At 32.3% G+C, this 40,917-nt stretch carries 36 protein-coding genes and 1 riboswitch; of the genes, 18 read left to right on the forward strand and 18 right to left on the reverse strand.

What is annotated here, in order from left to right:
• The first annotated feature begins 21 nt into the window (after positions 1–21).
• The 5 genes from U9R83_RS26995 (at position 22) to U9R83_RS27015 (ending at position 3,172) form a co-directional block, all read left to right on the forward strand.
• Positions 22–594: a TetR/AcrR family transcriptional regulator gene (locus U9R83_RS26995; RefSeq protein WP_209369611.1), complete on the forward strand. Its 573-nt coding sequence runs from the start codon at positions 22–24 to the stop codon at positions 592–594.
• A gap of 14 nt (positions 595–608) precedes the next feature.
• The gene (locus tag U9R83_RS27000; protein ID WP_098525941.1) at positions 609–950 is read left to right on the forward strand and encodes a DMT family transporter; all 342 of its coding nucleotides are present in this window, start codon (positions 609–611) and stop codon (positions 948–950) included.
• Complete coding sequence (locus U9R83_RS27005; protein WP_209369610.1) at positions 950–1,264, forward strand: DMT family transporter; 315 nt, start codon at positions 950–952, stop codon at positions 1,262–1,264. Before U9R83_RS27000 ends, U9R83_RS27005 begins: the two co-directional genes overlap by 1 nt.
• Before the next feature lie 17 nt (positions 1,265–1,281).
• The gene (speE, locus tag U9R83_RS27010) at positions 1,282–2,118 is read left to right on the forward strand and encodes a polyamine aminopropyltransferase (RefSeq protein WP_209369609.1); all 837 of its coding nucleotides are present in this window, start codon (positions 1,282–1,284) and stop codon (positions 2,116–2,118) included.
• Between the two features lie 319 nt (positions 2,119–2,437).
• Complete coding sequence (locus tag U9R83_RS27015) at positions 2,438–3,172, forward strand: carotenoid biosynthesis protein (RefSeq protein ID WP_209369608.1); 735 nt, start codon at positions 2,438–2,440, stop codon at positions 3,170–3,172.
• A 374-nt stretch (positions 3,173–3,546) separates the two neighbouring features.
• Here U9R83_RS27015 and U9R83_RS27020 read toward each other — a convergent pair whose 3' ends face one another.
• On the reverse strand, positions 3,547–5,274 hold the full coding sequence (locus U9R83_RS27020) for a sigma 54-interacting transcriptional regulator (RefSeq protein WP_328575535.1): 1,728 nt from the start codon (positions 5,272–5,274) through the stop codon (positions 3,547–3,549).
• Between the two features lie 537 nt (positions 5,275–5,811).
• Here U9R83_RS27020 and U9R83_RS27025 point away from each other — a divergent pair.
• The 3 genes from U9R83_RS27025 to U9R83_RS27035 all read left to right on the forward strand — a co-directional run bounded on the left by U9R83_RS27025 (position 5,812) and on the right by U9R83_RS27035 (position 10,430).
• Positions 5,812–7,182: an amidase gene (locus U9R83_RS27025; protein WP_226701698.1), complete on the forward strand. Its 1,371-nt coding sequence runs from the start codon at positions 5,812–5,814 to the stop codon at positions 7,180–7,182.
• Between the two features lie 66 nt (positions 7,183–7,248).
• The gene (gene aspA / locus U9R83_RS27030) at positions 7,249–8,694 is read left to right on the forward strand and encodes an aspartate ammonia-lyase (protein WP_328575536.1); all 1,446 of its coding nucleotides are present in this window, start codon (positions 7,249–7,251) and stop codon (positions 8,692–8,694) included.
• Positions 8,695–8,801: 107 nt separating this feature from the next.
• The gene (locus U9R83_RS27035) at positions 8,802–10,430 is read left to right on the forward strand and encodes an APC family permease (RefSeq protein ID WP_328575537.1); all 1,629 of its coding nucleotides are present in this window, start codon (positions 8,802–8,804) and stop codon (positions 10,428–10,430) included.
• A 242-nt stretch (positions 10,431–10,672) separates the two neighbouring features.
• Here the strand turns inward: U9R83_RS27035 and U9R83_RS27040 are convergent, their stop codons facing one another.
• Together U9R83_RS27040 and U9R83_RS27045 are read right to left on the reverse strand one after the other, a co-directional pair.
• Positions 10,673–11,083 (reverse strand): hypothetical protein, encoded by a 411-nt coding sequence (locus U9R83_RS27040; protein WP_328575538.1) that lies wholly within the window; start codon positions 11,081–11,083, stop codon positions 10,673–10,675.
• A 133-nt stretch (positions 11,084–11,216) separates the two neighbouring features.
• Complete coding sequence (locus U9R83_RS27045; RefSeq protein ID WP_328575539.1) at positions 11,217–11,738, reverse strand: GrpB family protein; 522 nt, start codon at positions 11,736–11,738, stop codon at positions 11,217–11,219.
• 291 nt (positions 11,739–12,029) lie between these two features.
• Between U9R83_RS27045 and U9R83_RS27050 the strand changes: the two genes are divergently transcribed.
• Entirely contained in the window at positions 12,030–12,440 is a 411-nt protein-coding gene (locus U9R83_RS27050) for a thiol-disulfide oxidoreductase DCC family protein (RefSeq protein ID WP_328575564.1), read from the forward strand.
• A complete protein-coding gene (locus tag U9R83_RS27055) occupies positions 12,433–12,921 on the forward strand; it encodes a hypothetical protein (protein WP_328575540.1) in 489 nt (162 codons plus the stop codon). Before U9R83_RS27050 ends, U9R83_RS27055 begins: the two co-directional genes overlap by 8 nt.
• Before the next feature lie 852 nt (positions 12,922–13,773).
• Here U9R83_RS27055 and U9R83_RS27060 read toward each other — a convergent pair.
• Entirely contained in the window at positions 13,774–14,085 is a 312-nt protein-coding gene (locus tag U9R83_RS27060) for a hypothetical protein (RefSeq protein WP_328575541.1), read from the reverse strand.
• Between the two features lie 327 nt (positions 14,086–14,412).
• Here U9R83_RS27060 and U9R83_RS27065 point away from each other — a divergent pair, with 327 nt between their 5' ends.
• Together U9R83_RS27065 and U9R83_RS27070 are read left to right on the forward strand one after the other, a co-directional pair.
• A complete protein-coding gene (locus tag U9R83_RS27065; RefSeq protein WP_048018776.1) occupies positions 14,413–15,483 on the forward strand; it encodes a YsnF/AvaK domain-containing protein in 1,071 nt (356 codons plus the stop codon).
• 358 nt (positions 15,484–15,841) lie between these two features.
• Entirely contained in the window at positions 15,842–16,012 is a 171-nt protein-coding gene (locus U9R83_RS27070) for a hypothetical protein (RefSeq protein ID WP_196299114.1), read from the forward strand.
• A 661-nt stretch (positions 16,013–16,673) separates the two neighbouring features.
• Here the strand turns inward: U9R83_RS27070 and U9R83_RS27075 are convergent.
• From U9R83_RS27075 to U9R83_RS27090, 4 genes are all read right to left on the reverse strand, one after another.
• Positions 16,674–16,865, reverse strand: a complete 192-nt coding sequence (locus U9R83_RS27075; protein WP_328575542.1) for a hypothetical protein — start codon at positions 16,863–16,865, stop codon at positions 16,674–16,676.
• A gap of 159 nt (positions 16,866–17,024) precedes the next feature.
• Positions 17,025–17,165, reverse strand: a complete 141-nt coding sequence (locus U9R83_RS27080) for a hypothetical protein (protein ID WP_328575543.1) — start codon at positions 17,163–17,165, stop codon at positions 17,025–17,027.
• Positions 17,166–17,530: 365 nt separating this feature from the next.
• Positions 17,531–20,506: a hypothetical protein gene (locus tag U9R83_RS27085; RefSeq protein ID WP_328575544.1), complete on the reverse strand. Its 2,976-nt coding sequence runs from the start codon at positions 20,504–20,506 to the stop codon at positions 17,531–17,533.
• Positions 20,499–21,560 (reverse strand): SIR2 family protein, encoded by a 1,062-nt coding sequence (locus U9R83_RS27090; protein WP_328575545.1) that lies wholly within the window; start codon positions 21,558–21,560, stop codon positions 20,499–20,501. Before U9R83_RS27090 ends, U9R83_RS27085 begins: the two co-directional genes overlap by 8 nt.
• A gap of 842 nt (positions 21,561–22,402) precedes the next feature.
• Between U9R83_RS27090 and U9R83_RS27095 the strand changes: the two genes are divergently transcribed.
• Entirely contained in the window at positions 22,403–23,737 is a 1,335-nt protein-coding gene (locus tag U9R83_RS27095; RefSeq protein ID WP_328575546.1) for an AAA family ATPase, read from the forward strand.
• A gap of 3 nt (positions 23,738–23,740) precedes the next feature.
• Positions 23,741–24,778: an HNH endonuclease gene (locus tag U9R83_RS27100; RefSeq protein ID WP_328575547.1), complete on the forward strand. Its 1,038-nt coding sequence runs from the start codon at positions 23,741–23,743 to the stop codon at positions 24,776–24,778.
• 411 nt (positions 24,779–25,189) lie between these two features.
• Here U9R83_RS27100 and U9R83_RS27105 read toward each other — a convergent pair whose 3' ends face one another.
• Positions 25,190–26,338 carry a tyrosine-type recombinase/integrase gene (locus U9R83_RS27105; protein ID WP_328575548.1) on the reverse strand — a complete coding sequence of 383 codons (1,149 nt, stop codon included), beginning with the start codon at positions 26,336–26,338 and terminating at the stop codon, positions 25,190–25,192.
• 479 nt (positions 26,339–26,817) lie between these two features.
• On the opposite strand from U9R83_RS27105, the gene U9R83_RS27110 reads away from it, so the two are divergent.
• A complete protein-coding gene (locus U9R83_RS27110) occupies positions 26,818–27,789 on the forward strand; it encodes a helix-turn-helix domain-containing protein (protein ID WP_328575549.1) in 972 nt (323 codons plus the stop codon).
• A 110-nt stretch (positions 27,790–27,899) separates the two neighbouring features.
• Here U9R83_RS27110 and U9R83_RS27115 read toward each other — a convergent pair whose 3' ends face one another.
• On the reverse strand, positions 27,900–28,655 hold the full coding sequence (locus U9R83_RS27115; protein ID WP_328575550.1) for an ETX/MTX2 family pore-forming toxin: 756 nt from the start codon (positions 28,653–28,655) through the stop codon (positions 27,900–27,902).
• A gap of 743 nt (positions 28,656–29,398) precedes the next feature.
• Here U9R83_RS27115 and tuf point away from each other — a divergent pair.
• Both tuf and sinI read left to right on the forward strand, forming a co-directional pair.
• Positions 29,399–30,616 carry an elongation factor Tu gene (tuf, locus tag U9R83_RS27120; RefSeq protein ID WP_328575551.1) on the forward strand — a complete coding sequence of 406 codons (1,218 nt, stop codon included), beginning with the start codon at positions 29,399–29,401 and terminating at the stop codon, positions 30,614–30,616.
• An 805-nt stretch (positions 30,617–31,421) separates the two neighbouring features.
• Positions 31,422–31,506: riboswitch (cyclic di-GMP riboswitch) on the forward strand.
• A 19-nt stretch (positions 31,507–31,525) separates the two neighbouring features.
• A complete protein-coding gene (gene sinI / locus U9R83_RS27125) occupies positions 31,526–31,657 on the forward strand; it encodes a DNA-binding anti-repressor SinI (RefSeq protein WP_328575552.1) in 132 nt (43 codons plus the stop codon).
• A 16-nt stretch (positions 31,658–31,673) separates the two neighbouring features.
• On the opposite strand, the gene U9R83_RS27130 is transcribed toward sinI, so the two are convergent.
• Positions 31,674–31,826, reverse strand: coding sequence for an anti-repressor SinI family protein (locus tag U9R83_RS27130; protein WP_323874054.1), 153 nt, complete (start codon positions 31,824–31,826; stop codon positions 31,674–31,676).
• Positions 31,827–32,077: 251 nt separating this feature from the next.
• On the opposite strand from U9R83_RS27130, the gene U9R83_RS27135 reads away from it, so the two are divergent.
• Complete coding sequence (locus tag U9R83_RS27135; RefSeq protein WP_328575553.1) at positions 32,078–32,788, forward strand: AbrB/MazE/SpoVT family DNA-binding domain-containing protein; 711 nt, start codon at positions 32,078–32,080, stop codon at positions 32,786–32,788.
• 491 nt (positions 32,789–33,279) lie between these two features.
• Here U9R83_RS27135 and U9R83_RS27140 read toward each other — a convergent pair whose 3' ends face one another.
• The 7 genes from U9R83_RS27140 to U9R83_RS27170 all read right to left on the reverse strand — a co-directional run.
• Positions 33,280–34,122 carry a MurR/RpiR family transcriptional regulator gene (locus tag U9R83_RS27140; RefSeq protein ID WP_323874056.1) on the reverse strand — a complete coding sequence of 281 codons (843 nt, stop codon included), beginning with the start codon at positions 34,120–34,122 and terminating at the stop codon, positions 33,280–33,282.
• A gap of 164 nt (positions 34,123–34,286) precedes the next feature.
• On the reverse strand, positions 34,287–34,982 hold the full coding sequence (locus U9R83_RS27145; protein WP_328575554.1) for an N-acetylmannosamine-6-phosphate 2-epimerase: 696 nt from the start codon (positions 34,980–34,982) through the stop codon (positions 34,287–34,289).
• 26 nt (positions 34,983–35,008) lie between these two features.
• Positions 35,009–36,541 (reverse strand): maltose/glucose-specific PTS transporter subunit IIC, encoded by a 1,533-nt coding sequence (locus U9R83_RS27150; protein WP_328575555.1) that lies wholly within the window; start codon positions 36,539–36,541, stop codon positions 35,009–35,011.
• Between the two features lie 552 nt (positions 36,542–37,093).
• Positions 37,094–38,044, reverse strand: coding sequence for a mannose-6-phosphate isomerase, class I (manA, locus tag U9R83_RS27155; protein WP_328575565.1), 951 nt, complete (start codon positions 38,042–38,044; stop codon positions 37,094–37,096).
• 19 nt (positions 38,045–38,063) lie between these two features.
• A complete protein-coding gene (locus tag U9R83_RS27160) occupies positions 38,064–38,957 on the reverse strand; it encodes an ROK family protein (RefSeq protein WP_328575556.1) in 894 nt (297 codons plus the stop codon).
• A 111-nt stretch (positions 38,958–39,068) separates the two neighbouring features.
• Entirely contained in the window at positions 39,069–40,604 is a 1,536-nt protein-coding gene (locus tag U9R83_RS27165) for a DUF4127 family protein (RefSeq protein ID WP_328575557.1), read from the reverse strand.
• Between the two features lie 39 nt (positions 40,605–40,643).
• Positions 40,644–40,917: acetylxylan esterase (locus tag U9R83_RS27170; RefSeq protein ID WP_328575558.1), on the reverse strand; the 274-nt coding region annotated here is incomplete at its 5' end.

Here is a 40,917-nt window from a genome sequence, read left to right on the forward strand (position 1 = left end):
ACGTTCGTAAGGAGTGATAAGATGAAATCAAATCAGTTAAAAGAAGTCGCTTTAAATCAATTTGCTTTACATGGTTATCAAGGAGCTTCACTTGCTACTATTGCTAATGAAGTAGGCATTAAAAAACAATCTATATATGCACATTTTAAAAGTAAAGAAGATCTTTTTATTAGTACTTTTAATGATTCTCTAGAAAATGAATTGCAATTTATTAAACAATTCATGGAAGAAAATCATTCAGTACCTCTTGAAAAGATTTTATATAACTTTTTAAACGAATACTTGGGACGTTATCAAAAAGATCACAATATGAGCTTCTTTATGAGAACATCCTTTTTTCCACCATTAGAGTTTGAAGAACAAATTAAAAATGGCACCAATATGTTTGTGAATGAATTAGAATCTCTGTTTTTATTAGTATTTAAAGAAAGAGAGGGTGACTTAAAGTACAAAGTTGCTCCTGAATCTGCAATGCTGTCATTTTTAACAATATTTGATGGATTATTAGTTGAACTGTTATATGGATTCCCAGATCGTCTTCAGAAACGTCTAACTAATTCGTGGAATATTTATTGGCAAGGTATTACTGAATAAAAGGAGAGAGTCAAATGAATCGCGCTTGGGGTTTATTAGTTTTAGGATCCATATTAGAAATATTCTGGGTCATGGGATTAAAACATGCTGATGATGTACTCACGTGGACAGGAACCATTATTGCCATTGTTTTATCTTTTGGCCTATTGATTAAGGCCACTTCAAAACTTCCTGTTGGGACAGCCTATGCTGTATTTACTGGACTTGGTACTACGGGTACTGTGTTACTTGAGATGCTGGTTTTTGGAGAACCATTTCAACTTATAAAGATTATCTTAATTCTTGTTCTTCTTGCGGGTGTTATTGGACTGAAGCTTGTAACGGGCAGTACAAAACAAGAAGGGAGTGCTTCATAATGGGATGGATTTTTCTTGTTTGTGCAGGCATTTTTGAAGTTGTAGGTGTCACAGGTTTAAACCTTATATTACGTAATAAAAATATCTTTTCATTTGCAGTCTTTGTGTTAGGACTGGGAAGTAGCTTCACCTTCTTAAGTCTAGCCATGCAATCTCTACCAATGGGAACAGCTTATGCAATATGGACAGGAATTGGAACAGTTGGGTCAGGGGTTGTAGGAATCCTATTTTATGGAGAATCAAAGAGCTTAGCTAGAATTATATTTATGGCTATGGTATTAAGTGCCGCAATTGGTCTAAAGCTTATTAGTTAACAAGAGGAGAATATAACATGACATTATGGTTTACAGAAAAACAGACTTCTTCATTTGGTATTACAGGAAAAGTAAATCGCACATTAGAAAGTGAAAAGACTACTTTTCAACAGTTAGATATGTTAGAAACTCAAGAGTTTGGAAACATGTTGTTATTAGACGGTATGGTCATGACATCAGAAAAAGATGAATTTGTCTATCATGAAATGATTGCTCATGTACCATTATTCACACACCCCTCTCCTAAACATGTTTTAGTAGTTGGTGGCGGTGATGGAGGAACAATCAGAGAGGTGTTAAAACACACAAGCGTAGAAAAAGTCACACAAGTTGAAATTGACGGTAAAGTAGTTGAATATTCTAAGAAGCATTTACCTCACATTTCGTCCGAATATGGAAACCCACGAGTTGAATTAATAATCGGAGATGGATTTGAACACATTATCAAGAGTGAAAATAGGTATGATGTGATCTTAGTTGATTCTACCGAGCCTGTTGGACCAGCTGCCGGTTTATTTACAAAGGGCTTTTATGCAGGTATTGCAAAAGCTTTAAAGGAAGATGGGATTTTTGTTGCTCAAACAGATAACCCGTGGTTTAAAGCTGATTTAATCAAAAATGCCATTCATGATACAAAAGAGATTTTTCCAATTGCACGTCTCTATACGTGTAACATTCCAACTTATCCAAGTGGAATGTGGACGTTCACCATGGGTTCAAAAAAACATGATCCTTTAAATGTGGAAGATGGTCACTTTTTTGAAATAGATACTAAGTATTATACAAAAGAACTCCATTCTGCATCTTTTGTGTTGCCAAAGTTTGTTCAGGAATTATGCGAAGATAATAAATAAAAAAGGTTCCGTCAATGGCTCCCTTGTTATCACTTCAAGGGAGCCATTGATTTGAATTTAATAATATTTTATTAGCAACAAAAAAAGACAAAAAATCCCTCATCTCTACACAGATAGAACATACTTTCATGCTCCTTTCTCCTGTTTTCTTAATAGTTGATATGCTATTTTTGTATGGTTTGTGGAAATCCATAAATGAAAAGTATTTAAATTCTTCATGAAATATAAAGTGCGTCAAAATATGTGCAAGGGAACTGAATAGGAATGTTTTAAAATAGGGGGAAGTAGTAAAAATAGTTTTAGGAGTGCTAATACAAACATGTTAATTTTTCAAAAGTATCTTTGGATCTTTTTTAAAGTTTGGTTTTTCATTGGACTAATTTTAGTCGGATTCTCACTTTTACCACCGTGGCTTGAGTGGGCAAACACGGTATTTTTATTCGCATCTGGTTTATATGCTTCTTGTTATTTATGGAATGTATTACCGAGAGGACGCTTTATAATTCCACTGATTTTTTGGGGGTCAATTATAATAGAGTCTTTTGGAACTCATACTGGTCTTTTATTTGGGGAATACAGGTATGAATCAGATTTTGGACTTATGGTTCTCGGAGTCCCGATTACGATGGGACCTGCGTGGTTATCGGTAATTGGAGCTAGTCTCGCATTTTCACGGTTATTTTCATTTCGTCATCGAACAATCATATTAGTTCCACTTTTCTCTGTATGGTTAGATTTAGCTATTGACCCCGTCGCTGCTAATGTAAAATATTATTGGATTTGGGACGACGGTGGATTATATTATGATATTCCCACTCAAAACTTTTTCGGTTGGTATGTGACTGCGCTTTTATTTTCTTTGTTTATCTCAAGGTTTGAACACAAAACATCCATAATTGAGTTAGAGCGTAATAATCAGTACCTCTTTTTGATGTTACACATTCTATTTGGTTTCACTGCATTTATTTCTGGTTTATATGGTGTTTTATTAGTTGGAATCTCATCTAGCATCTGCTATTTGGCTCTAAAATTTAAGGATTACCAGCAGAAATAGCCTATAAGAAGGAGATTGTAGTTATACAACATGATATAGAAAATAGATTAGGGAAGGAGAGAAAATGCTCTTTTCTGAGGGCCGATTTGGAACCTTATCGGCTGTTGTGTCTTAGGTTTTCCAGTATTGGTGCGAAAACTTCAGAAAATTTATAAGAAGCCTATTATCATAATATTAAAGACAATGTGATATCTAGGTTACAACATTAGGCTTCTTCATTTGTTCGAAATGATTAAAGAACGAAGTCTATTTATCTTAGGAAACTTCGCAAAGCAGTACTTGTACTGCCTAGGTTCATTCAATATTAGTGTGATGATTAACAGTTTTTATATGAAACTGTCAATCATCACACTAGAAAATCTTTTCTATTAAGACTACTTATTGTTCAAATTTATCTTTTGTAATTTTCTGCTGATGGTTGATTGATTAACTCCAAGAGCAACAGCCATATGGGCAGTAGATGAACACTCTCGTTGAGCTAATTCAAGGAGTTGCCTTTCAGCCTCTTCTACGCAATCTTTGAGGGGCATAATATTATTAATATTAACATTCTTCTTAGATTTTCTTTGGTCTGTATATAGGTACTGTTCAACTAATGATTTTTCAATTGTATCATCATCACTTAAAACAACTAGACGTTCTATAATATTCTGAAGTTCCCTAACATTTCCTGGCCAGTTATAGCTTTGTAGTAATTCAAAAGCAGCTGAAGAAAGTTTTTTTGATTGTGAATACGTTTGGTTAAAGTAATTAATAAAGTGTATAGCTAAAGCTAAAATGTCTTCATGTCTTTCACGTAAGGGAGGGATTTTAACTGGTATAACATTTAATCGATAATAAAGATCTTCTCGAAATGTTCCTTCGTCTACCATCTTTACTAGGTTTCTATTTGTTGCTGTAAGGATTCGCACGTCAAATTTAATAGGTTTTGTTCCACCTACTCTTAACATTTCTCTTTCTTGAATAACACGTAGTAACTTTGTTTGTAATGAAAGGGGCATTTCACCGATTTCATCTAAGAAGATTGTTCCACCATTTGCTAATTCAAACATTCCTATTTTCTGTGTAACAGCTCCAGTAAATGCACCTTTTTCATATCCAAATAATTCTGATTCGAGAAGATTTTCTGGAATGGCTCCGCAGTTGAGCTTAATAAAAGGTTTATGACTTCTTGGACTCAATTTGTGTATATAGTTAGCAATTACCTCTTTACCTACTCCTGTTTCTCCAAAAATTAAAACAGTTGAATCTACATTTGCTACTCTTTTAGCAATAGAAACAATTTGATTCATTGCTATGCTTCGAAATATAAGTTGATTTTCGGCTTCGTTACGCACACGAAGTTCTTCTAACTCGTTTCTATAAGCTTCCGCAAGCTTTTTCATTTCTTGTAGTTCTGATTGAAGCTGGCTAATTTCCGTAATATCTTTTGAAACATTTACTACTTTTACAATTTCTCCATTCTTATCTTTAATAGGTGTACCAATAACTTTAAGTTTTCTTCCAGTTCGCGTTATTTGAAATTCTGAAACAGGTGCTTTTTTTTCTAAGACCAGACGTGTAATGGAAGGTGTGTAAATACCTTCTCTTTCTAACGAATAGACACTTGTTCCTACTAGCTCATTTTCATCTTTTCCCCATAATTCTTTGCATGCTGAACTTACCCGTAGTGTCACGCCTTTATTGTCCGATACATAGATAACATCATACGATGTATCTAAAAGAGCTTGTAAGTCAAAGTTTAAGTTACTATGTGAGTTCACATCTTTTAGTAATCCTTCATAATGATGCTCTTCTTCAAAAAAAGCTGAAATTCCATAAAAACCTTGATCCGTAAAAATAGGAGAATGATTTAATACAAGCTTTTGTTTACCGATAAAGATTTCACTAGTTGAATGCTCTTGATTTAAGAATAAAGAAGAATCACCTTTTGTTAACAAATCTAAAATAGACTTATTTGCAATTGTTTCAGCCTCAACCTTAAGCAACTTAGCACCTTTTGGATTAATAAACTGAATAGTGCCTTTACGGTCAATAATGATGAAGCCAGACGAAAGAGAATTGAGAGCCAACTCTAATGGAAAGAAAAATTTTTTATTCATACAAGACACATCCTTTAAAAGTTTAATGCGAAAATGCAAAAATACATGCAATTCTGCATTGAAATTCATTTTATATTCCATTAACTATTAATATTATTTCAAGCATAATGATACAAACTATCGGATATAAAAGTTGGCATGAATATTGCATAGTAGATTAATGAGTGCATGTATAAAGACTTATAAAGCAAAAAGAAGGAGATGAGCACCATATGAAAATAACCATAAAAGTTACGAAAATATATAGTAAGTCATAACCACTTAATTTTTATAGTAAATCATTTATGCAATATTGCAAGAGAGTAATGGTAATCAAGCATCATTTGTAGTACAACATTGTAAATTTATGAGTTAGCAACCTTAACACAAGGTTATCTAAGATAATGATACAAAATTAAGTCCCTGGATAAATTGAGTTTTAGATTACTTCTCGAAATATTGAAAAATAAGATAGTGTTCTAATCCATAAAAGCATAAAAACTAATTTATTCTTATTTAGGAGTTAGATGTAAGTTGATGATTAAGGAGTTAACGAAGATGAATATTGATGAGGTATCACCATTAATTGAACAAAAAAAACTATCTCCTACTGAGTTGGTAAAACATACGTTAGAGAAGATATCTAATGAGAATAGCAATACTAATTCTTTTATTACTGTATGTAGTGAAAAAGCTCTCAAAGCAGCTGAAGATTTAGAAAAAGAACTGGTAGAAGGAAAGGTAAGGAGTAGATTACATGGAGTTCCTATTGCGTTAAAGGACTTAATCTTTACAAAAGGCATCAGAACAACAATGGGCTCAAAACTTTACAAAGATTTTATACCAGATACAAATGCTACGATAGTAGAAAAGCTTGAAAATGCTGGTGCCATCATCATAGGAAAAGTGAATACACATGAGTTTGCTTATGGACCTACGGGCGACCGTTCCTATTTTGGATCGTGTCTTAACCCTTATGACTCATCGAAGATTACTGGTGGATCAAGTAGTGGGTCTGCAGCTTCTGTAGGCGCCGGTTTAGTTAATCTTTCTGTAGGAACGGATACAGGTGGATCTATCAGAATACCATCATCAGCTTGTGGAACAGTAGGCATGAAACCTACTTTTGGTCTAGTTAGTAAAAAAGATGTACATGCTTTGTCATATACTCAGGATCATGTTGGTCCTATAACTAGAACTGTAAAAGAGAATGCTTTTCTGTTAAATGTTCTAGCAGGATATGATCCAAATGATCCTTATTCTTTAAATATCGAAATTCAAGATTACAGCTCTTTAATTGGAACGGATGTTAAGGGAATGGTAATTGGTATTCCTTCTTTTTATTTACAGAGCTTAGAAGAAGAAGTCCATCAAATGTTTAGCAAATGTATTAAGGTATGTGAGTATCTAGGTGCAAAGGTAACAGAAGTTAATATAGATGATATCGACGAGATTTCTCACGCACAATCTATAACAATCCAATTTGAAGCTTCCTCTATACATGCACACACATTAAAAAAACATCAAAAAAGCATTGATTCTGAAGTATATGAAAGGCTAAAAGCTAGCCGACTAGTAAAAGCCTATGAATATGTACATGCACAATCAAAAAAACAAGAATTAATTTATAAATATAATCAGGTCTTTAATCATGTAGATATCCTATTAACACCTACTTTGCCAATAGTTCCACCTAATATTGGGCAAAGAGAAGTCACAATCAACGGAAAAGTGGAGTCTGTTCGAAACGCTTTGTTACGCTTGACAGCGCCGACTAATTTTACAGGCAACCCCTCTTTATCTCTACCTGTTGGACTGTCAAAAGACAGGTTGCCTATAGGGCTACAACTTATTTCTAGGCATGGTATGGAAGCAAAAATTTATCAATTTGCTTATATGCTAGAGCAACATGTCAACTTTGCAAAATAAATAAACCCTATTTATATAAAACAACGCCATAAATACTAATTAAATAGATGAATAAGGGGCGAGAGCATGGTTTTAGATGTGGACAAAAATATAAAATTTCGTATTGAAAAAGATTTTTTAGGACAAAAAGATGTTCCTCATGATGTATATTATGGAATTCAAACTTTAAGAGCTGTGGAGAATTTCCCTATCACTGGCTATAAAGTGCATACAGAGCTTATTAAAGCATTAGCTATGATTAAAAAAGCAGCAGCAAATGCTAATACACATACACAACGTATGCCATTAGAAATTGGTAAAGCTATTTCGGATGCTGCCCAGGAAGTAATAGATGGTAAATGGCATGACCACTTTATTGTAGACCCCATACAGGGTGGTGCTGGGACATCTATGAATATGAATATTAACGAGGTTATTGCCAATCGTGCCTTAGAACTTTTAGGAGTAGACAAAGGTACATACAGTAAGGTTAGTCCAAATAGTCATGTCAATATGTCACAATCTACAAACGATGTTTTTCCAACGGCTATTCATATTTCCATATTAAAGCTTTCTGAAGGCTTAATTACTACTATGGAACACATGAAAAGAGTATTTGAACAAAAAGCTCAAGAATTTGATCATGTTATAAAAATGGGTCGTACTCATTTACAAGACGCTGTACCTATTCGATTGGGGCAAGAATTTGAGGCTTATAGTCGTGTGCTTGAACGTGATTTGCAGAGGATTAAACAGTCTCGTCAACACTTGTATGAAGTAAATATGGGAGCAACAGCTGTTGGTACTGGGTTAAATGCAGATCCTAACTATACGAAACATGTGATAGAAGAGTTAAAAAACATTAGTCATTTACCACTTGAGCATGCGTCCCATCTCGTAGATGCTACGCAGAATACAGATGCGTATACAGAGATCTCTTCAACACTAAAAGTATGTATGATTAATATGTCCAAAATCTGTAATGATTTGCGATTAATGTCTTCCGGTCCTCGCGCTGGACTGGCTGAAATCTTATTACCTGCTCGTCAGCCGGGTTCATCCATAATGCCTGGGAAGGTAAATCCCGTGATGGCAGAGATGATTAACCAAGTTGCCTTTCAGGTAGTTGGGAATGATCATACCATTTGTATGGCTTCAGAAGCAGGACAGTTAGAGTTGAATGTAATGGAGCCTGTATTAATATTTAACTTACTTCAATCTATTAGTATTATGAAGAATGCTTTTCAAACTTTTACAGATTATTGTTTAAAAGATATTCAAGCAAATGAAAATCACTTAACAGAATTTGTAGAAAAAAGTGTAGGGGTCATTACAGCTGTTAATCCTCATATTGGATATGAAATGGCAGCTTCTATTGCACGTGAAGCTACGTTAAATGGAACATCTGTTAAGGATTTATGTTTACAAAAAGGCGTATTAACAGAAGAACAATTAAACATTATACTCGATCCTTTTGAAATGACTCGTCCTGGTATTGCAGGTAAACAGCTGCTAAATACTATACTGAGTTAATTAACTAAATAGGAAAAATTCACACCCAACAAAATGTAAGCGTTATATAAAAATGATGTTTAAGGGGAATTTTCTTTATTTAAATTTAATGTATGGGAGAAAAAATTATGAATAATTTAAATCGAAATATGGGGGTTTTTGCACTAACAATGGTTGGTCTTGGATCAATTATTGGATCGGGCTGGTTATTTGGAGCTTGGCGTGCTGCACAAATCGCTGGACCAGCAGCTATTTTTTCTTGGATTATTGGCATGATTGTTATTCTGTTTATTGGACTTTCTTATAGTGAGCTAGGTTCCATGTTCCCAGAGGCTGGGGGAATGGTAAAATATACGCAATATTCCCATGGGTCATTCTTGGGCTTTATTGCTGGTTGGGCAAACTGGATTGCAATTGTATCCGTTATTCCTGTAGAAGCTGTAGCTTCTGTTCAGTACATGAGTTCTTGGCCCTGGGAATGGGCTAGTTGGACAAAGGATTTAGTAGAAAACGGAAAGCTGACCGGAGAAGGGTTAATATGGGGAGCAGGATTATTAATCATCTATTTCCTATTAAACTATTGGACTGTTGGATTATTTTCAAAAGCTAATTCTCTTATCACAGTTTTTAAAATTGTGATACCTGGCTTAACAATTGGAGCACTTTTGTTTGCTGGCTTTCACAGCGAAAATTTCACTTCAGGTCAAGGTTTTGTACCAAATGGGTTAGCCAGTGTATTAACGGCTGTTGCCACATCAGGTATTGTGTTTTCGTTTAATGGTTTCCAAAGCCCTATTAATATGGCTGGAGAAGCAAAAAATCCAGGCCGTACAATTCCGTTAGCTGTATTTGGATCAATTGCAATCGCTACAATTATCTATGTTCTTCTCCAAGTTGCATTTATTGGGGCTGTTGATCCAAAAATGATTGTTAATGGGTGGGGGAATATTAATTTCAATTCACCATTTGCAGATTTAGCTATTGCATTAAGTATTAATTGGCTTGTTATTGTACTGTATGTTGATGCTTTTATATCTCCTTCTGGCACAGGTATTACCTATACAGCGACTACATCACGTATGATTTATGGAATGGAAAAGAATAAATATATGCCAAGTGTATTAGGGAAATTACATCCTATCTATGGGATTCCACGCCAAGCTATGTTTTTTAATCTAGGTGTATCGTTCATCTTCCTATATTTATTTAGAGGATGGGGAGTATTAGCTGAGGTTATTTCAGTAGCTACGCTTATCTCCTATATTACTGGTCCGGTTACGGTTATGACCTTAAGAAGAACAGGTAAAGATTTATATAGACCTTTACGACTGAAGGGATTAAAAGTGATTGCACCACTTGGCTTTATATTTGCTTCGTTAACACTTTATTGGGCACGTTGGCCACTAACAGGACAAGTCTTATTCATTATATTAATTGGGCTACCTATCTACTTTTATTACCAAGCCAAAAATAATTGGAAAGGATTTGGACGTAATCTGAAAGCTGGGATGTGGATGGTTGTGTATTTATTGTGTATGATGACCATCTCTTTCTTAGGAAGTGAAAAATTTGGGGGTCTTAATATCATTAAATATGGATGGGACATGCTCCTTATTACTTTTGTTTCTCTAATCTTTTATAGTTGGGCTCTGAAAAGTGGATATAAGACTGAATACATGGAGGCGGCTACAGAAGTAAATAATGAATTAAAGGCTGAAAAACAAGATAATGAAATAAATAAAGAGTTATCTGTCTAATATTCTTTTATCTTATATATAAGTTATTCTTGAATTAAGCAAACTACCCAAGAAACTGTAAAGTTTCCATCCTTTAATCAAATAAATGTAGCAGAAAAAACCTACTGGTTCCCTCCTTTCCAGTAGGTTTTTCTGTTTTTCAGGATGACTATAATATATAACCTTAGTTAACATAAAACACATTCTCAGTACTATATAAAAATAAGCCCAGAGTTAATAATCTGGGCTTATTTTTATATTAATTATTTAGCAAGAAACATTTCATTGACGTTTTCAAAGAATGACTCTAGTTTAATAAACTCTTCTTTATTTCCACGTGTAGAAAAAACTTCTCGATCATCGTGGATAACTACAAAAGTAGGGCTTGATTTAAAAATTGCAGAGATTTGTTTACCCATTTTTATTTCTTTGATTTTATAGAATGGAATATGTAGCACAATAGGCAATTTCGTGAAAACTTCTCCATAAAAAAGCAAGCTTTTATCTGTATAAACTAAAACGCCTTTAATTGGCATAGAGTTTCCATTTGGCACACCAACAAGCCCTGAAAGTCCACTTTCAGACTCATAATAAGTAGAGATAGATCCTCTAATTTCTTCTCCACTATCCATTTTACTTTGGAACTCTTTAATTGCTCTCTCTTTTAAACTCATAATATTATCCCCCGTTGAAATAAACAATTTATAAAATTTACCATAATTAAATTTTAAAATAATTTTCCTTTTTTGTAAATTTAAATCTTTTTTTGGAAGGATAAAGAATTTTATCTAATTAACATAAAACGTATTATCGGCACTTTATTTCATCTGTAGCCTTTTGAATAACACCTATTATAAACGGTGCTTTTGCTTCTGTATATCCAACTCGATCACAACTATATTTTTGAGCTAATTCAATTTTTAATTGGTTATATTCGTTACGTATATCTAGATGATTTCTTAAATAATCGCGAAATAAAATATTGCTATTCCATTCTTTACTTTTATATTTATAAATGTGTAAATGATGTGTACCAGCTCTCCATAAACCTTTTCTAAAGAACCTTCTATTTGGAAATTCCTTATGAAATACATGTTCATATCCAATGTTACTTAGTGGTTCAATAAAGTCATCCACTGCTTTTAAGTCAGAAACTGCAATCATAATATCAATGATTGGTTTAGCTCCTAATCCCTCTATAGATGTGCTTCCAATATGTTCAATTGATATAGCTATGTCGCTTAGAATATCTTCTAAAAGTTTTTTCTCTTCGTTAAAAGAGAAAGCCCAATCAGACGTATATTTCTCAATGACTATTTGTTTATCCATATGTATGTCTCCTTATTTTTCACTTGAATATAATACTAATATTAAATATATCAAAAGACTTTAACTATAAAGCAGAAGAAAATATTACATACAATCCTAGTTACCATAACGCGCGTTCTAGGCACTCTTAACAAAAAATAAAGCTCATCTAACAAAATTGTAAGCCCGTCTTACATTATTGTTAGGTGAGCTTTATTAAATCTCGTATTATAATTATTTATAGAAATTATTTACAATTAACTAAAGGGATGAAATATATTGAAGCTGAAAAAAGACAATCAACCTATTATTATGTTTGATGGTATATGTAACGTATGTAATCATTGGGTGCAATTTGTGATAAAAAGAGATCCTAAAGGCATATTTAAATTTTTGTCTCTTCAATCAGTTTTAGCACGTTCATTGATAATAAATCACAATCCGAATAATACGCAATTGGATTCCATTATCTTAATTGACAACGGTCAAATATATACGGAATCTACAGCAATCTTACATATCATAAATAAGCTTACCGGACCTATAAGGTTTTTCATTCTCTTTTGGATAATACCTAAAAAAATCCGAGATAGAGTGTACCGTTTTATTGCAAAGAATCGATATCGATTCTTTGGGAAAAAAGAAATTTGTCTCGTCCCTGGCAAAGAAATACAAAATAGGTTTATTAAAACGGAAATAGAAAGTGGGAAAATCAATGAATAGAAGTACATTTCTAAAAAAGCTTAGAATGACAATCATCACTACATTTAGATGGTCTTTAGCATTAACTTTCTTGATTTACGGCATTGCCAAAATCTATCCAGGCCAATTTTCTACTGGCGACTTTATATATGACTCGACAAAGGACTCAGCAATGCAATTGGCTTGGCACTTCTTTGGATATTCGGATACATATAATCTTTTTATTGCTTTTGGAGAAATAACAGCAGCCTTATTATTAGTAATTCCAAAGACAGCAACTTTAGGAAACATTATTTACTTACCTATCACAGTAAACATTACTATTCTTGACCTTTGTTTTGAGATACCAGCTCGTTCTGTTACCATCTTGTTAACCTGTATGAGTATTGCTTTACTTTTCTTTGAATACAAAAAATTAAAAAGAGTATTTTTTGACTCTCCAGTAACAGCTGAAACGCCTATCCAAACAGGCCTTATGAAAAAGAAGGTGAACATACAATGATTGTGCTACCTATTATATTGGTCAGTTTGGGAATTTCTTCTTTTTACTATTTTATTCTAAAAAGAGAAGCTTGAGATGAATACAATATACAGATTCAGTTAACATAATCACTCTTTCCAGAAGACATCCAAAAAGAGAACCCTTGGGAGGCAAAGGGTTTAAGAATGAATGATTGTTTCCTTTATCCATGTTTTTATACATCCTTTATATAACTAAGTTTACTCGATACCCAATGGAAGAGAGTACATAACAGGTGCACGTTTTATTCACAAGCAACACATTAAAAATATCCTCTAATTACAGAACGTGGTAATCTATGAATGTTTCATACTTCGGATACGTATGAACAAACCCTTACAAAAAAGCCACCTCGTTCATTGGCCAATGCCGAAGTGGCTTCTTTGTTGTTTTCAATAGTTCTATTTAATCTTTTCTAATTCATTTAACATCTCATCAATAAATTGACTAATCTCTTTATCAACAAAGAGAGAGATAATAAGGAAGAATAAAATGAAGAAAAACATCAAAATATAGTTAATAAAATGAGAAAGATTCGGTTCGTGAGAGTAATGAATCAACAAAATTACTTATTATACTCTTCTTTATGCCATATTCTCTACATTCACGTAAGAAAACGCCACCTTTCACGGAAATTTTGAAGTAATAAGCTGAGTTGCAGTTATCGCGTCGGACACTAACTTTATCAGTAAATTCAGCATAGTAGTAAACTTTATCAAGGATGATTTTTTGTTATTCTTTCTCTTCTATAACGAAGTTAACTCTTTCTTCTTCGTTCTCATGTGAAAAATAATTTCAAATCTGTATAGCAGAAAGGAATTGATAGAAAAGCTGTTAGGATTTATTTCCTTTAAATATGATTTTTCTTTTCTCCTGTTTAATCCGTTTTAACCGTAGTTCTATCTTTTTATCTAACGCTCTATACAGTATTTCGCTAGTTGCACATATTAAAAATAAGATTAGAGTAATAATTGCAGCCTTTGATACATGAAAATAGAAACAAAGTACGACTACAAGTAGTGACATAGCGTAAATAGATGTGGTTACCCACCTTCTACTTCTATGAGCTTCTAGGTTTCTCTCAAGTAATTCTTTTTGCCCTTCTTCTTTTTTTGTATCTTTTAAATGATGGTATGTAGAATTCATCGCTTTTTCTCCCCCATGAAAACTAATTGTAAATTATCTCTGCATTAAATATCCTATATGTTTCAATTAAGGAAAAATATGAGGTTTTTCCTTTTTTCATATTATATAAGAACAAATGTTCTTTTTCAATAAAAACTCTAAAGTTTTCCCGAATAAGGGTATCGCCTCTAATTCATCTTTCTACATTTTATAATTTAGGGGTCATTTATATAGTCATCCGTATCAAGTTTAAAATAGAAACCCACTGGGTACATGATATACACAATAAGGATGGAATAAAATGTGAAAAGAAGCTTTCGTTTAATTAAAATCTAAGGGGATGGGAACATGGGAACGAGAAAACGAGTTGCAGGGACTTTTCATTCGGAGCAAGAAGCGATACATGCAATTAAGGGGTTAAAACATCAGGGGTATCGTGAAGCAGACATATTAGTAGTAGCAAAGGATAGCACTAATACTTTACAATTAGGGACTGAAACGAATGTATTGATAGAAGCTGGAACACCAGCTGTAAGTTCGTTGACAGGTGTGATGATGGACAGCTTTCTTACCATGATGACAGGTGGAATGATTTCTACTACCCAAGCTGGTGGCCTAACTTCAAAACTTGTTAGAATGGGGATTCAAAACTTTACTGCAAAACAGTGTGAAATGGATGTAAAGGAAGGGAAAATCCTTGTTCTAATTGATGTGGATGAAACTCAAACAATTCCTTCATATACTACTACGGTTAGGGAGTCGCTATACGAGACGGAGGGGCATAGGTCAGTGCAACTTCGTGAGGAGCAACTTAATGTAAGGAAAGAGCGAGTTCAGACTGGGGAAATACAGCTTCGTAAGGAAATTGTAGAAGAACTACGAACTATCCAGGTTCCAGTTATACGTGAGGAAGTCTACGTAGAACGTCGCCCGGTCATAGATGGTCAGTATGATGGTAGCCCATTGACAGAGAACGAAATCATTCGTATTCCTATTATGGAGGAGCGAGTTGAAATAACCAAGAGGCCTGTAGTTGTGGAAGAAGTCATCATTGGTAAGCGTAAAATTCAGGAGATTAAAGAGATGAAGGATACTGTTCTAAAGGAAGAAGCAAAAATTGAACAGTCAGAACTTCCCGCGATTCCTGAACTTGCTGACTCTGAAATCTATCAAAACATGGATAATCACGTAGATCAAAGTTACCAAGAAGTTGCTGCCGCAATTGCCTCTGATGCTCCCAAAGAGGAAAAAGTTAAACTTTCAGCCGATAAGAAACAAGAAGCTCAACTTAAAGTGACAACTTCTCCTGTTATCAAAGAGATTGAAGAGGTTACAGACTCAGCAAGCAATCAAAAACCAGAAAGTCATGTTGAGGATGATGCGAATATTACTACTTCTGAAAAAGGGAAGAATAATTAGAAATCAACAAACAAGCAAAAGAAATAAGTATATCCCCTGTATGTTTTATAGCAGAGAGAATAATCAGGGATATTTAAAGAAGGGCTGCCTAGCTGTATTGGCAGCTTTTTTTATTTTTCTTTAAATTAACATAAGTAATGTTTTTAAAATCAAAAAGAATTAAAATAACTCATTAAAATGAGCATAAACAGGTAATAAAATAAAAGAAATGACTTTCATTACTGGAGGTCATTTCTTTTATTCCTAAAAGTCCTGAAGATTATATCAAATTTCAACAGGTATTCTCACTAAATTCTAGAAATATTACTTATCAAAAAACTTAAAAATATTTCCAAATTTGATAAAAGAAGGTGGTTAAATGGAGCGGAAGAAATTTATTGAATATATTGATAAGTTACTAGAACAATCTGACGCGTGGAGAAAGGATGCGGAGAAAAGAGAAGACTGGAACAGTGCGTGTTTTTACCAAGGTGAGGTCAAAGCTTATGAGAGAGTAAAGAGATTGATTAATCAGCAGTTACATGTATAAATAAAAATTACAAACCTAACTCAGAAATGAGTAGGGTTTGCCTTATTTCTTTTTCTAGTTTACATAAGATAAATTCTAGGAACCAACTTATTTCAGGAGAAAGGAGCCATTTATGGTCCAATATAATAGTAAGTGCATAGAGTTAGTTTATAGATAGATTAAAATCACTTGAGTTCCTTAGGTTGCTCTTTTCTTTTCTCATCTTGATGAGTTAAGAATACTTTTGAAATTGAGATATAAAAAATTTTAATTTTAATGTAGATTAAAACCTACAATTCTGCCTGTCTACTCATAGAAATAAAAAGAAAGGATACAGCAGTAGGTGATCGTTAGATGTTTATAAATATATACTCTTCTTTATATGTCAGGGCTTGGCTTAGTCGAGTATATTTTCTATAAACTGAACGGGAGATTTAAAGATGTCTCAAGAATTGAAGTAGAACTTAATGAGAATCAGTGGCAGCATAATAAATTGTATCACCCAGGTCCTAAAAAGAAGTAAACAAAGGTTAATAAAAAAGAGAAGGTTCTAACCCTCTCTTTTGACCACATATATTCTACAGTATTAAAGTTGATTATTTAATTAACAATAGCTGTTATCCATTCCTACCAATACAAATTCTGCACCTTGAGAACCTTCTTGAACATCAAGTGTAAGCCCTTAAGTTGTAGATAATACTGTATTTTCAATTGCTACTTGAATACCGTTAACTTCTTGGATTGTATCATCCTCAGTAGTTCGTCTAATGATAATCCAAATTTCTTCTGGTGTTTTAGCGAATAAATGAAGAGAAGCTGTAGCATCAATAAGTAACTCATCAATGTTATACGCATGAAGATCCTCAGGAGCCACATACTGTAACACAAACTAGAAATATAGTTCGAAGCCCTGATATCTCTCTATGGATGGATTCACCACATGGATATCTTTCTTTTTAGGAATGTCTAAAAGGCGACTTCTTGTTTTGACCCCTTCTTTCTTTAATAAAGGTGTGGCAGCTAACACAATTAATCACGACCGTTTGATATCTCCTACCACCGCAAGCCTTGTTTCCAAAGGATCTAATCCCCTTATGACAGACGAGACCGAAGCGAAGAACCATTTCATATCAATACAAATAATGACTCTGTTTGATAGATGGCCATAATACATTGAAAGTACTCCTCAAACAAAAGAACGCTTGTCCTCTATGGTATACAAACAAATGTTCTTATTTCAATAAAAACTCTAAAGTTTCCCCAATTATTGTTATTAACTATCGTAGGCTTTTGTTGTGTATAAAAAGGAATCTTTTAAACTTTTCAAAGGATGTTAAGGTTATCAATACATGTATGGAAATATAATTTTTTTACACAGATGAAGTTAATAGTCTTTTTATTTACCACATTATATAAAAAAAGGAAAACTATAGACCATACAGTCCCAAAGAACCTAAATGCGCATAAGTTTTTTGGCAGAAACCTTAAACATTTTTTCAATAATAAATAGGAACCGAATTGATGTAATGCAATTTAAAGTCAAATCGTTTTTGTAAGTTTAGATATATAATCGACAACAAAAGACTTCTTTGTTTTTATAAAATAAGTATGTTGAATACGATTAAGTTTTGAAACTTCATTATTATCTTTTAAATAATTCAGTAACTGCTTTATTGCTTCTTCAGGGTATGAAGGAATACATTCATTAAACAGGTCAAAAGTTAGTGAGATTATTAATTCATTGCAATGATCTTCACTAGAAGAGACTAAACGATGACAATATTCAACTACATGATGCGCTTCAAAAGAATGTGCCACATATTTAAAGGCATAATTCAAATTTTCTATAATCGATTCATTTATTGTTGAAAAATTATTTACAAGATGGATAGACTCTTTAACTAGATCCTTTTCTTCCAAACTAAGCTCTAGACCTTTTTCAGCACATTTCTTAATAAACTCACTCCAAAAATCTAGTATTTTAGATTCAGCAATCAATCGAGAAACTCCTTGAGCAAGTTGCTTAGCTTCCACATTAAAATAATGTCTTATTACTACTCCAATAATATCTATGTCCCATATATCCAATAGCTTTTGCATTAATGAAACTTCTGTTTTCTCATCAAGACCATTAATGTAACCTATAGCAATATGACTGCCGATCTTTTCTTTAATATCTTTCTCGTGAAAATTATTATACTGCAAAGCAGCTAAATAATGCTTTTCCATTAGTTTATATAAATCTGAATATACAGTTCTAGAATCAAGATAACCAGTCACAAAATACTGCCACATCTCATTTTGAGGAGCAATATCTTCTATTATACCTTTGACCCATTTTTCATCAATGTAAGAGAAATTGCTTATATATTCACCTATCACTACATAGCTATCAATAGATTTATTTTCCATAAGAAAATTAAATATAGGTTTTATATTTTTTTGCCAATAAGCTTCATATCGAGGCATAGCTTTTCTTTTTAGTTTTAAAGCTAATTCAAGTAAAGCTCTTACATATTTCCCACCGAGAGAATTCAATGAATAAAAAGAAATATCTTCATTACTGAATAATACATCTTCAACAGTTCCAAAATCTATTCTGTCTAAACATATTTTTATAAAATCAAGGGTTAAATTAAAATCTGTTTCTATAAAATTAATTTTATCATTGAATAGCCAGTTAGTAATAAAATTTAAAGCTTCTCTCACAATCCCCTCATGATTCATTAAATAGTCATTTTCTTTTTCAAACTTTAAGGCGTCTTCCCAAAAAGCGTCTATATCCATGTATGAAATTATAAATTCTAATACTTTGGTATAATCTAATTCTACATTCTGTTTTATTAATGTACTAAATCCATCTAATAAATAATAGATAAATTCATATTGTAAGCCATTAAATTTATCGAGATTATCAATAAAATCGTCTGGTGAGCTAACTAAAACGTTTTTAAATTCTCTCCCAAATCCTCTGTACGAAATCTCTTTAAAGTCAGGAGAGAATTTATCATGTTCTCTAAAGTTTCTCATTTTTGTAACTAATTCATTTATAGACATTTTTATTATTTCTTCTCTGGTGTAAGGTGATATATCTTCTATCCACCCAGACTTTCCAGGTTTTATTGCAGCAGACAATTCAATGTCAATATTTGTGATTTTTTTCGTTTCCATATATTTATTTTTAAATAAAGAAATTTTACTTAAAGCTTTATAACGTTTTTGTTTCCATTTGAGATTATAAGATTGATCTTTTCTTTCATGAAATATATATTCTCCCTCGTTAATTATCATTTCTAACAAGGCAATATGATCTTTATCTATTTCCTCATTTAATAATTCAAATAAATGTTTAGTTTCATCATCAAATGTATAGTGTCTAAAAATATAGTCAAATAAAGAAGTTTCTTCTTTTAGTATATTGAAGAAATCATCCTTTAAATTATTCCAATTTTTTACGATTGCAAAAATCCCAAGTTTTTTTACTATGTCATATTTACTTTCTAGCATCTGCTTTGTCAATGCAACTAAAAGTTCTCTATTCATCTTGGTTTTTGTTAAGCTTAACTTAATAAATTTAATTAAGTAATCTACACTATCAAAAAGATAACCTTCCTCTTCAAATATTGATTCGTAGGCGTTCGCATCGAATAGATTACTATATAAAAGTTTACATATTCTTTCTAAATGTTGTTTATCTACATTTTTAAGACTTGATTCACAATTAGATATGATAAAGTCAATATCCTCTTGTCTTGTACTGAAGCTCTTTTCTAAATCAACATTAGAAATTTTGAAGAGCTGGTTATTTATATTCTCTATAGAAATCGTTTGTTCATTAATATCTCTAGTTGATAAAGTAATAAAACATTCTTTTTCTAGCAGTTCAATGAAGAGTTTACAAACCTTTTGAGGATTCACTTCAAGGATTTTCAAAGCATAAGCCTTGTTTTCTAACAGGTCCTTTAATATATAATTGCTTGTTGAAACTACATCGATACTAACTTTAAAGAATTGTTCAAATGTATTTAATAACTTTGAAGAATCAGAGAGCAAATAAGGTAATAATTCGGCTTCAATCTCTTTCAAAATATAATCTAAGCCAAAATCGCATTGTAACCAATATTCTAAAAATGAGTTAAGATAAGTATCTGGAATATCGGACAAAGGAATATTTTTAATAATTTTAACTGACTGAGAAAACACTCGATAATTCTTCGATATTTCGCCAGCCTGTAGAAGTACTAATAAAATATATGAGATGTTTTCTTTATCATTTTCATCTACTAATTTATCAATAATAGAATGCACATAGTGTAAAATATTCCAATCCTCGATATAGCTACCTTCAGATATAATTGGGATATTAGTCTTATCAAAAAATCCTCTACTCTTTAAAACTTCTATCCATCTAACATCCTTTTTTTGTATTAATTTGTCGAAAAAATAAGGTTCTAAATTCTTTTTATTAATAACATGTTCAAGGGCAGCCTGTTCTTTGTCAGAAATTCTATTCATATAAATACATCTCCTCAATCGCTCTTAATCCCTCTTTAAGGTCTATAATCTCATCCTTTTCCTGATAAGGTACTTTAGACAAATCTAAAAGATGGTCTATTACATCTTCTAAAATATCGTATCCTTTCTCAGACATATTACATGGAATTACACTAACACCAAAATTATGTTTATAGTAATCAGATAGATAACTTATTTTTAGATAGTCATCAGAATAGCAAGGTAAAATTAAATAGCGACTACTAGGATAAGAATCTGTTTCTTTGATATTACCCTGGAATAGAAATTGTAGTATTTCTATTTCCTCTAGCCCATATCCCATAAATAACACTACATAATCCTTCTCATTAAATATCTCAGACATAAATTTAGAGTATATCTCTTTTTGTTTAGTATTTAACTTCTCATTTAAGCCGTACCTATTAATATAGTCTCCATATGAAATTATCATAGTCTGAAGATCATGAACACTACCATGGACATGAATAACATTCTGAGGTTTGAGTATATCTTTATTGAATTCACTAATGTCATAATACACTTTCTTTTCTTTCTTACTAGGAGTCATACTATCGTTATCATTATTAGAAACAGTTAGTTCTTCATAATCTTCTGCGATTAAATCTAGAGCATTATCATAGTTAGTGGTTAGGTATATAGCATTAAGTTTGTATAACTTTTTATATAGTTTTCCACTCAACACTTTACTTTTCTCAGTCTTGAACCATGAGTCATAACAATCTCTCAATGTTTTTTCTAATAAATTTTTTTTAGCAATATAATCACATATAGAAAGTATCTTCTTGGTATCCTCTGTTTTTAGACTTTCTTTTGTTTTGAAATTCATCAAGGTTGTTTTATTATTCTTGTAAATTTCATCAAGATACTTTAATGCAAAGCCTCTCCAACTTGGTAAACCCAAGTGCACTGACATGCCTGCCCCAACGAAAACAATAAGCTTTCCACTTTTCAATGCCTTTAATATAGGATGAGAATTAGTCAAAGTATTAAAAATATAACTTTCAATTTTTTGTTGATCAAATTCTAAATTCAAGAAAATCACCTATTCCTTTTTAATTAAAAATATCCTTAAAAACAATTATAATTCACATATATTAACAAACAAGATTGGATTAAACTCTATCTTACACTTAATTAAATGTTTTATTTGAATCACTGTTAAACTAATTTTTTTCAAACAAATATTATTAAACATTTACAGTCAATCGTTTGAGATTTGTTAAATAGGCTTCATTCCAGTAATCATAGGCCTGTGTAGATCACATTTTTTTGAAACAACCAAAACTCTTCTTTTCTTTTCCTTTCTCCAGATAATAATTGCTCCAATAAAACACTACTTTCAATCTCTATTGTACATATCTTTAGCAAGTTCTCTTGATCTTTGTTTAAATTGTTCCAGTTTCTTCTCGTGATTACAAAAGCATCTATCTTCTTTAAAACCTTCATTATAAAAATAGTTATGTAATTCAAACAAAAAACTTTAGACTCAGGGATATAATACCATAAAAATGTATTTTTAATAGATCTTTAGAGTTGTAATATGGTTTATATAGAAATAGTTTCAATCATCTTTTTAAAAAAAAGGACATGATAAAGAAGTATAATATTAGAGATTTTTCTTAATGTGAATTAACAACCATTTATCTTGGGCTTTATAAGTCTAGCCGTTAGTAGTTTCGGAATAACTTATTGCTTATTTTATATCTAACATAAACTAATCTTTATATAATTAACTTCTTTAAACATAACGTATAAGTATATTGATATATTCACCAATTGTTTGTGTATTTAAGACTCATTTTTTTATGATTATTTTGAACTAAATAATTATTTTTTATGGTAAAATTTACGCATATATAATAAGGAGGAAAAATATTGTTTATTGAAAATCTTAATATACATTCGTACAAAATGTTAAATGAAATTGAGCTTTCTTTTAAAAAAACATCTTATAAATATTTTAATGACCTTAATCTTACTATTTTAGTAGGAGAAAATGGTACAGGAAAAAGCTCTATTCTCCAACTTCTTACTCATATATTCTGCCCAAGTGAAAGAAAAAGTCATGAAATACATGAAATGAACTTTACAATTTCCTACAGGATGAAGGATAAGAGTGATAAGGTTTATACTTATAGTCACGATATGGATTACCCAGTAAATTATCCAAAGAAGTTGATAGTTTCTTCCTTCTTTATTTTTGATCCTTTTAGAAATTCTTCTTATGTACGTAATCACTTTACAACTGAACATATACAAGAGGAAACTAAATATGTATATGGTGGTCCATCAGTTGGAGGCTACTCTAGTTTAGATACAATAATCCATCCAATTATTAAAGCTCTTTTTATTGAAGATGAAGATATCAAAATTAAGCGCTACGCAAGTTTGTTAGATAAAGTTGGGTGTCAAAGACTACTTAGTCTAGAAATTAATCGAAGAAAAGTAAGGGATTATTTATATGGGCGCTCTCCCTATAGATTTAGTCAAGAGAAGATGGAGATTATTAATGAATACAATGAAAAAATCAATCAATTTAGGAGGGTTAAAAAATCACCTAAATATAGATCTGGGCATATATTAGTTGACGTTAGTGATATAGATAGGGATTTTTTAAACTTATATGAAAAAATGCTCGATATTAAAGTTGACCCTGGCATAAAAGATATAATTTTTGTGAATTCAAATGGGAATGAGATTCCTCTTTCAACAATGTCATCTGGAGAGATTACACTCCTATTTAGGTTCGCTCCTCTAATTGTAGAAATTGAAGATAATTCGTTAATATTAATTGATGAACCTGAAACTCACCTTCACCCAGCGTGGATTCAAGAATTTATACAAAATTTACTTGAGTTCTTTGAGGGGTATAATACACATTTTATCATAGCAACGCATTCACCTTTAATTGCTTCAGATGTACCTTCGGAATGTGTAATTGGATTAAAAAAAGAAAAAGATGGTATTAAAAAATATATACCTGCTAGTAGAACACTTGGGGGGCATTCAAATGATATATTAAAAAATGTTTTTAGACTTAATCAACAATCAGGAGATTTTTCTATGAATAAAATTGAACGTGTAGCAAATTTGTTAAATAAGGGGGATGAAGAAAGTATTGATGAAGCCAAAAAAATATATAAAGATTTAAGTTCAACCTACGAAAAATTTCAAATTTATGAAAAATATAGAGATTTATTAAGAGGATAAACAATGTGGAATATTAACTCTAGTAACAGTCAGTATATTTATAGATTTACTGATGAATTTATTTGTGATGTTTTAAGCTGGGCCTGTACAAATAAGGGAATTAAATCTATCCCTATTGTTCGTAAAACAAATTTAAATGCTAAACTGAAATCATTAGTAGAATATAGATACTTTTGGAAGCTAAGAGAGCATATGTATAAACTTACAACGTGTAAGAAAATAAATGAAGTAAGAATAGCCTACCTCTATTTTAGTAACCATTATATAAAAATCATTAAAGGTGACATAGTAAACTACCCGATTCTTGATAATAACACAATAAATCATATAACACCTATATTTAGATATTTTTATGATAATTTGCTAGATAATGAATACTTTTGGAATGTATATAATCCCTCTCATAAATATATGACTAAATTAGAACTAAGGGGTATAGATACAGCGCATAAAACATGTCCTTACTGTGATCGAAATCATATAGTTCCAAGTAGTGCTAATAACATAGATCACTTGCTCCCACAATCGGATTTTCCATTCCTTAGTATATATTGGAGAAACTTAGTGATCTCTTGTTCAAATTGTAATAGCAAAAACGTAAAAGGGAATGATTGGTATTTACCTATTTTACATCCTTGTTACGATAAAGTGGAAGACATTTTGTACTTTAGTTTCGATAAGAGTAAACAACAAATTATTATATCTGTGAGGAATAACACCCCTAGTGAAATAAGTAATCAGAAAAAAGGAGACAATTTTATAAAAGCACTTAAATTAAACAAAAGTTATGAAAAAATGTGGTTCCTGCTAAAGAATGAGCGAAGGGCCATGTTTGAGTGCATCTCCGAGGCTATAGATAATTCTTCAGGAAAAACAAATGTCATCATTCCTATAGAGAAAGGAATAGAGAGACGGGAAGCAGAACATATTCAAGAGAAACAGACAGAAACATATACAAAATTAAAATTAGATTATTGTTTGTATGCAAAAACTCAAACTCACGAAGTTTTAGCTGAATGGTTAAATGAAGAATATAAATAAAGTCGCGTTAAACTAGGGTCTTTATTGTTGAATTGATCTTAGTTGAAAGCTCTAAGCTTAAGATGATTAATCTTCTATAAAACAGCGATAAAATTAAATGTTGTATATCACAATCATAACGTGAAATGTAGAGGCACTATATTTAATAGTGTTTCTATATTTTTAATGACCAAATGCAAAAAACATGCCTTCTTATAACAACTCTTCTATTCTCCTCTCCATATAAGCACTTTTATCTATCTTATTTAAGTTCCAACACCTATTTTTCATATGGTAATCAACGAACTTTAACTATTAGTTTTCATGAAATTATAAAAAGGCACTGCTTAATAGCAATGCCTTACCCAATGGATAAGTAATTAAAAACCCACTCGATTTTTATCTGTACCTAAAAAGAAAATAGCATGATAATTAAAAGTCTCGTTCCTTCCAGAGTAGCCCAATTTCTTGCTCTCGCTGCAAAACCTTCTCTAGATAACGTTCCGTTGTTTTACGATCACTATGGCCAAGCTCCTTTTGAATTAAGAAAATATCGGCTCCCTGCTGCCTACTATAAATCGCATAAAAATGACGGAAATAATGAGGCGTAATCCTGTCATTCCGTTCTTTTACAAAAGGTAATTCCGTTCGTTCAATGATACGCACAATATAATTACTTAAGTTTTTATATTGATAATAGTCAACATCTTTAGTTGGAAATAATGGACCTTGATCACTTGAATTTAATGCTGTACTGACATGACGCCGTTCTCGAAAAGCAAGAATACGTTTATAAAGATTTGGATGGAGTAACTTATCAAATTTCTTTCCACCCTTCCCTACTCCTCTTAGTCGATAATGACCACTTAAACTGTCTAGGTATATGTCTCCCCACGAGGCTTTAGCTATTTCTTGAACACGAAGGCCTGTCATGGCTAGCATCGTTAACAATCCATAATTAATAGGATGGTCTTTGTAATAGTCTAGAATCTGTTTGACTTCATGGTAATACAAATCTCGGTTCGGAATTTCTTGCTCAGATAGTGACGTGCTTAAGATTTCTTTGTGTAATGGATGCTGTATATACTTCGTTTCATGTAGCCATTTCATAAAACTTTTTAAAATCGTCATTTTAGCATCTAAAGTTGCAGGTGAATAAGGTTTCCCGCCCTTCCCTAACAATGCGGTGCTTAAATAATCCTGGTAGTTCCGTATATGCCAAGGACGTAGGTTCTTAAAAATAGTTTCTTCTATATAATAGTCAACATCTTGGCGCAAGAACGACTCACTTTTTACCGCATACTGATAAAACTGCAACAAAGTCCGTAAGTATTCGGTTTTTGTATTTTCTTTTCGTTCTCGATCCTTTCGGATATGCTTTCGTTGATGGACATAGTAGTACATCATTTCTTCATCCGTAAAATCACTAAACATATCTTCATTTTTTCGCTGGTGATGCTCATTTCTTTCTTCCAAAACATCGTAGTATGTAGTGTCCAGCATTAGTGAAACGATTTTATTAAAATCTCCTTTTCTTTCCCTTACTTCTGCTCCTATATGTACTAATGGGAAATCTTGCATAAAACCTCTCCTTTCATAAAACATGCCATCTTATTTATAGTTCTCCCTTGTGTTAAGATACTCTCTTCTTTATGTGGAGATTAAGTTTGTATTTATATGAATATAGATGGTAAATAACCTTTAAAACGTATTAATAATATTAATAACAATATATAAACTACTAATTATTTTAATTAAATATCTATTGTTTTTATAAATAAGTACTTTTTTGAAGTTATTTATTATATTTATCACTTATTAAGTGTAACCTATTTAAAAGTAAAAGTATAAACTTACTTTCTATAAAAATAGTTTATCATTTATACAAGTTGTAGAAAAATCTCCTATTTGTCATCACTTAGAGTAAATAGTAAAACATAAATATTTATAAGTTAGTTATAACATTTACATATTGATTATAAAAACTTTTAAACTCTAACTATATGTATATATGATATACTTAATTATTAGATGAAGAAAAAAGAATAGGAGTGTATGTCATGATTGATAATCCTACTAAAATTATTACTATTGAAGATGTGATGGAGATGTTATCTATTTCATCAAAGAAAACGATTTATACATATATTCAGCAAGGAAAATTAAATCCTATTAATAAAGATGACTGGCATATCGAAGGACGTTATGAATTTGATATCGAAGATGTCGTTCGTTTGCAAGAAGAGTTAAAAAAGCCAGGACTTACGACAAAAGAGGTAGCGCAGCAACTCGATATATCCGTCACAACAGTGAATAAGTATATTAAGCAAGAACTTTTACCTGCACTCCAAGAAGAATACCGGGGTATTAATTGTTATTTTGTGAATGAAGAAGATTTAGAAACGTTTAAGCGTACGCATGAAGTTGGCCGTAAACCTAGTAAGCGTCATTTTTATCATACCGAACAAAATATTGCACTCTTTCAGCTTTTTGTGAAGAAAGATGAAGTGAAAGAGCAGTTTGCCCGTATTATCTCAGTAGAAGATCCCATTATGGCAGTGACAGAGCAACATGAAGAGATAACGGTAGAAGAATTACTTGATCGCGGCTTTGAAGCAGCCTATGAAATTGAATCGAAAAAAACGATTACGAAAGAAGGCTATGCTACATTTGCATTTAAGCAAACAGCCTACGCGAAATCACAACTTTATAAGCTCATGGATTTATTCTATCAGTACCTAAGCCCGACTAACATGAGAATTACACCACAAGAAGAGAAAGAGCAATTTATCGTTGAAATCAAACCTGTATTGTTGACAGAATCAGCACAAGAAATCGTTGAATTATTGGAGTCAGTTCTTGTCTCAGGAAAGATTAATAAACGCAGCCGTGGAATTTACATTGATAGCGATTTGGAAGTGGTACGTGTAAAGGTATCAAGTAATCTGAAGGAAGAGTTACAGCAAAAAGCCAAGGAATTAGGCAAAAAGAATGTGGAAGAGTTGTTGTTGTACGCTGTGCAAAAATTATAGGATAGCCTGAAGCCTAAAGACAACAAACTTACTAAATCAATAACAGACTTTCATCCTCTGTTTAATAAAAAAATCCTATGCAGATATTTGCAAAGGATTTTTTATTGTATTTAAACTGGCGTTTTTGCATCGAGAGGTTCTGCTGCACCGACTTCTGTCTGAACATCGAAGACGGCTGTATTTTTAATTTTGCCGGTCAAAGTTCCGGTTGTACTATTTAAGACATTATCTGCCCCAAGGAACCAAAAATAATGATCTTCTACTTTACGAGGAAAGTTTGCTCCGAACGATCCTTGAACAGACAACGGGGCTTGAAAATTCATGGTTTCTTGTTTCATTGTTCCTACCATGGATATTTTCTTTTTACTTCTTGGAGGTACATTCACCGTTACAGTAGACGATGCTGATCTTGAAATAGAAGTAGAAGAAGATTCTCCTACTGTCGTTGAAACAGAAAACTCTGCACCTGACTCAAACACGCCTTCTAATGTAAATTTAGAGGATATCGTTAGACCAGTTGTCGTTTGTGACGACCATGTTTTCGTTTCTGTCCAGTTACCTTGTACACTTAAAGAAATGGATGCTTCTTCATCACCATGATTGACAGCATAATTGCTACCTAAAATTGCTTCACTTGGTGGTTTTCCATTTCCTATTTGATATGTGAATTCTCCTAATGTCTTGTAACAAGGGTGGCCATATTGTTCCGTAATAGCTGGTTTTGCTGCATCATAATACGTTTCACTATTCACAGCGATGCCGTCTGGTAATACCCCAAAGCGTTCTTTAAACTTTTCTCTTATACTATTAGGATTCGAACCAACTGCAGATAATTCTGAAAACGAAAACTTTTCTTGAATAGGCATTAAAACACTCCCTTAAGGTTTTAATTAGGAAAATCCCTCTATATAATAACACCAAACGAATTTTATGTAAATATTTTAATTAAATTACATTAAAATCCATTAAAATCATTATATAGTAATTTTAAAAAACTTAACTTTATTGAATTAAACAGTATACTTCTTTTTTTACTATCTAGCATATCACCAGGCAATACAATGAAAGTTTGATCATTTATATATTATTGAAAGACAAACAATTTGTCGTTACTAACTGTAAATAATAAAACCTCAGTAATATTTAGAAAACGATGCTATTTACTTAAAGAATTACAAAGAGCAGCTAGGGTTATTCCTCAAAAAACAAGCACAGCATTTATTTTTAAGAATATATGTATATGAATCTACAAATTTGGCCAGACTGATAACATATTCCCCCTATTCCAATAAATTTGAAAACCCTTTGCCTACATGAGCAAGGGGTTCTTTTTTATATGAGATTGCCTCTTAAGGTTAAAATCTATAAAAATACATATCAAATGAAGTAGTTGTATATAAAAATAGACTTCAACAATAAAGATATGCTTTCTGTTGCCTTTGACAAGACTATTATAAATAACTTCTAGCATATCAATTAAATCCCATTATTTGTGGTAAAATATATATTAATTTCTATCATAAGGTAATAATCAGACGAAGAGGTTTATTTATAACTACTCATACTAAAGCACGTCCTTTACCTTATTAAATTTTAGGGGGATACCAAAATGCCTAAATCAGTATTTGAACGTACTAAGCCCTACATTAACATTGGTTTTATTGGTCAAGTGGATCATGGTAAAACTACCTTAGCAGCAGCTACTTCGGCCTTTTTAGCAACGAAACATGGTGGTAAAAAAATGAGCTATGCAGATATTGATAATGCCCCAGAGGAAAGAGAGCGAGGAATTACGATTAATACTCGTCATGTAGAAGGAGAAAGTGACTCGCGCCACTATGGTTTCATTGATAGTCCAGGTCATGCTGATATTGTCAAGAATATAATAACAGGGGCAGCTCAAATGGATGGAGCTATCCTTGTTGTAGCAGCCGACATGGGTCTAGAGCCTCAAACACGTGAACATATTCTTTTAGCTCGTCAGGCGGGGGTACAAAATCTCATTGTCTTCCTAAACAAAATGGATTTAGCAGATCCAGATATAGTTGAGCTTATAGAGATGGAAATTATTGATCTTCTCACTTCATATGGATATCCAGAAGACACCCCTATTATAAAAGGTTCTGCTTATCAAGATCTGATTAAGTTAGAAAATGGTCAAAATGCTGAGTGCATTCAAGCACTAACGGATACTCTAGATTCGTACATTCCCCAACCAGTGCGTAGTATTGACAAACCTTTTTTAATGCCTATTGAAGATATCTTTTCTATTCAAGGCCGCGGTACGGTTGTAACAGGAAGAATCGAACAGGGAAGACTAAAAAAGAATGACGAAGTTGAAATCGTCGGTATAAAGGAAACAATCCAAACTACATGTACGGATATTGAAATGTTTAATAAGCTTTTAAGTGAAGCCGAAGCAGGAGAAAATGTAGGTTTACTTCTTCGTGGTATTGATAAAACGGGGATACAGCGTGGTCAAGTACTTGCTGAACCCGGATCAATAACTCCTCATACTAAATTTAAGGCTGCTATTTATGTTCTATCTAAAGAAGAGGGAGGGCGTCATAAACCCTTCTTCACCAATTACCGACCTCAATTTTATTTCCGTACAACGGATGTTACAGGGACTCTTCACTTAAAGGATAATATAGAAATGATCATGCCGGGTGATAACACTCAGATATATGTGGAACTCGTTGCACCGATTGCCATGGATATCGGCCTTCGTTTTGCTATCCGTGAGGGAGGACGAACTGTGGCCTCAGGTCAAGTCGTTGAGATTTTTAATTCAGAAGATGATGTGAAGATAAAAGCAAAAGGATAAGTATCATTTAATTCTAAGTTTGTTTTGTATAGAAAAAGCTTCCCAACGAGTGGGGAGCTTTTCGGCTTATTATCGTATGTTTTCTATAACCAATATCCTTACTTAACATAAAGCATATTACCAGTGGACAAATATAAAAATACTATTTTGTATTTACTGCTTGAAGCAGTGAGTTGAAGCTGTACCAGTATCATCTTTTCCCCCCACAAAAAAGATGAAACACTTTCCATTGTAATCCTTTGCAGAAGTCATTTCCCAATTAATATCCTTTTCCAAATTCAATTTCTTCATTTGTTTACCTTGATTATCTACATAATATTCTGTTTTCTATATATGAATCGTGATAAAAAGCTACTTCGCTCTCATTGCTGAAATAGCTTTTTATTTTGCTATTATTAAGAATAATTCAGTATGGATACTTTAAAATTTACATGTTTTCATTTTACACAAAACCAAATAACGAAAAATCTATTTAGCTATTCAAATAAATCTTTATACAAGCATAAAGAAATTATATCTATACACTGTACATTAGATTTCCTTCTAGTTAATACAATTATAGGTTTTAATAGTTAGACATTCGAAACTATTAAAACCTTTTAGAGGCTTATTTCGGATACCTATTACAGAACCAACCGCAGGATTAATGTAAGGGTAAATATATATTATCTTAAAGGAGAATTTAATTAGTTCAGAGGTTGAAACAAGAAAATCTTTGTCAAAGGAATTAAAAAAATAAATAATAATCCTTATTTTTACATGATTTCAAATCCATTATATAGTAATATATTTATAAAATTACATATTATGATAAAGGCAAACTAGTTGAAAAACTAGGACGCAAAGCTACAGGTCTAAGGTTAAATAGCTATGACAGCTGAGCTCCCTGAATATCTGGAGGTAATTTTCATGGATGGTAAACAACAATTGATAGAAAAAGAATTAGATCAAGAATGGGTTAAACTTATAACAGAAGCTAAGGAATTGGGATTAACTATTGAAGAACTTAAAAAGTTATTCAAAAAACAAATAACCCCCTAATCACAAACAACACTAGTCATATTTGGTCTTGTTTATAATCATTCAATTTCTGGGATTTCCTATTTAAAAACTCTTTAAACTCCTCTTTGGTAACGCTAGAATTCATTGCTTCTTCAACTAAAACTAGCCATTTATAGGAAAGAGTAGTGTCATGATTTGAATTATTCATTATAATCTTCCTCCTTTACAACTTGTCCTATTATAAAGCAAATTGATTTGTAATATAAGCTATAATGATAAAATTATTACTTTTTATCCTGTTTTTTACATAAATTGTTATTCATAGGGTCTTATTCAGTTATTTAGCTTATGAAGATCAAATTTAATAGCTTAGGTAAAGTGTAAACTCATGAAGATATAAAATGAATATAAGTAAATTTATCCTTTGTCTATAAAAGTACATTTGAAAGGATTTTATTAGTGGAAGAGAAAGAATCATCCAAAGATTACTTAATAATTGATAATATGGGGAGAGTAAAGGTACCTTCCCAGCTTCTAGAGCATGCCAATATTCAATCATCTGCTGCAATACAATTCCTCAACTATAAAGATTACATTGTCATGAAGCAGGTTGAATTCCCACCGGTTCTTTTGGAAGAAAATAAAGATAAGAACTTAATTAGGACTATTGATAATTTAGGCTACATTGTAATTCCAAAGATACTTCGTGAAATACATGATATAGATCTACATGATGAAATAGAAGCGAAAGTCCTTAACGAGAGCATTATTTTCGAAAAGAAAAGAGAGCAAAATAAATCTCCAGGTCTACTAAAGGGATATATAGAACCTGAATTAAGTGAGTTATCTTTACTTCAAATAAAATCAGGGAGAATAAAACTTCCTGATTTTGTATTGAAATTCTTGAATTTAGAAGAACATATGCAATTACAGTTCTTTATTAAAGGACAAGATACTATCGTTGCAAAAAAACATAGCTATAAATTTCTTACAGAAGGAAAACTTTTTTTCACTGGACAATCACGCGTGATAAAGAAAGATAAATACTTAAACATTCCTAAAAAGCTAAGAATTTATCTAAACATTCATAGTGGCGACATCCTAGAAATCAAAACAATAGGGGACAAATTAATCATAAAAAAAGCAATTGAGAACGATACTCTTGTTTAAAATAAGTAAGCGCAGCTGAAATAATTAGCTGCGCTTACTTATTTGCTGTTACCAAGAATCATTTTGTAAAAAAACTAATCTTTAGAGATACATCTTTCAAAGAATTTCACATCACTATCGCTTTTATTTTAAGAGTGCCCGAAAACCTAGTCACCTTTTCTTTAAGCGAGTGGGTTTATTTAATCTAATAATCCTTTTTACTATTTTATCCTTGAAATACCCTTGGTTATTGTACATTTTTACCACTTCTAGCTTAAATGAGATTGTAAAAGATTATCCTTAGTGACCCATAAATGCCCTCTAAGTATAGTGTAACCCTCTTTTTTATTTACTCCATCCACTTAATCGGGCGCATTACATATAAATAAACCCATACAAAAAGACGCCTTAATTGCTACTGTCCAGGTGTCTTATCCTTTTTTCATAATAGATAAGAACTAATTAGTCGTAGAGGTCTCTTCTAATTGTTTCTTATAAAGTTTTTTAGGCAATTATTCTATATTGCCTAAAGCGTGCAAAGTTTTATCCCTTAAATGAATTCTTTTCTTATAATCTTCAGCTATTAGTTCTGTGTATATCAAATCAAAAAGTAACAGGAACGGCAATAAAGGGGAGATATTCTGCCCCATATGCATGTTGCTTTTACTAGTTACTAGCAAACATACATTACTTAGCTTTGCTAATTCTGAGTCTTTATTTCCTGTAAAAATGATTATAGGCGAACCTTGTTTTTTTGCAATTTTTATAGTTTTAATTAACTCTTGCGTTTCTCCCGAGATTGAAATACCAATAACAATACTCTTCTTACTAATGAGAGAAGCATCCATTATGGCATGATGGGGATCGGTAATAGCTTCAATATATAATCCTATTCTAAAAAATTTATATTTAAATTCTTGAGCAGCTATACCTGAGCTTCCAATTCCGTAAACATGTATTCGTTCTGCTTTGATTAAGAAAGAAACTACTTCTTGAATATCTCTATATGTGTTTATTTGAAATGTATTTCTTAGTATAGTCGTATGGTCTTGATATAATTTTGCTAAATAATCAACTTGTTGAATATTGTTCACCTCAACAGGTACATTCTGCAAATCGATAAACCTTCTTAGTTCATGCTTAAATTCATTAAATCCGGAAAAAGATAATTTTTGACAAAAACGTGTAATAGTTGCTGGTGAAAGATGGAGTTTTTTAGCTATTTGATTAATGGATAAATGACTAATTTCTCCGGGAAATTTCAGAATGTAACTAGCTAACTCTTTTTCTGTTGAAGTAAAAATTTCCATATTACATTCAATACCATACAATAAATTTTCTCCTAAGTACTCCATTTTTTCTCCTTTTTAGCCTAATGCCTAATTATTTAATATGTCTTTTGTATAGTTTAATATAACCATAAAACAAGTCAATAAATACTCCACTGTATGCTTTTAAACTAAAATAAAAAACGCTTCTAAACAAGAAGCGTTTTTTATTTTACACAGATAAGTTTATTTTAATTACTCCTAAGTGCCTCAACAAATCTTTTGGTTATCTGTTGAGGCCTTGTAATTGCCCCACCTACGACTACTGCATGGACCCCCATATTTAATATAGAGCATGCAATCTCTGGTGTTAAAACATTTCCTTCGGCAATTACTTTCGAATCTTTAACACATGTTACTATTTCTTTTAATAACGCATAATCATCTTGGTAGATTTTCTTTCCCATAGTCTCGGCTGTATAACCGTACAATGTAGGAGCAACGATATCAAATCCAAGTTTTTCTGCATATACAGCTTCCTCAACAGTTGAAACATCAGCCATGAGTAGAATATCTGGATAGTTTTCTCTTATCTCATTATAAAACTGTTTTAATGTTTTTCCGTCTGGCCTTAACCTGTTAGTGGCATCAGTAGCAATAACTTCTACTCCCGTTTTAGCTAGGGAATCAACTTCACTCATTGTAGGAGTAATGTATACTTCGTTACCTCCATAAACTTGTTTGATAATTCCAATCACAGGAAGATCTACTTGTTTTTTTATTTCTAAAATATCTATTGTAGAGTTTGCACGAATTCCTTTAGCTCCACCTTCTTTAGCTGCTAAAGCCATCCTTCCCATAATAAACGGACTGTGTAAAGGCTCGTCTTCTAAAGCCTGACATGAAACAATTAACCCGCCATGAATACATTCTAAAACTTTTTTCATTGATAACACTTCCTTATTTTTTATACTTAAAGACCAAGATACTCTTCAATTTCATTTTTAATAATAGTTACTTGAGGACCATAGACAATTTGAATACCATTGCCTTTTTTTATAATACCTTTAGCTCCGGTTTGCTTTATTAGTTCCTCTTTTATCAAATCCTCTTTCTTTACAGTAACGCGTAGACGAGTTGCACAACAATCAACCACTACAATATTTTGCTCATTACCAAGACCTTGGACAATCGTTTGAGTTCTTTCTGTAGCTTTAACCTGATGTACTTCTTGTTTACTCTCTTCTCGACCAAGGACTTTTAGGTCTCTCTTAGTGATTAAGAATTTAAAAGTAAAATAGTATAAGAAAAACCATAGAATTCCGACTAAGGGAACAAAAATCCAATTTGTTTTATCAATTCCCTGAAGAATACCGAATAAAATAAAGTCTATAAGTCCTCCTGAAAAAGTCTGTCCAACAGTTATGCTTAGAATATGAGATAACATGAAAGCTAACCCATCGAATAGAGCATGAAAAACATATAGTATAGGAGCTACAAATAAGAAACTAAACTCTAAAGGCTCTGTAATACCTGTTAAGAAAGAAGTTAAAGCTGCGGAGAGGAGTAATCCTCCTACTAACTTCTTATTTTCAGGTTTAGCACAGTGATAAATTGCTAATGCAGCCCCTGGTAAACCAAACATCATAGTAATAAATCTTCCAGACATGAACCTCGATACTCCATCATAGTACTTGGTTGTGCTTGGATCTGCTAATTGAGCAAAGAAAATGTTTTGAGTTCCTGTTATAATATGGCCTTTAATTTCTAACGTTCCACCTAGAGCAGTCTGCCAGAACGGCAGATAAAAAATATGGTGTAAGCCTAAAGGCCCCAACATACGGAGGATAAATCCATAAAAGAAAGTTCCAATTACACCTGTTCCAGTAACCACTTCTCCAAGTAAATTAATGAATTGTTGAATAAAGGGCCATACTAAGAAAAGGATTACACCGACCAAGATAGATGCAAAAGAAACAATAATTGGGATAAAGCGAGAACCACCAAAGAAACCTAATACTTGGGGAAGTTGAATTTTATTATATTTATTGTGTAAAAAGGCGGTAGTAACCCCTATTATAATTCCACCAAATACGCCAGTTTCTAATGATTGAATGCCTACTAATAAGCCTTGTCCTGCCTTTGCTAAATTCTCTTTAGCCAGATCATGATTTATAGTTAGTAAAGCATTTATTGTACTATTCATTACAAAGTATCCTATCATAGCTGCTAAACCTGCTGTTCCCTTATCAGAACGAGCTAATCCTACAGCAACTCCTACTGCAAAGATAATTGGCAAATTACTAAATACAATACTCCCAGCAGAGCTCATAATAGTAAAAATTGCTTGCAACCAAGCAAAATTCAAAAATGGATAAGCTGTAATTGTATTTGGATTAGATAATGCACCACCAATACCCAGTAGCAAACCAGCTGCCGGTAGGACAGCTATAGGAAGCATGAATGATTTTCCAAATTGCTGGGCTTGTTCAAAAGCCTTTTTCATAAGATGTTCCTCCCCTTGAAATCGAATAACTTTTTAAATGACTTAATAAATTTTCATTGAAGTCTTTAGTTATAGCTAAATATTAAATATCTATAAAAGCGTTTTCAATACCCTTGTAGAAACTCTTAAACATTTTCACATAATAAGCTTTTTAGTTGAAAATGTTTTCATTTACTATTTATAAAATATATTTAAAGTCTTTCCTAGAAAGTTAGCAAAAGGTTTAAGTCTTAGAATTAACTTCTTTCGCTATGTTTTTGAAAGAATAATTCCCCATAGAAACTATAGGAACGCAAAAACGCAAACCTTTTTTACATAAAGGATTGCGCTATAAAAATATTTACTATATATATATCTTGGATAGGCGAGCCCTCAAACAACAAGTGGTACCTATCATTGAATGAATAAACTGTCCCCAAAATGAAGAAACATCTTATATCACTAAGATGCTTCTCCCCTTTTAATATTTTTACTTATTTACTGTTAATATATATGGAGTTAAATTTACTCCTAGTACTTTATTAAATTTGCAATATAAATCAACTTATTAGTCTATAAATGTGAAACAATCAATTCACAGTTTCCACTTATCTCAAAATTTCTTGTTTTTGCAGGAAGGATAAAATGGCTACCTTTATTAAATGAATATTCTCCTTCTTCGCCCCTAAGGGATCCGTTTCCGTTTATCACACTACATAACATAAAAGATTTATCCATTGTTAAAGATGCTATCCCATCTATTTTCCATTTATGAACAGAAAAAAAATCATTTTCTACGAAAGTAGTAATTATTAAATTTTTATATTTTGTTACAATAAATTTATTATCGGCATCTATATGAGGAATGTTTATAACATCTATTGCTTTTCTAAGATGCAGTTCACGTTTTTTTCCATCCTTATCTTTTCGTTCATAATCATAAACACGGTATGTAATATCAGAACTTTGTTGAGTTTCCAGTACAATTGTTCCTTCGCATAGAGCATGAATAGTTCCACTAGGTACATAGAAGAAATCACCTGGTTTTATCTTTACCCGACGAAGTAACTTATCCCAATCTCTATTTTCAATTGCTCTAATAACTTCTTCCTTTGTCTCAGCATTGTGGCCATATACTATCTCAGCTCCTTTCTTACAGTCTATGATGTACCAACATTCTGTTTTACCTAACGCCCCATTTTCATATAAATTTGCATAGACGTTATCAGGATGTACTTGTACAGACAGATCTTGATTGGCATCTAAAATTTTTGTTAAAAGTGGAAACGTAGCCCCTCCGTAGTGACCAAAAACTTCTGGATGACTACTCCAAATTTCATTTAAAGTCTTTCCAGAGAACGGTCCATTTTCAACAGTAGACGGTCCATTTACATGTGCTGAAATTGCCCAGCATTCACCTGTTCTATTATGAGGAATTTTGTACGCAAATTTATCTTCTAGTCCCTTGCCTCCCCAAATTTTCTCTTGAAAAATTGGCTCTAGAAATAATGGCTGCACCTTTATAATATCCCCCTATGTTCTTTTATTTTTGTTTTTCCGGTTGTGTCTCGTAAGCTTCTTTCCCTAGAATTAACGCCCCTGTAATTCCCGCAAGCTCTCCCAACCCTGGAGAAACAATATATTTTTCTATTTCATTAGATAATTCAGGGAGTTCAATGTATTTATTTAACATCTTCTTTACATTTCTATAAATAAGAGGAAACAACTGTTTCTGCTTCATCACCCCTCCACCTAAAATAATTTTCTTAGGTGACAAAATAAGAATATAGTGAACTAAAGCTTGTGCAAGATAATAAGCTTCCATCTCCCATACTTCTGAATTATTTACTAATTCAACCCCTGGTTTCCCCCACCTTTCTTCAATAGCAGGTCCCGCAGCAAGTCCCTCGAGACAATCATTGTGATAAGGACATTTCCCTGGATAAGTATCATTTAAATGACGCCTAACAGTAACGTGCCCCATCTCTGGATGGGAAAGTCCTTGGAGAAGTTTCCCTTCCAACACAGCTCCTGCGCCTATTCCTGTTCCTACTGTAATATATAAACAACTATTAAGACCTTTTGCAGCTCCAAATGTTACTTCTCCTAAAGCTGCAGCATTCACATCTGTACTAAATCCTATTGGTATATTAAATGACTCTTCGAGTTTCTTTAGGATGGGATAACCTTTCCAACTGAGCTTAGGTGTTGAAGTAATGCGCCCGTAGGAAACGCTTTCAATGTTCACGTCACAAGGACCAAATGATCCTACACCTATGGCCATTAAATTAAACTGATTAAAGAATTCAATAACTTTTCCCATTGTTTCTTCAGGTGTAGTGGTAGGAAATGTGACTCTTTCAAAAATTTGTCCATTTTCATTACCCACAGCACATACAAATTTTGTACCTCCTGCTTCTATTCCCCCGTACAGCATGGCACTTCCCCTTTATTTCTCATAGTCTTTTTAAAATAGTTTTCTTATTCATAGACTACTAAATTATTTTTTTATTTAAACACATTATGTGAATAATTATCTTCTAAATATCTACAGAATTGGTTTTGTACATCCTTTAAATTCTAATTTCATACCACATTCAAACATTCGGTTCCATGGTGCATACGTGGATACTTTATCTAAATTCATATCTCCAAAGCTATGAATAATAGTGTCATGATAAGATTTATAAAGCATATCATCCCTGATTCTATTTATAGTTTTTCCCCTATTTTTTAAATCAAAATAATTAAGCTTATATTTCGGAAGAAAATTATCAACTAACTTTTTTCTAACTTCTGCTTGATAGAAATAATCATCTAGCAGATGATAAATAAGGTTCTCCTGAATAGTTCTTACTTTACCTTTTAAGCCAATGATCCCTTGACAAATTGTTGTTCCAAGGGTATTGCAGTTTGTATTCCAACCTTTATACGAAATTAATTTGTCAAGAACTTGTTCTTCATCTAAAAGAATAATTAGTTCTTGATCTCCACCATTGGCATATGCACTATCTGCTACCATTACTTTTTTACCAGAATCAATATGTTTTTTTATATCGCCTACAAATACTAGCATGTTGCGAAAGCTAGTATATGTAATATCTTTTTTAGCCTGCTCCCAAGCTTCTTGCATAACACGTCCTGGTGTATTGTATGCAAGAATTATATCGGCTTCATCAGCGCTAGCTACTAACTGACAGCCTGCTGCTAGAATATGAGCTTTAAGACTTTCTCCGTAGGGACGATCCTCATATAACGGTATGAGACTTGGACCAAGAGTGCTACTCCAAATTGGGTATACTTTTGGCGTTATTCCCTTTATATCATTGTATACCCGCGTTAGTAGCGTTGCTCCTACCTCATCTGCCCCAGGATACATATGAACCTTCTTATGTAGTCGAAGTTGTTCACGTTTTTCTACTACTTTCTTTTGATCCATAGCCGTATAACCGAATTCCGAGCTATCATCCTGAGGTATAGATAAAAATGTCAATACACCTTCATGTACAAGATTAAGCATACTTACATTTATCATTGAATTAAAAATTCGCCTTGTTTCATAATCTTCAATATATTGTTTTGGTAACTGAGCTGAGATTGCTTTTAGTTCGTGTTCTTCGGATTGAGAAAGCTTTTCACGAGCCTTTTTGTCTTGTAAATAAGCATTCAGAAATAGTTTATGTCCCCATTCCTCATAATAGTCAGGCTCCTCGTCACTTGAACTGTACTTTGGTGTGCGCATAATTAAGTTAGAAGCATATATAGGAGTATCAGGGTACGTTTTATGTAGTATACGCAAGCGTTCAATACATGTTGCTCCCGCATCTTTTGTTAAGTAGTGCAACCGAGAAGGTAATAGTCCACCATATATCATCATATCGATACTAATAATAAAAGCATCGACGGATTTTCCTGCTGCAAATAGCCAATCCCATATCCGATTTGTATCAGCTGCTTTCTTCTTTTCTCCTAACATACTTTTATCAGGAATTAGTAATTCTATCTCAGCTGATGAACGAGCAATCATTTGTATATAATCAATGTTACAAGGCCGTTCATCAATTGGTAAGTAAGCAATTTTCATAAAATGACTCCTCTGCTGGTTATTGTTTTAGATCTTTGTCTACCAGCTTCTTTTAGAATTGAGAAACTTTAATTTTTCTTCTTCATGGATGGGGGGCAATTCGTGAGAAAATTCATGATAAACCTGAATTTTCTTCTCTCCCTTTAACTGATGATACAATGCAAATCCACTAGAAGGAGGACAGACTTCATCCTTTAAACCAATACCTATCAAGGTCGGACATGTTACAAGGCTGGCTAAATTTATACAATCCACATAACTTAGTGTGTTGTAAATTACTGCTTGGGTTTTATGCAATGGATCATGAACTTTG

The organism is Priestia sp. LL-8 (assembly GCF_036227845.1).
In the GTDB taxonomy this organism is placed as follows: Bacteria; Bacillota; Bacilli; order Bacillales; family Bacillaceae_H; genus Priestia; species Priestia zanthoxyli.

Excerpts from the sequence above, each read along its gene's own strand:
- U9R83_RS27025 (WP_226701698.1), top strand. The coding sequence starts at position 5,812 with ATGAATATTGATGAGGTATCACCATTAATTGAACAAAAAAAACTATCT.
- U9R83_RS27150 (WP_328575555.1), bottom strand. The coding sequence starts at position 36,541 with ATGAAAAAGGCTTTTGAACAAGCCCAGCAATTTGGAAAATCATTCATG.
- U9R83_RS27065 (WP_048018776.1), top strand. The coding sequence starts at position 14,413 with ATGGGAACGAGAAAACGAGTTGCAGGGACTTTTCATTCGGAGCAAGAA.
- U9R83_RS27165 (WP_328575557.1), bottom strand. The coding sequence starts at position 40,604 with ATGAAAATTGCTTACTTACCAATTGATGAACGGCCTTGTAACATTGAT.
- speE (WP_209369609.1), top strand. The coding sequence starts at position 1,282 with ATGACATTATGGTTTACAGAAAAACAGACTTCTTCATTTGGTATTACA.
- aspA (WP_328575536.1), top strand. The coding sequence starts at position 7,249 with ATGGTTTTAGATGTGGACAAAAATATAAAATTTCGTATTGAAAAAGAT.
- U9R83_RS27110 (WP_328575549.1), top strand. The coding sequence starts at position 26,818 with ATGATTGATAATCCTACTAAAATTATTACTATTGAAGATGTGATGGAG.
- U9R83_RS27055 (WP_328575540.1), top strand. The coding sequence starts at position 12,433 with ATGAATAGAAGTACATTTCTAAAAAAGCTTAGAATGACAATCATCACT.
- U9R83_RS27050 (WP_328575564.1), top strand. The coding sequence starts at position 12,030 with ATGTTTGATGGTATATGTAACGTATGTAATCATTGGGTGCAATTTGTG.
- U9R83_RS27145 (WP_328575554.1), bottom strand. The coding sequence starts at position 34,982 with ATGAAAAAAGTTTTAGAATGTATTCATGGCGGGTTAATTGTTTCATGT.
- U9R83_RS27035 (WP_328575537.1), top strand. The coding sequence starts at position 8,802 with ATGAATAATTTAAATCGAAATATGGGGGTTTTTGCACTAACAATGGTT.
- U9R83_RS27085 (WP_328575544.1), bottom strand. The coding sequence starts at position 20,506 with ATGAATAGAATTTCTGACAAAGAACAGGCTGCCCTTGAACATGTTATT.
- U9R83_RS27005 (WP_209369610.1), top strand. The coding sequence starts at position 950 with ATGGGATGGATTTTTCTTGTTTGTGCAGGCATTTTTGAAGTTGTAGGT.
- U9R83_RS27070 (WP_196299114.1), top strand. The coding sequence starts at position 15,842 with ATGGAGCGGAAGAAATTTATTGAATATATTGATAAGTTACTAGAACAA.
- U9R83_RS27015 (WP_209369608.1), top strand. The coding sequence starts at position 2,438 with ATGTTAATTTTTCAAAAGTATCTTTGGATCTTTTTTAAAGTTTGGTTT.
- U9R83_RS26995 (WP_209369611.1), top strand. The coding sequence starts at position 22 with ATGAAATCAAATCAGTTAAAAGAAGTCGCTTTAAATCAATTTGCTTTA.
- U9R83_RS27140 (WP_323874056.1), bottom strand. The coding sequence starts at position 34,122 with ATGGAGTACTTAGGAGAAAATTTATTGTATGGTATTGAATGTAATATG.
- U9R83_RS27000 (WP_098525941.1), top strand. The coding sequence starts at position 609 with ATGAATCGCGCTTGGGGTTTATTAGTTTTAGGATCCATATTAGAAATA.
- U9R83_RS27115 (WP_328575550.1), bottom strand. The coding sequence starts at position 28,655 with ATGCCTATTCAAGAAAAGTTTTCGTTTTCAGAATTATCTGCAGTTGGT.
- U9R83_RS27100 (WP_328575547.1), top strand. The coding sequence starts at position 23,741 with ATGTGGAATATTAACTCTAGTAACAGTCAGTATATTTATAGATTTACT.
- sinI (WP_328575552.1), top strand. The coding sequence starts at position 31,526 with ATGGATGGTAAACAACAATTGATAGAAAAAGAATTAGATCAAGAATGG.
- U9R83_RS27040 (WP_328575538.1), bottom strand. The coding sequence starts at position 11,083 with ATGAGTTTAAAAGAGAGAGCAATTAAAGAGTTCCAAAGTAAAATGGAT.
- U9R83_RS27160 (WP_328575556.1), bottom strand. The coding sequence starts at position 38,957 with ATGCTGTACGGGGGAATAGAAGCAGGAGGTACAAAATTTGTATGTGCT.
- tuf (WP_328575551.1), top strand. The coding sequence starts at position 29,399 with ATGCCTAAATCAGTATTTGAACGTACTAAGCCCTACATTAACATTGGT.
- U9R83_RS27045 (WP_328575539.1), bottom strand. The coding sequence starts at position 11,738 with ATGGATAAACAAATAGTCATTGAGAAATATACGTCTGATTGGGCTTTC.
- U9R83_RS27060 (WP_328575541.1), bottom strand. The coding sequence starts at position 14,085 with ATGAATTCTACATACCATCATTTAAAAGATACAAAAAAAGAAGAAGGG.
- U9R83_RS27130 (WP_323874054.1), bottom strand. The coding sequence starts at position 31,826 with ATGAATAATTCAAATCATGACACTACTCTTTCCTATAAATGGCTAGTT.
- U9R83_RS27080 (WP_328575543.1), bottom strand. The coding sequence starts at position 17,165 with ATGTATTATGGCCATCTATCAAACAGAGTCATTATTTGTATTGATATG.
- U9R83_RS27105 (WP_328575548.1), bottom strand. The coding sequence starts at position 26,338 with ATGCAAGATTTCCCATTAGTACATATAGGAGCAGAAGTAAGGGAAAGA.
- U9R83_RS27020 (WP_328575535.1), bottom strand. The coding sequence starts at position 5,274 with ATGAATAAAAAATTTTTCTTTCCATTAGAGTTGGCTCTCAATTCTCTT.